At 66.7% G+C, this 57,671-nt stretch carries 49 protein-coding genes (2 of these 49 cut by a window edge); 13 read left to right on the top strand and 36 right to left on the bottom strand.

Going from position 1 to position 57,671, the window contains the following annotated elements; translation table 11 throughout:
- Positions 1-878, top strand: partial view of a gallate dioxygenase gene (locus QX048_RS11110; protein ID WP_316192161.1) — the 3' portion only. It extends 403 nt beyond the left edge of the window; 878 of the gene's 1,281 nt are visible here — the last part of the coding sequence; the start codon falls outside the window, past its left edge; the stop codon is at positions 876-878.
- A 42-nt stretch (positions 879-920) separates the two neighbouring features.
- Here QX048_RS11110 and QX048_RS11105 read toward each other — a convergent pair whose 3' ends face one another.
- The gene (locus QX048_RS11105) at positions 921-2,078 is read right to left on the bottom strand and encodes a PcfJ domain-containing protein (protein ID WP_316192163.1); all 1,158 of its coding nucleotides are present in this window, start codon (positions 2,076-2,078) and stop codon (positions 921-923) included.
- 582 nt (positions 2,079-2,660) lie between these two features.
- Here QX048_RS11105 and QX048_RS11100 point away from each other — a divergent pair.
- Entirely contained in the window at positions 2,661-4,403 is a 1,743-nt protein-coding gene (locus QX048_RS11100; protein WP_315827035.1) for a hypothetical protein, read from the top strand.
- Positions 4,404-4,626: 223 nt separating this feature from the next.
- Here QX048_RS11100 and QX048_RS11095 read toward each other — a convergent pair whose 3' ends face one another.
- Positions 4,627-6,243, bottom strand: a complete 1,617-nt coding sequence (locus QX048_RS11095) for a flavin monoamine oxidase family protein (protein WP_316171577.1) — start codon at positions 6,241-6,243, stop codon at positions 4,627-4,629.
- A 136-nt stretch (positions 6,244-6,379) separates the two neighbouring features.
- On the opposite strand from QX048_RS11095, the gene QX048_RS11090 reads away from it, so the two are divergent.
- The 4 genes from QX048_RS11090 (at position 6,380) to QX048_RS11075 (ending at position 9,647) form a co-directional block, all read left to right on the top strand.
- A complete protein-coding gene (locus tag QX048_RS11090) occupies positions 6,380-6,784 on the top strand; it encodes a nuclear transport factor 2 family protein (RefSeq protein ID WP_315718215.1) in 405 nt (134 codons plus the stop codon).
- Between the two features lie 276 nt (positions 6,785-7,060).
- Positions 7,061-7,579 carry a hypothetical protein gene (locus QX048_RS11085; RefSeq protein WP_315750449.1) on the top strand — a complete coding sequence of 173 codons (519 nt, stop codon included), beginning with the start codon at positions 7,061-7,063 and terminating at the stop codon, positions 7,577-7,579.
- Positions 7,580-7,671: 92 nt separating this feature from the next.
- Positions 7,672-7,836 carry a hypothetical protein gene (locus QX048_RS11080; RefSeq protein WP_315750340.1) on the top strand — a complete coding sequence of 55 codons (165 nt, stop codon included), beginning with the start codon at positions 7,672-7,674 and terminating at the stop codon, positions 7,834-7,836.
- Positions 7,837-8,027: 191 nt separating this feature from the next.
- Entirely contained in the window at positions 8,028-9,647 is a 1,620-nt protein-coding gene (locus QX048_RS11075; RefSeq protein ID WP_316192165.1) for a rhodanese-like domain-containing protein, read from the top strand.
- 180 nt (positions 9,648-9,827) lie between these two features.
- Here the strand turns inward: QX048_RS11075 and mmsB are convergent, their stop codons facing one another.
- From mmsB to QX048_RS10970, 21 genes are all read right to left on the bottom strand, one after another.
- Complete coding sequence (gene mmsB, locus QX048_RS11070; protein ID WP_315750338.1) at positions 9,828-11,018, bottom strand: multiple monosaccharide ABC transporter permease; 1,191 nt, start codon at positions 11,016-11,018, stop codon at positions 9,828-9,830.
- A 21-nt stretch (positions 11,019-11,039) separates the two neighbouring features.
- Complete coding sequence (gene mmsA / locus QX048_RS11065; RefSeq protein ID WP_315750337.1) at positions 11,040-12,590, bottom strand: multiple monosaccharide ABC transporter ATP-binding protein; 1,551 nt, start codon at positions 12,588-12,590, stop codon at positions 11,040-11,042.
- Between the two features lie 82 nt (positions 12,591-12,672).
- Complete coding sequence (gene chvE, locus QX048_RS11060) at positions 12,673-13,743, bottom strand: multiple monosaccharide ABC transporter substrate-binding protein (RefSeq protein WP_315750336.1); 1,071 nt, start codon at positions 13,741-13,743, stop codon at positions 12,673-12,675.
- A gap of 109 nt (positions 13,744-13,852) precedes the next feature.
- Positions 13,853-14,734, bottom strand: coding sequence for an SMP-30/gluconolactonase/LRE family protein (locus QX048_RS11055; RefSeq protein WP_316192185.1), 882 nt, complete (start codon positions 14,732-14,734; stop codon positions 13,853-13,855).
- Positions 14,734-15,813, bottom strand: a complete 1,080-nt coding sequence (locus tag QX048_RS11050; RefSeq protein WP_316167680.1) for an aldose epimerase family protein — start codon at positions 15,811-15,813, stop codon at positions 14,734-14,736. Before QX048_RS11050 ends, QX048_RS11055 begins: the two co-directional genes overlap by 1 nt.
- Positions 15,814-15,817: 4 nt before the next feature.
- Positions 15,818-16,744, bottom strand: coding sequence for a Gfo/Idh/MocA family oxidoreductase (locus tag QX048_RS11045; RefSeq protein WP_315718205.1), 927 nt, complete (start codon positions 16,742-16,744; stop codon positions 15,818-15,820).
- A 2-nt stretch (positions 16,745-16,746) separates the two neighbouring features.
- Complete coding sequence (locus QX048_RS11040) at positions 16,747-17,676, bottom strand: dihydrodipicolinate synthase family protein (RefSeq protein ID WP_316192167.1); 930 nt, start codon at positions 17,674-17,676, stop codon at positions 16,747-16,749.
- Positions 17,677-17,685: 9 nt separating this feature from the next.
- The gene (locus tag QX048_RS11035; RefSeq protein ID WP_315718202.1) at positions 17,686-19,422 is read right to left on the bottom strand and encodes an IlvD/Edd family dehydratase; all 1,737 of its coding nucleotides are present in this window, start codon (positions 19,420-19,422) and stop codon (positions 17,686-17,688) included.
- Positions 19,419-20,162 carry a FadR/GntR family transcriptional regulator gene (locus QX048_RS11030; protein ID WP_315827042.1) on the bottom strand — a complete coding sequence of 248 codons (744 nt, stop codon included), beginning with the start codon at positions 20,160-20,162 and terminating at the stop codon, positions 19,419-19,421. Before QX048_RS11030 ends, QX048_RS11035 begins: the two co-directional genes overlap by 4 nt.
- On the bottom strand, positions 20,159-21,154 hold the full coding sequence (yjfF, locus tag QX048_RS11025) for a galactofuranose ABC transporter, permease protein YjfF (RefSeq protein ID WP_315718200.1): 996 nt from the start codon (positions 21,152-21,154) through the stop codon (positions 20,159-20,161). Before yjfF ends, QX048_RS11030 begins: the two co-directional genes overlap by 4 nt.
- Complete coding sequence (locus tag QX048_RS11020; RefSeq protein ID WP_315718199.1) at positions 21,151-22,143, bottom strand: ABC transporter permease; 993 nt, start codon at positions 22,141-22,143, stop codon at positions 21,151-21,153. Before QX048_RS11020 ends, yjfF begins: the two co-directional genes overlap by 4 nt.
- Positions 22,140-23,690: a sugar ABC transporter ATP-binding protein gene (locus QX048_RS11015; RefSeq protein ID WP_315827043.1), complete on the bottom strand. Its 1,551-nt coding sequence runs from the start codon at positions 23,688-23,690 to the stop codon at positions 22,140-22,142. Before QX048_RS11015 ends, QX048_RS11020 begins: the two co-directional genes overlap by 4 nt.
- Before the next feature lie 109 nt (positions 23,691-23,799).
- Positions 23,800-24,765 carry a galactofuranose ABC transporter, galactofuranose-binding protein YtfQ gene (ytfQ, locus tag QX048_RS11010; RefSeq protein WP_315718196.1) on the bottom strand — a complete coding sequence of 322 codons (966 nt, stop codon included), beginning with the start codon at positions 24,763-24,765 and terminating at the stop codon, positions 23,800-23,802.
- A 240-nt stretch (positions 24,766-25,005) separates the two neighbouring features.
- A complete protein-coding gene (gene eda / locus QX048_RS11005; RefSeq protein ID WP_315827044.1) occupies positions 25,006-25,650 on the bottom strand; it encodes a bifunctional 4-hydroxy-2-oxoglutarate aldolase/2-dehydro-3-deoxy-phosphogluconate aldolase in 645 nt (214 codons plus the stop codon).
- On the bottom strand, positions 25,647-26,543 hold the full coding sequence (locus tag QX048_RS11000; RefSeq protein WP_409999250.1) for a sugar kinase: 897 nt from the start codon (positions 26,541-26,543) through the stop codon (positions 25,647-25,649). The genes eda and QX048_RS11000 overlap by 4 nt, the downstream gene beginning before the upstream one ends.
- Before the next feature lie 47 nt (positions 26,544-26,590).
- Positions 26,591-27,622 (bottom strand): L-idonate 5-dehydrogenase, encoded by a 1,032-nt coding sequence (locus QX048_RS10995; RefSeq protein ID WP_315827046.1) that lies wholly within the window; start codon positions 27,620-27,622, stop codon positions 26,591-26,593.
- 33 nt (positions 27,623-27,655) lie between these two features.
- Positions 27,656-28,423 (bottom strand): glucose 1-dehydrogenase, encoded by a 768-nt coding sequence (locus QX048_RS10990; RefSeq protein ID WP_315750327.1) that lies wholly within the window; start codon positions 28,421-28,423, stop codon positions 27,656-27,658.
- 83 nt (positions 28,424-28,506) lie between these two features.
- The gene (gene uxuA / locus QX048_RS10985; protein WP_315827047.1) at positions 28,507-29,703 is read right to left on the bottom strand and encodes a mannonate dehydratase; all 1,197 of its coding nucleotides are present in this window, start codon (positions 29,701-29,703) and stop codon (positions 28,507-28,509) included.
- Positions 29,704-29,736: 33 nt separating this feature from the next.
- Positions 29,737-30,462, bottom strand: a complete 726-nt coding sequence (locus tag QX048_RS10980) for a GntR family transcriptional regulator (protein WP_315827048.1) — start codon at positions 30,460-30,462, stop codon at positions 29,737-29,739.
- A gap of 18 nt (positions 30,463-30,480) precedes the next feature.
- A complete protein-coding gene (locus tag QX048_RS10975; RefSeq protein WP_316200706.1) occupies positions 30,481-32,343 on the bottom strand; it encodes a TRAP transporter large permease subunit in 1,863 nt (620 codons plus the stop codon).
- A 72-nt stretch (positions 32,344-32,415) separates the two neighbouring features.
- Positions 32,416-33,432 (bottom strand): TRAP transporter substrate-binding protein, encoded by a 1,017-nt coding sequence (locus QX048_RS10970; RefSeq protein WP_410052178.1) that lies wholly within the window; start codon positions 33,430-33,432, stop codon positions 32,416-32,418.
- Between the two features lie 170 nt (positions 33,433-33,602).
- On the opposite strand from QX048_RS10970, the gene QX048_RS10965 reads away from it, so the two are divergent.
- Entirely contained in the window at positions 33,603-34,613 is a 1,011-nt protein-coding gene (locus tag QX048_RS10965; RefSeq protein WP_316192169.1) for a Zn-dependent oxidoreductase, read from the top strand.
- Between the two features lie 9 nt (positions 34,614-34,622).
- Positions 34,623-36,104, top strand: a complete 1,482-nt coding sequence (locus tag QX048_RS10960; protein WP_316200707.1) for a mannitol dehydrogenase family protein — start codon at positions 34,623-34,625, stop codon at positions 36,102-36,104.
- A gap of 43 nt (positions 36,105-36,147) precedes the next feature.
- Here the strand turns inward: QX048_RS10960 and QX048_RS10955 are convergent, their stop codons facing one another.
- From QX048_RS10955 to QX048_RS10930, 6 genes are all read right to left on the bottom strand, one after another.
- Entirely contained in the window at positions 36,148-37,563 is a 1,416-nt protein-coding gene (locus QX048_RS10955; protein ID WP_316192172.1) for an FAD-binding oxidoreductase, read from the bottom strand.
- A 120-nt stretch (positions 37,564-37,683) separates the two neighbouring features.
- Positions 37,684-39,345: an ABC transporter ATP-binding protein gene (locus QX048_RS10950; protein ID WP_316200708.1), complete on the bottom strand. Its 1,662-nt coding sequence runs from the start codon at positions 39,343-39,345 to the stop codon at positions 37,684-37,686.
- 46 nt (positions 39,346-39,391) lie between these two features.
- Complete coding sequence (locus QX048_RS10945; RefSeq protein ID WP_315750319.1) at positions 39,392-40,252, bottom strand: ABC transporter permease; 861 nt, start codon at positions 40,250-40,252, stop codon at positions 39,392-39,394.
- Positions 40,253-40,254: 2 nt separating this feature from the next.
- On the bottom strand, positions 40,255-41,286 hold the full coding sequence (locus QX048_RS10940) for an ABC transporter permease (RefSeq protein ID WP_315718176.1): 1,032 nt from the start codon (positions 41,284-41,286) through the stop codon (positions 40,255-40,257).
- A gap of 18 nt (positions 41,287-41,304) precedes the next feature.
- Entirely contained in the window at positions 41,305-42,924 is a 1,620-nt protein-coding gene (locus QX048_RS10935) for an ABC transporter substrate-binding protein (RefSeq protein ID WP_316192174.1), read from the bottom strand.
- A 128-nt stretch (positions 42,925-43,052) separates the two neighbouring features.
- Positions 43,053-44,468: an NAD(P)/FAD-dependent oxidoreductase gene (locus tag QX048_RS10930; RefSeq protein WP_315827055.1), complete on the bottom strand. Its 1,416-nt coding sequence runs from the start codon at positions 44,466-44,468 to the stop codon at positions 43,053-43,055.
- A 210-nt stretch (positions 44,469-44,678) separates the two neighbouring features.
- Here QX048_RS10930 and QX048_RS10925 point away from each other — a divergent pair, with 210 nt between their 5' ends.
- Entirely contained in the window at positions 44,679-45,575 is an 897-nt protein-coding gene (locus QX048_RS10925; protein ID WP_316159417.1) for a LysR substrate-binding domain-containing protein, read from the top strand.
- 205 nt (positions 45,576-45,780) lie between these two features.
- Here the strand turns inward: QX048_RS10925 and QX048_RS10920 are convergent, their stop codons facing one another.
- The 3 genes from QX048_RS10920 to hydA form a co-directional block, all read right to left on the bottom strand.
- Positions 45,781-46,542: an SDR family oxidoreductase gene (locus QX048_RS10920; protein WP_315827057.1), complete on the bottom strand. Its 762-nt coding sequence runs from the start codon at positions 46,540-46,542 to the stop codon at positions 45,781-45,783.
- A 1-nt stretch (position 46,543) separates the two neighbouring features.
- Positions 46,544-47,515, bottom strand: a complete 972-nt coding sequence (locus tag QX048_RS10915) for an NAD(P)-dependent oxidoreductase (protein ID WP_315827058.1) — start codon at positions 47,513-47,515, stop codon at positions 46,544-46,546.
- A gap of 198 nt (positions 47,516-47,713) precedes the next feature.
- Entirely contained in the window at positions 47,714-49,183 is a 1,470-nt protein-coding gene (gene hydA, locus QX048_RS10910; RefSeq protein ID WP_315827059.1) for a dihydropyrimidinase, read from the bottom strand.
- Between the two features lie 128 nt (positions 49,184-49,311).
- On the opposite strand from hydA, the gene QX048_RS10905 reads away from it, so the two are divergent.
- Positions 49,312-49,971 carry an aspartate/glutamate racemase family protein gene (locus QX048_RS10905; RefSeq protein WP_315827060.1) on the top strand — a complete coding sequence of 220 codons (660 nt, stop codon included), beginning with the start codon at positions 49,312-49,314 and terminating at the stop codon, positions 49,969-49,971.
- A gap of 256 nt (positions 49,972-50,227) precedes the next feature.
- Here QX048_RS10905 and QX048_RS10900 read toward each other — a convergent pair whose 3' ends face one another.
- Complete coding sequence (locus QX048_RS10900) at positions 50,228-51,154, bottom strand: N-carbamoyl-D-amino-acid hydrolase (RefSeq protein WP_315827061.1); 927 nt, start codon at positions 51,152-51,154, stop codon at positions 50,228-50,230.
- Between the two features lie 143 nt (positions 51,155-51,297).
- Positions 51,298-52,527 carry an amidohydrolase family protein gene (locus tag QX048_RS10895; protein ID WP_315827062.1) on the bottom strand — a complete coding sequence of 410 codons (1,230 nt, stop codon included), beginning with the start codon at positions 52,525-52,527 and terminating at the stop codon, positions 51,298-51,300.
- A gap of 256 nt (positions 52,528-52,783) precedes the next feature.
- On the opposite strand from QX048_RS10895, the gene QX048_RS10890 reads away from it, so the two are divergent.
- The 3 genes from QX048_RS10890 (at position 52,784) to upp (ending at position 56,179) form a co-directional block, all read left to right on the top strand.
- On the top strand, positions 52,784-54,040 hold the full coding sequence (locus QX048_RS10890) for a GTP cyclohydrolase II (RefSeq protein ID WP_315827063.1): 1,257 nt from the start codon (positions 52,784-52,786) through the stop codon (positions 54,038-54,040).
- A 14-nt stretch (positions 54,041-54,054) separates the two neighbouring features.
- Entirely contained in the window at positions 54,055-55,278 is a 1,224-nt protein-coding gene (locus QX048_RS10885; RefSeq protein ID WP_315827064.1) for a URC4/urg3 family protein, read from the top strand.
- Positions 55,279-55,549: 271 nt separating this feature from the next.
- Complete coding sequence (gene upp, locus QX048_RS10880) at positions 55,550-56,179, top strand: uracil phosphoribosyltransferase (protein ID WP_315827065.1); 630 nt, start codon at positions 55,550-55,552, stop codon at positions 56,177-56,179.
- 6 nt (positions 56,180-56,185) lie between these two features.
- Here upp and QX048_RS10875 read toward each other — a convergent pair whose 3' ends face one another.
- Together QX048_RS10875 and QX048_RS10870 are read right to left on the bottom strand one after the other, a co-directional pair.
- Positions 56,186-57,559, bottom strand: a complete 1,374-nt coding sequence (locus QX048_RS10875) for an amidohydrolase family protein (protein WP_315827066.1) — start codon at positions 57,557-57,559, stop codon at positions 56,186-56,188.
- Positions 57,556-57,671, bottom strand: partial view of a polysaccharide deacetylase gene (locus QX048_RS10870; protein WP_315750305.1) — the final stretch only. 778 nt of this gene lie beyond the right edge of the window; 116 of the gene's 894 nt are visible here — the last part of the coding sequence; the start codon falls outside the window, past its right edge; the stop codon is at positions 57,556-57,558. The genes QX048_RS10875 and QX048_RS10870 overlap by 4 nt, the downstream gene beginning before the upstream one ends.

Below are 57,671 nucleotides of genomic sequence, written 5' to 3'. Positions count from 1 at the left end.
GCGATGCCAGCGGCGCGTGGCCGGGCATGGTGGTGCCGCTGCAGGTCGGCGTGCTGCAGCTGCCGATTCCCAATGCGAAGCGGATGTGGAAGCTCGGCAAGACCCTGCGCAAGGCGATCGAGAGCTATCCGGAAGACCTGAAAGTGGCGATCTTCGCCACCGGCGGGCTGTCGCACCAGGTTCACGGCGAGCGCGCCGGCTTTCTCAACGAGGACTGGGACAACGAATTCCTCGATCTGCTGGAAAAGGACCCGGAGCGGCTCACTACGATGCGGATCGCCGACTATGCGATCAAGGGCGGCATGGAGGGCGCCGAGGTGATCATGTGGCTGATCATGCGCGGCGCGCTGTCCGAGAACGTGAAGCTCGTGCACAGGCAGACCTACGCACCGTCGGTGACCAACATCGCTACCCTCGTGTTCGACGATCTCGGCGGCGCGCCCGACCCGCGGGAGGTCGCGGCCTATCGCGCGCATATCGGACATGAGCTCGCGGGCGCCGAGACGCTGGCTGGCACCTATCCCTTCACCCATGGCCGCAGCCAGGCCAATTTCCGCATCAACGACTTCCTGCACCGGCTCGTGATCCCCGCGCATCGCGCGAGATTCGTTGCGGAATTCGACGCGCTGGCGGACGAGCACGGTCTCACGGACGAGGAGCGCGACCTGATCCGCAACCGCCGCTGGATCGAGATGATCAGGCGGGGGGTCAGCTTCTTCGTGCTGGAGAAGATGGCGGCGGTGATCGGCGTCTCCAACCCGGAGGTCTACGCAGCCTTCCGCGGCGAGACGCTGGAAGCCTTTTTGAAGACCCGCAAGGTCCCGATGCGCTACTCCGTCGCCGGCGGCGCCAAGGCGGCCGCGATCGACGGACATTGATGGCGACGTACGAGCTGCGTCGCCCGGCAGGGGCGACGCAGCTCATGTCTGCGGCAGCTCGATCCCGCGCGCCTTGGCCCAGCGCTCCAGGACCTTGCGCTCGTCCGCGTTAGCGACGCGGTTGGCGAAGCCGCGGATCTGAACCGCGCGGTGCCGCGGGTTGAGCTCGATCGTCAGCAGCCGCTGCGTCTTGCCGGCGTGACGATAGCGCAGCGACCAGATCGAGGCGTGGCCGGCAATGCACTTGTCCGCGTAGCTCGCGACACAGTGATGCATCGCCCTGGACTCCGCGACGAGATCCTCGGCGGTCCGCAACTGCATGATGACATACGCGTCGCGCGTGGCCGAGCCCTTCGACGGGCTCCATGACCAGTCCGTCAGCGCGGCCCCCGGCCAATGCGCTGGCTCCGCGGTCCGTGCCGCCATGCGGCCACGGGCGATCTCGGCCCGCCGGCGCGCCGCCTCGATGCGCGCGATCACCGCGAGATCACGATGCCATGCGTTCATCAGCCGGCGCAGCGCGGCCAGCGAGCGGCCCTTGAGGCTGAACTGGCGCTGGCGCCGGCGACGATGCGCGATGTAGTCGCAGAGATCGTCGATCTCCTCGCCCGTCGTCGGATGTGCGCAGAAGAACTGCGCCGCCTCGCGCCAGAACGCGATCTCGCCGCGCGGCGTCCGCGCAATCCTGGACCGGGCGATCCGCAACACGATCGCCGGATCGCTCGTGTAGGACCGCGCGATCGCCTGCCATATCGCCTCGTCGAAGCCGACCTGCCCGAGCGGATGGAGAAAGGCGTGAACCTCCTTGCGCGACAGCCAAGCCGAGGCGCCTGCCTTGTACAGCGAGCCGCCGCCGGCGACCGCGATGTACCAGCGCTTGCGCAGGATCGTCTCGTCGCGGCCGAGCCCGCCGTCATCGATCCAGATCAGCTCCAGGTGCTGGGCCACCGAATAGCGGCCAAACAGATGACGCGCAGCCGCCAGCCGCAGCCGCGCGGCGTCGCGCGTCTTCAACTGGGGCTTCCAGCCGTCTGGATCGCGAATGATGTCAGCCTCGAAGCCGCGCCGCGCCTCGCGGATCGCATTGTGCAGATCCGGCGGCGAACGCGTCGGCCGCACCGCGCGGCGCAGCGTCAGCTGATAGGCTTCAACCCGCGCGCGCTCGGCCTCCCGCCGGCGCGCCATCAATGACTGTGCCATGGTCGTTCAACATGATGGAGTGACTGTCAGCCGAACGCACTGCGGGCGTCGGCACGGATCGTGTCGCGCACAGTGGACTTGACATGGCTGATGGCCTCTCGCGTTGAACGCTTTGGGTATTGAAACGGGCGACGCTCATACATCCGAACTGCAGATATTGCAAGCCGTCGCGCGCCACTCTTCAGCGCAGGCATGTCACGAGGCATCAGCGGCGGGGCACGCCAACGCTATATTCTTTCAGCCGCGCATCATCACGAAGCGCGGCGCTGTTAGTTGCAAATGATTCTATTCACCGACGAGCAGGATGCAGCGCCCAATCAGGCATGCGGCAGAACGTCGCACGCGCCCAACGAATATTTCTCCTCCGCCAGACAGAAACAAACAGACTGGAAAGCCGGCCCGCTGCCCGTTCGATGACGACTTTGCAGCGGCCGACGGCCCGATTGTGTAACTACAAAGCTCCTCACGTCACGACATGCACCATCCCGACGACCTGCATCGAAGCGATACAGGCGAACGCAGATGCATTGCCGACCAGGATTGTCATGCCGCGACAGCAGTAAAGTGTGAGGAGACGATCGAATGGCCACCAACTTCAATGCGACTGCGCTCGCCAACGGCACGTCCAACCTGCTCACGCGAGCGAGTGCGCTCAATCTGTCGACCGATCTGGTTCAAGCCGGCGTCGTCTTCGACGACGCCGTTCGCATCTCGCTCGGCCTCTATTCCGGCAGTCAAGGCAGCGGCAATTCGAACACCTTCCTGTCGAACTACACCACTGACATCCATGCGGTGCAGAACGATATCGCGGCCATCCTGGCCAACCCGAACGACGTGACGATCGGTGGCGAGACGTTTGCGCTGAACTCCACAGACATCGCCGCGCTGACCAACGTCCAGACCCAGCTCGGCACGCTGCTGACCGCGGCCGCGCAGACCACGAATGCGACGACATTGTCGGCGGCGTCGCAGACCATCCACGCGTTGCAGACCGAGATCCTGTCGGAGATCAACAACGACGCGCATCTGTCGGCGGCACTCAACAACGTCACCTTCACCGCCAATACCGGCGCGACCGACGTTGCGTTCCAGAACCTGCCGGCAGGCGCAGACGATCCGACCACGCTCGCGGCCGCGACGGCGGGCACCAGCCTGAAGGTGGTCGGCGAGGTCTTCAATGCCGCAGTGAGCGTCATCTCCGGCGGCATCAACGCGACCAATCTGACCCAAGTGACCAACGACCTGTCGGCGGTGCAATCGGGCCTCACGGCCATCCTCGCCAACGCGACCCTGCTCGCGCAGATCGAAGCCGGAGAAACCACCAACGCGGCAGCCGCCACGACGCTTCACCTCCAGACGGTGCTGAATCAGGTCACACTGCAGCTCGAGAAATACGATGCCGCCGCCGCGACCGGAAACACCACCGCGCTGCGAGGCACGGCGGACAATCTGCTCGACATCATCGACATCGTCCAGAACGACGCCGCTTTGAACGTCGCGGCCGGCGGTAACGGCAATCCGGGCCACACCGGCGGCTTCGCCGAGGATCCGGGCGGCCTCACCGGCACGGTCACGCGGTTCCAAGACAATCAGGCGCAAACCAATTTCTGGGCCACCTTCGTCGCCGAGGCGAACACGATCAACGCGCAACTGATGGCGATCGTGAACGGCAGCGGTACGGCCAGCCAGGCGCTGATCACGCAGATCGAGAACTACAACAATTTCGGCGCCAGCTTCGATGCCGCCCAGGGGGCCGTGTTCCAGGGCCGTTTCGACAACGAGCTCAACAATGGCACCCTGCAGGCGGACTCCGCCACCGCCATCAAAGGACTGCAGGGCATCCTGAACGGGGATACCGGCGCGGCGCTCACTTCGGACCTCGCGATGCTGACGGCTGCCGGCGAAGGCTTCGTCGCCGACGCGAACGACGTCAGCGGCAACAACATCGCGATCGGCGGCGCGACCTATGTCGGATCGGCAACGACGGTCTCCAAGGCGACATCGGTCGCCGGCCTCGCCCAGGGGACGACGAAGGTCACGGCCACGCCGAACATCGCAAACGGCACCGGCGGTACCAGCACGTCCACGGCCGCGACATCGAGCGGCGGAACCACGACCAAGACCGGGACGACGATCGCGACCAACGCCACCGGCAATACGACATCGACGACCACCAAGACGACCACTCAAGGCTCTTCGCACCATCACCACAACAACACGACGGCCGCCGCCCACAACTCGACCCCCGCCCACACCACGGCAGCGGCGCATTCTTCGACCGTCGTCGATCATCACCACCACGCATTGCACCACATCTGGGGCTGATATAGCCGACGGCGGGCGCCGGACATCGGTCACCGCTCCACGGTAGCTGTCGCGCAGGAAGTCGAGCTCGGCGCCCGCGAGCTGCGCGAGGTTGACCTCGACCTTGTCGCCGAAGCGCAACTGCTCCATGAGCGGAGCAAGGTGCGGAAAGGCCGCCGCCATCGTCTCGATGGTGGTGCGTTCGATCTGCAGCTTCATGGTTCGCACCTCGATGCCGTCCGACTCACGACGACACTCTCGTCGGCGGGCGCATCGCCGCTTCCGCCTTCGTCAGCAGCAGACGGTTCGCGGCGAGCGAGAACTCCTGCCAGGCGGCGGCGATGTCGCGCAGGATCGTCTGCAGATAATCCTTCGACGGCTTGTGCTCGAACGGAAAGTTCGACAGCGCGCAGGAGGTGCGGTTGAACGCGACGGCGTCGTCGAGCAGCGACTGCATGACATCGCGAAACGGCTTCTGGATCTCGGGCATCAGGGCGGAGCGACCGCGTTCGACGGCGACGTCGCGCATGTCGAAGGCAAGTGCGTCCAGCACCTGCAGCGCCGCAGCGAACACCTGCTCGGTGGCCCCGAGAAGAGCGAGCTGCGTCAGTTGTTCGCGCTGCTGCGTGGCGAGGCTGCGGTTGAGCCGCTGCCGATAATCGTCGAACGCGGCATCACGCTGCGCGGCGACCCAGGCGCCGAACCAGGCGAGGCTCGCAGCGTTGCCCGACAGCCCGTCGCCGATCGCCACGGCCGGCCGCCGCCCGGCGATCTCGCCCATGCTCCGGGCCATCGCACGCTCGATGCGCCTGGCGGCGTTCAGGGCACCTTCGAGATAGCCGGCCGCGTGGCTTGCGGTTTCGGCGCCACCGAGATGCAACCGCCCGTCCCATAGCGCCCGCCGCAGCATCGGATTGGCGATCTCGCTGTGCTCGCCGCGCGGCGTGGTGCGATCCAATGCGCTGCAGGTGAAGCGCTCGGCCGCCCAGTCCTGATAGTGCTGCTCACCGCCTTCCAGCGCGGAGCCGAACAGTTGCACCATCTGGCTGTCCATCAGCAACGGCAGCCCGACGCTGAAGGTCGCGCGCAGATCGGGCGGGAACGCAAGGAAGCCGCCGAGCGCTGCGCGGTCGCCGCCGGCATCGCAGGCATCGAAGGTCTCGCCGATCACGGCCTGCTCGTGGCTGACGAATGCATTGCCGGACCGGCCCTGGTCGCGCCAATGCGCCTGGTCGTAGGCGATCACGACCTTGGCCTGTGCCGCCATCCAGGTCTCGGCGCCACGCATCGCCTCGAAGGTCGCGTCGTCCAACGCGGGAAAGAAGCCGACGTGGTCGATCAGCAGCCGCGGCGGCAGCGCGAGCACGGCGCGCCTGGCCTCGATCGCGACCGATTCCGTTGCTGTGGCGAAGATCAGCCGCACATGCGTGCCGCAATCGACGATACGCATCAGCTCATGGCCGAGATGGATGAAGGGCTGCGGCAGATCGCGCGCCAGCGCCTCGATCAATTTCGTCATGCCGCCGGAGAGCCGACGCGCGCCCTGGTGGACCGGCGGCCCGCTGATCTGCTCGGCCGGCTTGTCCGCCTCTTCCAGATGGAGAACCGTGCCGTCATCGTGCTGGGCAAAGTCGGACAGGCCGAGCTCCGCGACCAGGCCGGCGAGCAGCGGCTGGGTGTCCGGCCAGAACCAGGTCGGGCCGAGGTCAAGCGCAAGCCCCGCCTTGCTCCTGGCCGACAGCACCCGTCCGCCCAGGCGATGTCGGGCTTCGAACAAAGCGAACGTGCTGCCGCGCTGCTGCAGGCTGCGCGCGAGTGCCATTCCGCACAATCCACCTCCGACAATGGCCGTTTCGAGCATGGCAGGACCTCGGCTGATGCGTTGCGATCGCGTCTCGACCGCGTCCTGCAAAAAGCTTGCAAGTTTTCGCAGGCGCGCGGATGTGCGTTTCCAAACATTGCTTGATTTTCGCACCGGCTTGGCTCACGCCATCACGATGAGCGATGACCGCGAGATCCTGGCCGCCAATGCGGCCTTCTATGCCGCCTTCACGGACGGTGATTTCGCGGCGCTCGTCGCCCTCTGGGCCGATCGCGACGGCATCTCCTGCATTCATCCCGGCTGGCCGGCGATCGTCGGCCGCGCCGCCGTGATCGGCAGCTGGCGCGACATCCTCGCCAACCCGGGTCGGCCGAACATCGTCTGCGCGGATCCGCACGCGATCGTCGACGGCGATCATGGTCACGTGCTCTGCATCGAGCTGGTGGACGGCGCGGCGCTCGCCGCGGCCAATCACTTCGCGCGCATCGACGGCGCCTGGCGGATGATCCACCACCAATCCAGCCCGATCGCGCAGCTCGCAACGCCGGAAGACGACGCCGACGGCCATCGCCTCCACTGACCGCCGCATCTGGCACGAAACTTGATGTGTCCTCCCTGACCGGCAGCAATGTCGGAGATTGTTGATTTTCGTCGCGTCGGATTCGGACCGGATGTCCGTCTCCACGCAAGGCGATCTGCGACGGCTGCGACCAGCAATGTGCAGATGCCGACGGGAGACAGGGATGGCACGCGTTCTGACCGCCTATCTAAAACGCAGCGATGTGCCGACGCGCACAGCGTTGCAGCACGCCATCGACCTCACGCTCGGCCAGGCGCGGGGAGCACGGGAATGAACATCACGGCTCCGCTACAGCCGACCGCGATTCATGCCGTTCCCGCCGAGCTCTGCGACTGCGGCTTCCGCTTGCTGATGATTCGGCAGTTCAACGTCGGTGCCGTGCCGCCGGCGTTCGCCATCATCGATCAGCGCGTCATGCGGATGCCGCAACGGCTCGGCCGCCACGGCGTGTCGTTTGCCGCGACGTTCCTGCCCGAGGTGATGGCGTGGCTGATCGATCACCTCGGCCGGCCGTCGCTACATGACGAGACCGGCCGCTCCTATCGCAATCCGCGCTGGCCGGTGGTGTGCTGGCACGACCAGGAACGCTATTGGCCGAGCGGCGCTGTCACGGTCGAGTGGTTCGCCGAGGTCGCCTTTCAGGATCACGCCTCTTGGATGGCGTTCCGTACCCATTGGCATGACGACCTGATGGGCCGGAATGGCGACGTTGACGCATCCGGTGGAGAAACCGATGCGTGCGAGCGGGACGCGGCGGGAAAGGAATTTGCCGACGACGCGTTGCAGCGAGCATGATTTGCCAAAGTCGCGCGACAGCATGACCGGACCTTGTCCGCGCAATTCTGCCGCGTGATAGTCGAGTGGCCACAGCAGCTGCGGAGGATCTCATGCGCTACGTCTCGTGGTTTGGAGGCTGGCTCGGCACCTTCCGTTCCGAGCGCATGGCGGAGCAGAGGACGACCGGACGAAACGCGGCCGTTCTTCCGCGGCGGTCCGCCGGGCTCTCGAGCGAGGATTTGTTCTACATCGCCATGCTTGGGCCGCACGTCTGACCGGCGCTGCCGCCGAGCGCAATCGGGGGCGGCGGGCTGGACAAACGGTCGTCCTGCCGCCACACAAGGGCGATTCCATGCGCCCCGGCCCCGGGCCGCGCACCGTGATTGTGGGTCCATGCCGCAGGTCTGCTCCACGGACGCATGAACGATGCCGGGGACCGCGGCGGACCTCACCTGCGGACTCCCGAATGACATCGCCGACGCCCTCTCACCTGCCCCGAAATGCATCCGATCAGCCGCGCCAGACGACCCCGACCGAGCTGCGGCGGCGCTGGCGTGCCGGCGAGGAGGTGGCGCTGCTCGACGTCCGCGAGGAAGGGCCCTACTCGCTGTCGCACCCGTTCTTCGCGGTGTCGCTGCCGCTGTCGCAGATCGAACTGCGCATCCTCGATCTCGTGCCGCGGCTGAATGTACCTGTCGTCGTCTATGACGATGGCGAAGGCTATGCCGCGCGCGCGGTGCCGCGCATCCGGGCGCTGGGCTACACCGACGTGTCGGTCCTCGCTGGCGGGCTGTCGGGCTATGCGCGGCATGGCGAGGTGTTCCGCGACGTCAATGTCCCGAGCAAGGCGTTCGGCGAACTGGTCGAGGCCATCCGGCACACGCCGTCGCTGTCGGCCGACGAAGCCAAGGCGCTGATCGAGCGCGAAGCGAATCTGGTCGTGCTCGATGCCCGCCGCTTCGAGGAATACCGCACCATGAGCATTCCGCGCGGGGTCAGCGTCCCCGGCGGCGAACTGGCGTTTCGGGCACGCGAGATCGCGCCGTCGCCCGACACCACGATCATCGTCAACTGCGCCGGACGCACGCGCTCGATCATCGGCACGCAGTCGTTGATCAATGCCGGGCTGCCGAACAAGATCTATGCGTTGCGCAACGGCACCATCGGCTGGACCCTTGCCGGCCATCAGGTCGAGCGCGGCAGGACCGCGCGCATGCTGGAGCGGCCAGAGGCGAGCTACGCGACCGCGCTGGCGGATGCCAAGGCCTGGGCCGAGCGCGTCGGCGTCGGCGTGCTCGATGCCGCGACCTTCGCGCGCTATCAGGCCGAGGCTGGGACGCGCACGCTGTATTGCCTCGACGTTCGCACGCCCGAGGACTACGCCGCCGGCCATCCGGCTGGCTTCGCGTCGGCGCCGGGCGGCCAGCTGGTGCAGGCGACCGACGAGTGGGTCGGCGTGCGCGGCGCCCGCCTGGTGCTGTTCGACGATGACGGCGTGCGCGCGCGCATGACGGCGTCATGGCTGAAGCAGATGGGCTGGGACGTGGCGGTCGTGGGACCGGATGTCGTTGGAACGACCGAAACCGAAATCCGCGCCGCACGCCGACCGCCGCTGCCGCAGCTTGGCGACGCGGCGATCAGCGCCGAGCAACTCGCGGCCGATGCGGCGGCGTGGACCATCGTCGATCTCACGCGCAGTCCGAGCTACAAGGCCGGACACATTCCGGGCGCACACTTCGTGCTGGCGTCGCGCTTTTCATCGGATCTCGTCAAGCTGCCAGGCGACGGTCCGATCGTGCTGACAAGTGACGACGGCGCCGAGGCGGCCTTTGCGCTTGCGGATGCACGTGCCGCAACGACGCGTGAGCTCCGCGCGCTCACCGGCGGTACGCGCGCCTGGACGGCTGCCGGCCATGTGCTGGAGAGCGATCGGTCCTCATGGATCTCGCATGCCGACGACGTCTACAAGCGTCCCTATGAGGGCACCGACAACGCCGCGGAAGCGATGCAGGCCTATATCGACTGGGAGCTGCAGCTCGTCGCCCAGCTCGCCAACGACAGCGTGTCGAATTTCCACGTGGTGTAGGTCGGCGACGGACTCGACCTCGTCATTCCGGGGCGCGCGCCGCGCGAGCCCGGAATCCACCGGGGGGCATGAGGACAGATGGATTCCGGGCTCGCGCGGCGCGCGCCCCGGAATGACGATGGTGGATGCCGAAGAGCCCCGGCTAAGACGCCCTGTCAGAGAATGTGCGGCGTATAGCGCTCAGCGGCGCTGGTTGTAGACGTCGATGCAGACGGCACCTAACAGCACAAGGCCCTTGATGACCTGCTGATAGTCGATGCCGATGCCGAGGATGGACATGCCGTTGTTCATCACGCCCATGATCATGGCGCCGATGACAGCGCCGCCGACCCGTCCGACGCCGCCATAGGCCGAGGCGCCGCCGATGAAGCACGCCGCGATGACGTCGAGCTCAAAGCCGAGCCCGGCCTTCGGCGTCGCGGTGTTGAGCCGGGCGGCGAAGATCAGGCCGGCCAGCGCGGCCAGCACGCCCATGTTGACGAAGGTCATGAACACCAGCCGCTCGGTCTTGATGCCCGACAGCTTGGCCGCCTTGGCGTTGCCGCCGACCGCATAGATCTGCCGGCCGATCACCGTGCGGCGCGTCATGAAGCCGTACAGCGCGATCAGCGCGGTCATGATGACCAGCACGTTGGGCAGGCCGCGATGCGAGGCGATCAGGTAGGTAAAATACATCAATGCGCCGGCCAGCACGACGTTCTTGGCGGCGAAGAAGCCGAACGGCTCGACCTCGATGCCGTGCTCCACTTCGCGCGCGCGGCCCTTGACGCTGGCATAGACCAGAATGAGCGTCAGCACCGCGCCGATCGCGAGCGACGTGGGATAAAGGTGCGCCGCGCTCGGCATGAACTCAGGGATGAAGCCGGACGACAGCTTCTGGAACGTGCCCGGGAACGGCCCGACCGACTGCCCCTGCAGCAGCGCCAGCGCCAGACCCTTGAACACGAGCATGCCGGCCAAGGTGACGATGAACGAGGGAATGCCGAAATAGGCCACCCAATAGCCCTGCGCGGCGCCGATCGCGGCGCCGACGATCAGGCAGGCGATGATCGCGAGCGGGAAGTCGACGTGATAGCGCACCATCAGCACGGCGGCGACCGCGCCGACGAAGCCCGCGACCGAGCCGACCGACAAATCGATGTGCCCGGTCACGATCACCAGCAGCATGCCCAGCGCCATGATGACGATATAGCTGTTCTGCAGCACCAGGTTGGTGAGGTTGAGCGGCTGCAGCAGGGTGCCGTCGGTCATGAACTGGAAGAACAGCATGATCACGAACAGCGACAGCAGCATGCCGTAGCTGCGCAGATTGTTCTTCAGGAAGCCGCTATGCGACTTCTCCTCCGGGAGCGAAACCGTCTTGTCGGTCATTGCTGGCGTCCTCCCGACCGCTTACGCGGCCGTCTCCTGGTTCTTGATGGTTTCGTTACGCATGATGGCGCGCATGATCTTTTCCTGCGTCGCCTCCGGCCCGGCGAACTCGCCGACGAAGGCGCCGTCATTCATCACGCAGATGCGGTCGCAGATTCCGAGCAGCTCCGGCATCTCCGACGAGATCACGACAACACCCCGGCCGGCATCCGCGAGCTCCTGGATGATACAGTAAATCTCATACTTTGCGCCAACGTCGATGCCCCGCGTCGGCTCGTCAAGGATCAAGACCTTGGGATCGGTCATCAGCCATTTCGACAGCACGACCTTCTGCTGGTTGCCGCCGGAGAGCTGGCCGGCCTCCTGATAGACGTCGGAGCAGCGGATGCGCATCCGGCCGCGGTAGCCGGACGCCGCCTTGAGCTCGGCGATGTCGTCGATCACGCCGTTCGGCGCGACCTGGGATAGGCTCGCCAGGGTGATGTTCTTGCGCACGTCGTCGGCCAGGATCAGGCCGAGCTGCTTGCGGTCCTCGGTGACATAGGCGAGGCCGGCATCGATGGCCGCCGGTACGCTGTTGAGATTGACGTCATGGCCTTCGAGGCGGGCGCGGCCCGTGATGTTGACGCCCCAGGAGCGGCCGAACAGGCTCATGGCGAATTCGGTGCGCCCCGCGCCCATCAGGCCGGCGATGCCGACGATCTCGCCGCGGCGCACCTGGAAGTTGACGTTCTTGATCACTTGGCGGTCGGAATGCTGCGGGTGGTAGACCGACCAGTTCTCGACCGTGAACACGGGCTCGCCGATCTTGGGCTGCCGCTCGGGGAAGCGGTGCGCCATGTCGCGATTGACCATGCTCTTGATGATGCGGTCCTCCAGGACCGGCTCGGCGCGACAGTCGATGCTGTCGACGCTGCGGCCGTCGCGCAGCACCGTGATGCGATCGGCGACGCGGGCGACCTCGTTCAGCTTGTGCGTGATCAGGATCGAGGAGATGCCCTGCTCGCGGAAGGTGACGAGGCGGTCGAGCAGCGCCTGGCTGTCGGCCTCGTTCAGGCTCGCGGTCGGCTCGTCGAGAATCAAGAGCTTGACGCGCTTGGACAGCGCCTTGGCGATCTCGACCAATTGCTGCTTGCCGACGCCGAGATCGGTGATCAGCGTATCCGGCGATTCCTTCAGGCCGACCTGGGCCAGCAGTTGCTGGGTGCGCCGGTAGACCTCGTCGCGATCGATGACGCCGAAGCGCTGCGGCGCATGCGACAGGAAGATGTTCTCGGCGATCGACATCAGCGGGATCAGCGCGAGCTCCTGGTGGATGATGATGATGCCGAGCGCCTCGGAATCGTTGATGTCGCGGAAGCGCCGCTCCTCGCCCTCGAAGATGATCTGGCCCTCATAGCGGCCATAGGGATAGACGCCGCTCAGCACCTTCATCAAGGTCGACTTGCCGGCGCCATTCTCGCCGACCAGGGCGTGGATCTCGCCCGCCTCGACCGTGAAGCTGACGTCGCGGAGCGCCTGCACGCCCACGAAGCTCTTGCTGACGCCGCGCATCTCGAGGATTGCCGTCATCGCCCTGTTTCCCGCAACACTTGAGCCGCCCTAAACGAGAGTAGCCGGCGAGCGCATGGCCGCGCTCGCCGGCCGGTTGAGATCACTCGACCTGCGACTTCTTGTAATAGCCGCTGCCGATCAGAACCTTCTCCCAGTTGCTCTTGTCGACGACGACCGGCTTGAGCAGATAGGCCGGGACGACCTTGACGCCGTTGTTGTAGGTCTTGGTGTCGTTGACCTGCACCTGCTTGCCGCTCAGCGCAGCATCGACCATGTCGGCGGTCACCTTGGCGAGGTCGCGGGTGTCCTTGAAGATGGTCGAGTACTGATCGCCGCGCAGGATCGCCTTGACGGACGGCACTTCGGCGTCCTGGCCGGAGATGACCGGCATCGGCTGGTTGCCGCTGCCATAGCCGACGCCCTTCAGGGAGGAGATGATGCCGATCGAGAGGCCGTCATAGGGCGACAGCACCGCGTCGACACGCTTGTTGCCGTAATAGGCGCTGAGCAGGTTGTCCATGCGGGCCTGGGCGGTGGCGCCGTCCCAGCGCAGGGTCGCGACCTTGTCCATGCCCTTCTGACCGGACGCCACCACGAGCTTGCCGGAGTCGAGATAGGGCTGCAGCACCGACATCGCGCCGTTGTAGAAGAAGTAGGCGTTGTTGTCGTCCGGAGAGCCGCCGAACAGCTCGATGTTGAACGGGCCCTTGCCGTCCTTCAGGCCGAGCTTGTCGACGATCGACTGCGCCTGCAGCACGCCGACCTGGAAATTGTCGAAGGTCGCGTAGTAGTCGACATTCGGCGTGTCGCGGATCAGGCGATCATAGGCGATCACGGTGACGCCCTTCTCCTTGGCCTGCTTCAGCGCGTCGGACAGCGTGGTGCCGTCGATCGCCGCGATGACCAGCACCTTGGCGCCCTTGGTGACCATGTTCTCGACCTGCGAGAGCTGGTTCGGGATGTCGTCCTCGGCATATTGCAGGTCGGTGTTGTAGCCGCGCTCCTTCAGCACCTTGACCATGTTGTTGCCGTCGTCGATCCAGCGCGCCGACGACTTGGTCGGCATCGCGATGCCGATCGTCGGCTTGCTCTGGGCCATTGCAGCGCCGGACAGCGCCACGGCGCCGAGGCCGGCCAGCGCGGCGGCCATGATGGTCTTGAAATTCAGCATGCTTCACTCCCTCTAAGATTTTCAGATTTGAACTAGGAATACGCGATTGCGTATCTTGATACCAGATGGCTGTTAGGCTGAACGACGCTCGACTCGATTGTTCCTCCTCTCAGATCGACAGCTTGACGTCAGGCTCGGCGCGACCGTGAGCGCCGACCTCGAGAAGGAAAGTCTGGCCATGGCCAGGGTCGGCCGCCTTGGCCGCCGCGTCCATGTCCTGCCAGGCCGACGTGACCAGCAGGCGCGACAGACCGGGACCGACGAAGGCCGGGCAGCTCGCCTGGCTGGCCGGAACCGCGATGCTGCGGAGATGCTCGCCCTGCGGGCTGTAGACATCGACGCAACCGCCGCCCCAGCGTGCGTTCCAGATGCGCCCCTCGGCATCGACGACCGCGCCATCCAGCCCACCGACGCCTGCATGGCGCAGCAGCACCTCCGGCTCACCGCGCGGCAGGCCCGTCTCCGGGTCGAGCGCGACACGATAGAGGACGTTCTCGTCGGTGTCGGCGAAATAGCCGATCGCGCCATCCGGCGAGAAGCAGATCGCGTTGGGAATGGTGACGTTGGGGAACAGGCGGATGATCTCGCCGCGATGCAGCGCGTAGATCGAGCCCAGCCCGCACTCGGCGTTGCGGCCCATGGTGCCGATCCAGAACGTCCCGGAGGGATGAACCCGGGAGTCGTTCGACCGCGTCGCCGGATTGTCGGCTTCGAGCGGCAGATACAGGGATAGCTCACCGTCGGCGATGCTGCGGATGTAGAGCCCGTCCTCGGCCACGATCAACTGCCTGTTGGCATCGATACGGCCGAGCGCGCTCGCCATCCTGCCGAGGCCATGGCGGCGGAGTTCGCCGCTGCCGATCTTGGCCTCGAACAGCAGGCCTTCACGAATGTCGAACCACCAGGCGGTGTCGGTGTGGGGATCGTAGGTCGGCCCCTCGCCGAGATGGCAGCGCTCGTCGCAAAGGATCGTGGTCGGCACCTGCTCCATCATGCGGACGCTCCCGCGGTCGAGAAGCGATACACCGTCTCGTGCTTGTAGACGTCGTCGGGCGCAAGACGCGCGCTGGGAAAATCCGGACGGTTCGGACTGTCCGGCCAGACCTGCGGCTCCAGGCAGAGCGCGTCGGATTGACGATAGACACGCCCCTTGCCGGTCACGGTCCCGTCAAGATAGTTGCCGGAATAGACCTGCAGGCCGGGCTGATCGGTCAGCAACTCCATGACGCGCCCCGAGCGCGGGGACGCCAGCCGGGCGGCCAAGCGCACCCCCGCCTGCTGTCGAAGGCAGAAATTATGATCGTAGCCGCGACCGCATTTGATCTGCGGGTCGTCAGCGCGGATGCGGGCACCGACCGCATGCGGCTCGCGGAAATCGAACGGCGTGCCGGCGACGGCGTGCGGCGGCCCTTCCAGCGGGATCGCGGTTTCGTCGATCGCGAGATAATGGTCGGCTTCGACGGTCAGACGATGATCAAGGATGTCGCTGCCGGCGGCCAGGCCATCGAGATTGAAGAAGCTGTGGTTGGTCAGGTTGACCACCGTCGTCCGGGTGGTCCGGGCGCTGAAGCTGACAGCCAACTCCATCGGCCCGGTCAACTGATAGGTGACACGAACGTCGAGCCGCCCCGGATAATTGGCCTCGCCATCGGGACTGACATAGAGCATCGTGACCGAGGGCTGGGCGCCGTCTTCGGTCGCGACGATCTGCCAGAGCTTGCGGTCGAAGCCGTCGGGACCGCCATGCAATGCATGTGCACCATTGTTGGCGTCGAGGCGCAGATCCTGACCGTCGAGCGAAAAGCGCGCCTTGGCGATGCGGTTGGCGTAGCGCCCGACCGTCGCACCGAAGAACTTTCGGAGCTTGACGTAGCTCAGCAAGTCGTCATGACCGAGCACCACGTCATCGACAAGCCCCTGCGCATCCGGCACCAGCAGCGTCTGCAGCGCCGCGCCGTAGGTGATGATCCGCGCCTCGAAACCGTGAGCGCCACGCAAGGTGACGCGCTCGACCTCGCGGCCGTCCGGCAGGCTGCCAAACACATCCCTGGTGATCCGCGCTTCTGCCATCGCTCTAGTCCTCGAACGGCTCGACGAATTGCCGGCGGCCGAGCAGGAACGCATCGGCCACCAGCCGCAGCGGCGCAAGATCGACGTCGCTCGCGCCGGTCTTCGTCAGTTCGACGAAGCGACGATAGAGGCCGGGATACTCGCGTTCCTTCTCGTCGACCATCGGCTGATCGTCCGCGGTCATCCGCGCGCCGCCGAGCGACAGCTTCAACTGCCCGGCGTCGGTCTCGATCCGGATGTCCCAGCTCTGCGGCCCGGTCTGGCGGAAGTCGAACTCGGCCGCGATCGGCAGGTCGCTGGCTGTCGACAGTGACAGGTTGGCCGCGATCGGCGCCTGGCGGTTGGACGGAAACGACAGTTCGGCCTCGGTCAGGAACACCGGCTCGGGCAGGATGCGGGTCAAGATCGACAGCGCGTTGATCCCCGGATCGAACACGCCGAGCCCGCCCGGCTCCCAGATCCAGGCCTGTCCGGGATGCCAGACGCGCACGTCCTCCTTCCAGTCGATCCGCACGCTGCGGATCTGACGCGACGACAGCCACGCGCGCGCCGGCTCGACGGCCGGCGCATAGCGCGAATGCCAGGTCGCGAACAGCGTGCGCTGCTTGGCAGCCGCGAGCGCGATCAATGGATCGAGCTCGCTGACCGCCGCACCCGGCGGCTTTTCCAGCATCACGTGCTTGCCGGCCTCGAGCGCGGCCTGCGCCTGCGCGCGGCGCACCTGCGGCGGCGTGCATAGCGAGACGGCGTCGATCTCCGGCCCGTCGCGCAGCAGCTCCTCGATGGTGCCGAAATGCGGCAGGCCTGGCAGAGAGGCGTTGCGGCTCGCCACCGCCGTCAGGGTCACGCCCTCGGTGGCGGCGATCGCCGGCACGTGCTGATCCCTGGCGATCTTACCGAAGCCGACGATGGCGACACGAAGCTCACTCATCTCTAGCGTCCCCAGCGCAGCACGACTGGGTCGAGCCGGCGCGCAATCTCGATCAGTCCCTTCTGGGTCGCCGGATGAATTGGCGGCTGCGGCGCTCGCAGCGTGTCGTGGCGGATCACGCCGCCCGCCTTCATCAGGATCTTGCAGGTGGCAAGCCCGCACTGCCGGTTCTCGTAGTTGATCAGCGGCAGCCAGCGCTCATAGGCCGCCGCCGCGGCCTCGCGGTCGCCCGCGAAATACGGATCGATGATCTTGCGAATGCCATCGGGATAGCCGCCGCCGGTCATCGCGCCGGTGGCGCCCGCGTCGAGATCGGCCATCAGGGTGATTGCCTCCTCGCCGTCCCACGGACCTTCGATCGCCGGGCCGCCTGCCTCGATCAGCGCGCGCAACTTGTCGGCCGCACGCGGCACTTCGATCTTGAAATAAGCGAGGTTCTCGATCTCCTTGGCCATGCGCGCCAAGAACGGCACCGATAGCGGCGTGCCGGCGACCGGCGCGTCCTGCACCATGATCGGGATCGAGATCGCGTCGGAGACGCCGCGATAGAATTCATAGATCGAGGTGTCCGGCACGCGGAAGGTCGCGCCGTGATAGGGCGGCATCACCATGACCATGGCAGCGCCCTTCTCCTGCGCCCGGCGCGAACGCTCGGCGCAGACAAAGGTCGAGAAATGCGTCGTGGTGACGATGATCGGCACGCGGCCGGCAACATGCTCCAGCACCGTGGTCATCACCAGATCGCGCTCGTCATCGGTCAGCACGAACTGCTCGGAGAAATTGGCGAGGATGCAGATGCCGTGCGAGCCGGCATCGATCATGAAGTCGATCGCTCGCTTCTGGCCTTCGAGGTCGAGACGGCCGTCGGCGTCGAACACGGTCGGCGCCACCGGGAAGACTCCCTTGTAGAGCTTTCTGGCGGAAGCGGTCATGGGTACCTCTCAGTGATTGTCGCGCGGCACGGGCGAGCCGGTGCGGCCGACGAGGAAATCGAAATCGACGCCGCGATCGGCCTGCAGCACGTGATCGATGTAGAGCTTCTGATAGCCGCGGGCCGCATGCGGCTTCGGCGGCGTCCAGGCGGCGCGGCGTGCGGCCAGTTCCTCGTCGCTGACATGCAGATGCAGCCGGCGCGCGGCGACGTCGAGCGTGATCATGTCGCCGTTCTTCACCAGCGCCAGCGGTCCGCCGACGGTAGCCTCCGGCGCGACATGCAGCACCACCGTACCGTAGGCCGTGCCGGACATGCGCGCATCGGAGATCCGGATCATGTCGCGCACGCCTTGACGCAGCACTTTCGCAGGCAGCGGCATGTTGCCGACCTCGGCCATGCCCGGATAGCCCTTCGGCCCGCAGTTCTTCAGCACCATGATGCAGGACGCATCGATGTCGAGATTGTCGTCGTCGACCGCGTCATGCATCTCCTCGACGCTCTCGAACACGACCGCGCGTCCCGTATGGTTCATCAGTTCCGGCGAGGCCGCCGACGGCTTGATGACCGCGCCGTTGGGCGCGAGATTGCCGGTGAGAATGGCAATGCCGGCTTCCGTCTTGAACGGCGTCTCGAACGGTGTGATGACCTCGGCGTTCCAGTTCGGAGCCTCGGCGACATTGTCCCACAACGTCTTGCCGTTGACGGTGCGCGCGTCCTTGTGCAGCAGGCCGCGCTCGCCGAGCGCGCGCAACACGGCCGGCAGGCCGCCGGCGTAGTAGAAGTCCTCCATCAGGAAGCGGCCCGACGGCATCAGGTCGACCAGGCAATGCACGTCGCGGCAGAGCCGATCGAAATCATCGAGCGTCAGCTCGACGCCGACACGGCCGGCGATCGCGAGCAGATGCACGACGGCATTGGTCGAGCCGCCGATCGCGGCCAGCGTGCGGATCGCGTTCTCGAACGCCTGGCGCGTCAGGATATCCGACGGCTTGAGATCCTCGCCGACCATCTGGACGATGCGCCGTCCGGCCATACGGGCCAGCAGGTTGCGCCGCGCATCCGCAGCCGGAATCGCCGCATTTTCCGGCAAGCCGATGCCGAGCGCCTCGACCATCGAGGCCATCGTCGAGGCCGTGCCCATGGTCATACAGCTCCCGGCGGAGCGGTTCATGCCGGCCTCGGCCTCGTGGAATTCCTTCAGCGTGATCTCGCCGGCACGCAGCTGCTCGCTCATCGAGATGATGTTGGTACCGGAGCCGATGATCTGGCCACGATAGACGCCGCGCAGTTGTGGGCCGCCTGAAACACCGATCGCAGGCAGGTTGGCCGAGGCGGCGCCCATCAAGAGCGCCGGCGTGGTCTTGTCACAGCCCATCAGCAGCACGACGCCGTCGAGCGGGTGGGCGCGGATCGCCTCCTCGACATCCATCGAAGCGAGGTTACGGAACAGCATCGCGGTGGGGCGCATCGTCACCTCGCCGAGCGAGGAGACCGGAAACTCCAGCGGATAGCCGCCGGCATCGAGCACGCCCTGGCGAACATGCTCGGCGATGACGCGGAAATGCGCGTTGCAGGGTGTCAGCTCCGACCAGGTGTTGCAGATGCCGATGACCGGACGGCCCTCGAAGCGATCCTGCGGCGTGCCGCTGTTCTTCAGGAACGAGCGATAATAGAAGCCCATCTTGTCCTGGCGGCCGAACCACGCCTGGCTCCGCAGCGTCTTCTTCTCGTTGTCGTTGCTCATTCCCGGTCCGTTCGTGCAGCCGACTGGGCATGGCGCCGCCGGCCGTTGTAGATGACTTCGATCATGGCCTCGGAGGCGCCCTCGGCGTCTCCATCGGCGATCGCGTCGATGATGCGCTGGTGCCAGACCAGCACGGTGTCGCGATCGGCGGTCTCGATCGGGGCGCTCAGGACGAACGAGGCGCGCAACGCGGCCTCGATGACAGCGCCGATCGAGCGCATGAAGGGATTGCCCGAGGCGTTGGCGACCGCGATGTGCAGCGCAAGGTCAGCCTCGGCGAAAGCGACCGATGTCGATGGCTCGCGCTCCATCTGCGCCATCGCCTTGCGCATCGCCGCGACGTCGTCATCCGTACGGCGTTCCGCCGCGAGCGCCGCGGCGCGCGGCTCGATCGCCAACCGGATCTCGGCGAGGTCGGCGAGGAAGCGCTTGTCGATGCCCGCGTCGAGGTGCCAGGCGAGCACGTCGGGATCGAACATGTTCCAGTCCGAGCGTCCGCGCACCACGGTGCCGACGCGGGCCTTGGTCGACAGCAGACCTTTTGCAACGAGGGTCTTCACGCTCTCGCGCAGCACCGGCCGTGAGACGCCGAAGGTCGCGGTCAGCTCGGCGTCACCCGGCAGCCGCGCCCCCTCGGCCAATCGGCCGGAGATGATGTCGATGCCGATGCTGCGGGCGACCTCGGCGTGGTTGGAATGCGCGCGCCGGGTCGGAATCGAGACGATGTGCGACGTCGTCATGTCGGCGCCCCCATCGGCTTGGCCCCTGCGGGCTTGACGGATGAGCGGCGCGCGAGCGCCATCAGACCTTGTTGCAACGCAATGAAGACGAACAACAGAACCCCCGTGGCGATCTTGGTCCACCAGCTCGACAGCGTGCCGTCGAAGTTGATGTAGGTCTGGATCATGCCCTGGATCAGGACGCCAAGGAAGGTGCCGATGACCGAGCCTTGTCCGCCCGTCAACAAGGTTCCGCCGATCACCACGGCCGCGATTGTATCGAGCTCGACGCCGACGGCCGAGAGCGAGTAGCCGGCGGCGGTGTAGAACGAGAAGACGATGCCGGCGAGGCCCGCAAGCACGCTCGACAGCATATAGATGCGGATCGTCATCGGCCCGACCGGAATGCCCATCAGGGCTGTCGCCACACGGCTGCCGCCGAGCGCGTAGACGTTGGCGCCGAACCGGGTCAAATGCAGCAGCAACGCGCAGAGCACCAGGATCACGAGCATCGCCATCGCGATCGCGGTGAGCCGTCCGCCGCCTGGCAGCCGGATCGCAAAGTCGGAGACGGCACTGTAGATCGGAGCGGTGATCGGAATCGACTCGGTCGACAGCAGGAAGCTGACGCCGCGCGCCAGGAACATGCCCGCGAGCGTCACGATGAAGGGCGGCAGCTCAAATACGTGAATGACCGCCCCCATCGCGGCGCCGAACAGCGCGCACAGCACGAGCACCATTGCGAACGCGGCAAACGGCGGAATGCCCCAGCGCTCGACCGCCAGCGCCACGAACACCGTCGTGAAGCCGATCACCGAGCCGACCGACAGATCGATGCCGCCGGAGATGATGACGAAGGTCATGCCGGCCGCGACGATGCCGAGGAAGGCGTTGTCGGTGAGCAGGTTGGCGACGACGCGGGTCGAGGCGATGTTCGGGAACTGCAGCGCGCACAACGCGAAGCCGGCGACCAGCACGAACGCCGTGATCGCAACCGAGGTCGAGGCCTTCATGGCTTGGTCCTCCGCCAGCGCGCGGTGAAGCGCGAGAGATCGCCGAGCCGCGGCGATTGCGCCAGCAGCACGGCAAGCACGACGACGGCCTTGACCAGCAGATTGAGCTCCGGCGGATACCCCGACAGCAAAATGCCGGTGTTCATGGCCTGGATGATCAGCGCGCCGGCCACCGCCAGCACCAGGCTGAAGCGGCCGCCAAACAGCGAGGTGCCGCCGATCACGACGGCGAGGATCGCATCGAGCTCGAGCCACAGCCCGGCATTGTTGGCATCCGCCCCCATGATGTCGGCTGCGGCGATGACGCCGGCGAGCGCCGCGCAGAGGCCGCACCAGACATAGACCGACAGGATCATGGCGCGGGTGCCGACGCCCGACAGCTCGCTGGCGCGCGCGTTGCCGCCGGTCGCCTCGATCAAGAGCCCGAGCGCGGTGCCGCGCACGACCGCCCCCGTCACCAGCAGCATGCCGATCGCGATCACGACCGGCGTCGGCAGGCCGAGCACGGCGCCGTTGCCCATCCAGACCAGATCGGGCGAGGTGAAGGTGACGATCCGACCTTCCGTGATGAGCTGCGCGATGCCGCGTCCTGCGACCATCAGAATGAGCGTGGCGACGATCGGCTGGATACGCAAGAAGGCAACGAGAATGCCGTTCCAGAGCCCGCAAACCAGACCGACAGCGAGCGCGGAGCCGATGACCACCGGCAGCGAATGCGTATCGGCGAGGCTCGCCGCAGTAGCGCCCGCGATCGCCATCACGGCACCGACCGAAAGGTCGATGCCTCCGGTCGCGATGACGAGCACCATGCCCAGCGACAGCAGCGCCACCGGCGTGCCGCGGTTCAGGACGTCGATGACGCTGCCGAACAGCCGGCCGTCCTGCAGATGGAGATTGAAGAACTGCGGCGACACCGCGCGATCGATGATCAGGATCAAGATCAGTGCGAGCGCTTGTGCCAGGCCACGGCGGGGAATGCGAAGCGTCATGATGCGGCCTCGCGCACGGACTCGGTATCCGCAGCGATCGCCGCAAGAATGCTGGAGACCTCGACGGCGTCGCCCTTCAGCTCCTCGACATGGGCGCGGTCGCGCAGCACGATGACGCGGTTCGAATAGGTCACGATCTCGTCGAGCTCGGAGGAGATCACAAGCAGCGCCAGCCCCTGCTCGCACAGCTCGCGCACCAGCCGGATGATCTCGGCATGGGCCCCGACGTCGATGCCGCGCGTCGGCTCGTCCAGAACGAGGAGCTTCGGCGACGTGGCGAGCCAGCGCGCCAGCAGCGCCTTCTGCTGGTTGCCGCCCGACAGCAGCCCGATCGGACGTTCCGGATCCGGCGGCCGGATGTCGAGCATGCGGATGTAACGCATCGCGATCTCGTCCTGCTCGCGCCGCGACAGTGGCCGGTGCAGGCCGCGCCGCGCCTGTAGCGCCAGCACGATGTTCTCGCGCACGGTGAGGTCGGCAACGATGCCCTCCGTCTTGCGCTCTTCCGGACAATAGCCGAAGCCGAGCCCGGCGGCATCGCGCGGCGAATTCAGCCGGACGGTCTCACCGTTGACGGTGGCCGCGCCGCTGTCGGCGCGCTCGGCGCCGAACACGAGCCGTGCCGTCTCGGTGCGTCCGGAGCCGAGCAGGCCGGCGAGCCCGACCACCTCGCCGCGGCGCAGCTCGAGATCGAACGGCGCAAGGTAGCCCTGCTTGCCATAGTCCTTGAAACTGATGCAGACCTCGCGCGCCTTGTCCGGCTGGCTCGCTGCGCGTTCGTGGGTGGTCTCGGCCAGCTCCCGCCCGAGCATCATGCGGATCAGGTCGAGCCGCGGCAGATCGGCAATCTCGCGCGTGCCGATCAGCCGGCCGTTGCGCAGCACCGTGACGCGGTCGCAGATCTCATAGACCTGATCGAGGAAGTGGCTGACGAAGATGATGCCGATGCCATCAGCCGCGAGCTTTCGCATCACCTTGAACAGGATCTCGACCTCGTGGCGGTCGAGGCTCGCCGTGGGCTCGTCGAGAATGAGGACGCGCGCCGACAGATCGACGGCGCGCGCGATCGCCGTGATATGCTGGACCGCGACCGAGTAGCTCGAAAGCGGTGCGCCGACGTCGATGTCCAGCCCATAATCCAGCAGCAGCGCATGCGCGCGCCGCCGCATCTCGGCCTCGCGCACGACGCCGAACCGCGTCGGCTGCCGGCCGAGATACAGATTTTGCGCCACCGAGAGGTTCGGCAGCAGATTGACTTCCTGATAGACGGTGGCGATGCCGGCATCGACCGCGTCCTTGGCCGAGCGCGGCGCGATCTCCCGATCGGCCAGCCGCACGGTGCCGGCGTCCCGCGCGAAAACGCCGGTGACGACCTTGATCAGCGTCGACTTGCCGGCGCCATTCTCGCCGAGCAGCGCGTGGATCTCGCCCTCACCCAGCATGAAGTCGACATCCTGCAGCGCCTTGAGCGCACCGAAGCTCTTGGTGAGGCCGCGGATCTCCAGAAGAGACGGACGCATCGCCGGCGGAGCTGAAGGATCAGACATGACGAACTACTTGGGCAAGACCGGAAAGTCGACGCCCGCACGCGATGCGGGCGCCACGATTGATTTCCGTCGTCCCGGCAACAGCCAGGACGACGGCGAGATCTTCGGCTCAGTAGCCGAGCCCCTTCTTGCTGTCGTAGACCTTCTGCGGATCGTCAGTCGCGGTGTAGAGCTTCGATTCCGTCTGGATCCACTTCGGCGGAACGGTGCCCTTCTCCTTGAAGGCCACGATTGCGTCGAACGCCGGGCCCGCCATGTTCGGCGTCAGCTCGACGGTGGCGTTGGCTTCGCCGGCGGCGATCGCCTTGAAGATGTCCGGCACGGCGTCGATCGAGACGGTCAGGATGTCCTTGCCCGGCTTGAGCCCGGCTTCCTTCATCGCCTGGATGGCGCCGACCATCATGTCGTCGTTGTGGGCATAGACCGCGCAAATCGACTTGCCGCCGTTCTCGGCCTTGATGAAGCTTTCCATCACCTCCTTGCCCTTGGCACGGGTGAAGTCGCCGGTCTGGCTGCGAACGACCTTCAGGTTGGCGTTCTTGGCGACGACGGCGTCAAAGCCCTTCTTGCGGTTGGTGGCGACGCTGGCGCCGACCGTGCCCTGCAGCTCGACGACGTTGCAGGCCTTGCCGCCGACCGTCTTGGCGAGCCACTCGCCTGCCACCTCGCCCTCGTGCACGCTGTCGGAGGTGACGGCGGTCAGATAGAGGTCCTTGCCGGAGGGATCGATGTCGCGGTCGAGCAGCACGACCGGGATCTTGGCTTCCTTGGCTTCCTTCAGCACCGCGTCCCAGCCGGAGGCCACGACCGGCGCGAGGAAGATCGCGTCCACGCCCTGGGCGATGAAGGAGCGGATCGCCTTGATCTGGTTCTCCTGCTTCTGCTGGGCGTCGGCGATCTTCAGATTGATCTTGCGCTTGGCGGCTTCAGATTTCGAGACCGAGGTCTCGGCGGCGCGCCAACCGGACTCCGATCCGATCTGCGAGAAGCCGACGGTCAGCTCAGCCGCGCCAGCAGACGTGGCAAGCAACAAGGCGGCCGTTGCCGAGGCCGCAAAGAGGGCTTTCAGGGTCATCAGACGTTCTCTCCCAAAAAGGTACTGTTTTTTGATGCGCCGCCGCAAACAGCGGTGCCGACGCACCTATTCACCCGCCTCGACGGCCGGTGACGTCCGTTATTCCACGGAACACTTGGGATGACTAGTCATATTATTTGACTGTAATACTTTTTGAGAAGGACAGGCGCCGACGGAGGCCCACGCTGCCGAAGATGAGCGTCGGACACAAACAAAATTTTAAGTTGTGGATAGGCCAGATCAGCGCAGCTTCGTCGCGTCGCGGGCGCGCTGCTCGATCGCAGCCCAGGCCCCGGCCCTGATGTCGGCCGCGGGGGCGACCCAGGAGCCGCCGATCGCAACGACCTTCTTATGCGCCAGCCATTGCGCAGCGTTGCCGGCATTGATGCCGCCCGTCGGGCAGAACCGTACGTTGGGGAACGGCCCGGCCAGCGCATCCAGCGCGGCGAGCCCACCGGCCGGCACCGCAGGAAAGAACTTCACCAGCTCATAGCCGCGCGTCACGCAGGCGATGAGATCAGAGGCGGTCTGAATGCCCGGCGCGAACGGCATTTCGCCCGCATTCGCGGCATCGAGCAGGCCGATCGACAGGCCCGGGCTGATCGCGAAGGCTGCACCGAGCCCGGCGGCGCGCTCGTAGTCCGCCGGCGTCAGCACCGTGCCGATGCCGACAACGGCGTCCGGCACCTCATCGATGATCGCGCGTGCGGCATCGAGCCCCGCCTGCGTCCGCAAGGTGATCTCGATGACGCGGAGACCGCCGCTAACGAGCGCGCGCGCAAGCGGCACGGCATGCGCGGCGTCCTCGATCGTGATCACCGGAATCACCGGCGCCAGAGCGAACACCGCATCGAGCTTCGTGCGCTTGTCCAAATTGTTCATCATGCCTCGCTCATCGTCAGAATGTCCCGCGGCATCGCGGTGGCCGGGATCACGGCTCCCGGCGCCATGATCACGGCGCCGGCAAGCCGGTGGCCGGCCAACGCCGCCTTGCGGGGCGGCGCGCCCTTGATGCGCGCGGCGAGATAACCCGCATTGAAGGAATCGCCGGCCGCCGTGGTGTCGATCGGCTTGAGCACCGCAGGCGGCGCGATGTCGACCAGCACACCATCGGCATGGATCAGGCAGCCGCGTGCGCCTCGCTTGACGACGACCTCGCCGACCCCGGCTTCCTTGAAGCGGCGCAGGCTGACGGAGGCGTCGGCATCGCCGAACAGCATCTGCTCATCCTCGAGCGTCGGCAGCGCAACGTCGACCAGCGGCAGGATCGCGCGGAACGCGCGCTGCGCCACCTCGCGGCTGGCCCAGCCGCGCGGTCGGTAGTTGCCGTCGAAGACCACACGCGCGCCGCGCTTGCGCGCCACCGTCAACAGCTCACGCAGCTTGGCCTTGCCGGTCTCGCCATAGAGCGAGAGGCTGATGCCGGAGAGATAGATCCAGTCGAAGCGGGAGAGCCTATCGAGCATGTCGCGGTCGGCGCGATCGAACAGCTCGCGCGCCGGCGCGCGGTCGCGCCAATAGAGGAAGCTGCGCTCGCCCCGGGCATCGCGCTCGATCATGTACAGGCCGGGCACGCGGCCCTCGACCTGCAGCACCTCCGAGGTGTCGATGCCCTCGGCCTGCCAGGCCGCCAGCATCTTGGCGCTCAAGGGATCATCGCCGAGCGCCGTGACGTAGGAGGTGGGCACGCCGAGCCGGGCCAGATAGAGCGCCGTGTTGAGCGTGTCGCCGCCGAAGCCGCGCCGGAACAGCGAGCCGTCCTCCTGCGCAAACTCCACCATGCACTCTCCGATGCAGGCGACTTTCATCGGCGTCAATCCATCCATCAAAACGTCAAATGAACCTTCATCGACCGGCTTCGATCGCTGGCGAGCTCGAAGGCGGCGACCGCCTGCTCGAATGGCAGCGCAGCCGAGATCAGCGGCTTGACGTCCAGCAGCCCCTCGCCCATCAGCCGCAGCGCCAGCTCGAATTCGCGGTCGAACCGGAACGTGCCGCGCAATTGCAGCTCCTTCGTGACCAGCGTGTTGACCGGCAAGGTCATCTCGCCGCCGAGCCCAAGCTGGACGATGACGCCGCCGGGCCTCATGACGTCGAGCGCCGCCCGCAGGGCGGCCTGGTTGCCGGAGGCCTCGAACAGCACGTCGAACGTGCCCTTCCCGCTCCGCCACGGATCGAGCGCCGACGGCTCCGCCCCGAGATTGAACGCATGGCTGGCGCCGAGCGTGCGCGCCATCGCAAGCGGCGCGTCGGCGACGTCGGTCGCCACGATCTCGGCTGCGCCGCCGTAACGCGCGACCAGGATCGACAGCGCTCCGATCGGGCCGCAGCCGGTCACCAGCACGCGCTTGCCGAGCAGCGAACCGGCCTGGTGCGCGGCATGCAGGCAGACCGACAGCGGCTCGGCCATCGCGGCCTCTCCCAGCGACAACGACGGCGCGATCGGCACCGCCTGCGAGGCATCCACGGTGACGAACTCGCGGAAGCCGCCCTGCACGTGGGGATCGCGCATCGCGCTGCCCATGAAGCGCATGTCCAGGCACTGGTTGCGCCGCCCCTCGCGGCAATAGGCGCATTTGCCGCACGGCAGGCTCGGATTGACGGCGACGCGCGTGCCCTCGGCGAGGCCGGTCACGCCGGCACCGACCGCGGCGACGTGGCCTGCGATCTCATGACCCAGCGCCATCGGCTGCTTGATGCGGACCGTGCCGAAGCCGCCGTGATGGTAGTAATGCAGATCCGAGCCGCAGATGCCGCCGGCCTCGATCTTGACCCGGACCTCGCCGGGTCCCGGCGCCGGATCGGGAAAGCTGTCGATGCGCAGATCTTTCGGCGCGTGAATGACGACCGCACGCATGGCCGGCCTCCCTGTCTCGTGTCTTCCGCGATCCTACATCGCCGCCAGCATGCCGCCATCGACATAGATGGTCTGGCCGTTGACATAGGTCGACGCGTCGGAGGCCAGGAAGATCGCGGTGCCGACCAGTTCGTCGGGACGACCCCAGCGCTTCGCCGGGACGCGCGACATCAGCCAGTTGTTGAAGTCGGGGTTGCTCATCAGCGCCTGGTTCATGTCGGTCAGCATGTAGCCGGGACCGATCGCATTGGCCTGGATGCCGTGCGCGGCCCATTCGACGGCCATCGCGCGGGTCAGGTTGCGGATTCCGCCCTTGGCCGTGGTGTAGGGCCCGATCGTCGGCCTTGCCAGCTCGCTGCCGAGCGAGCCGATGTTGATGATCTTGCCGCTGTTGCGCGGAATCATCCGCTTGGCGGCCTCGCGCCCGATCACGAACGCGCTGGTGAGGTTGGTCTCGATGACGCGGCGCCACTCGTCGGTGGTGAACTCGACCAGCGGCTTGCGGTGCTGGATGCCGGCATTGTTGACGAGGATGTCGATCGCGATCCCCTGGTCATCGAAACGCGCGAAGGCGCTGACCACGGCCTGCTCATCGGTCACGTCGAACGGGCAGGCCTCGGCCTGATGGCCCGCGGCGCGGAATTCTTCCGCCGCCGCCAGCGTGCGTGCCGGGTCGGTGCCGTTGATGACGAGCCGCGCCCCGGCCTTGGCAAAGCCTTCGGCAATAGCGCGGCCGAGGCCGCGGGAGGAGCCGGTCACCAGCGCGGTCTTGCCGGAGAGATCGAAGAGCGAGGTCGACATCTGTTCAACTCGTGGACGACGTTCCGGCTGGCATCCTCGTTGACGGACAGCGCGCTGACAAGCGCGTTATCCGGCCCTGACGATCAAACCGGCAGACGGTTAATGGCCGCGACGGCGGTCATCACCCCGCGGATCTCGGCGAGGCCCTTGAGCCGGCCGACCAGCGGATAGCCGGGATGCGTGCCGCGGCCGATGTCGTCGACCAGCTCATGACCGTGATCGGGGCGGAATGGGATCCGCCAGTCCGGATCGCCCTCGGCCTTGCGGCGCGCCTGCTCCTTGAGCAGCGTCGTCACGATCGCAACCATGTCGACATCGCCGCGCAGATGCTCGGCCTCCATGAACGAGCCGTCGAGCATCTTGGTGACGTTGCGCAGATGGACGAAGCGGATGTGCGGGGCGAACCGCTCGGCAAGCCGCGGCACGTTGTTGTGGCCGCCGGCGCCGAGCGCGCCGGTGCAGAACGTGATGCCATTGGCCTTCGACGGGACGGCCTCGACGATGAACTGCAGATCCTCGGCTGACGACACCACGCGCGGCAGGCCGAACAGGTCGCGCGGCGGATCGTCGGGATGGACGCACAGGCTGACACCGCACTCCTCCGCCGTCGGCACCACCTCGCGCAGGAAGCGCGCGTAGTTGGCGCGCAGCTCGGCGTGGCCGACGCCGCGATATTTCTCCAGCATACGGCGCAGCCCGGGCACGTCATAGCGGTCATAGGCGCCGGGCAACCCGGCCATGATGGTCGCGAGCAGCCGGTCCTTGTCGGCTTCGGAGGCCTGCGCCACCCACGCCTTGGCGCGGTCGAGCACGTCGGAGGAGAACTCCGCCTCGGCGCCGGGCCGCTGCAGGATGTAGCAGTCGAACGCCGCCAGGCGGTCCATGTCGAAGCGGAGCGCGGTGGCGCCGCCCGGCAGGCGGAAGGCGAGCTCGGTGCGGGTCCAGTCCAGCACCGCCATGAAATTGTAGCAGACGGTGGTGACGCCGCAGGCGGCGAGGTTGCGCAGCGACTGGCGGTAGTTGTCGAACAAGGACGTCAGATCGCCCTCGCCCAGCTTGATGGCCTCGGAGACCGGCAGGCTCTCGACCACGCTCCAGCGCAGCCGCAGCGATGAATCGCCTTCGATCAAGCCGATGCGCCTGATGATCTCATCGGTGCTCCACACCACGCCGTAGGGAATGTGATGCAGCGCCGTCACGATGCCGGTCGCGCCGGTCTGGCGAACCTGCGGCAAGGTGATGGGATCATCGGGTCCGAACCAGCGCCACGTCTGTTCCATGTCGTCACCTTCCAGAATGAATCAAGCGCGCGATCAGCGCCGCCGCCGTGCCCGCGTGCGCGGTTCGGCCTGCGACGTCTCCTCCTGCCGGGCAAAAATGCCGTCAGCGCGGCGAAACACCTCGCGCAGATGCCGGCGCATCGCCGCGACCGCCTGGGCCTCGTTGCAGGCGGCCAGCCCGTCCAGGATCTCCTGATGCTGCGCGATCAGGAGCGGAATATGGCCGGCATCCTCGATCAAGGTCAGATGGCGGACGCGGTCGAAATGGATCTTGGTCTGACGGATCACCTGCCAGACATGGGGATGCCGGCTGGTGCGGGCAATCGTCTGATGGAACGCCTCGTCATGGACGTAGAACTCCGCCGGCGTCGCCGCCGCCTTCTGCTTGTCGATCAGCTCGGTCAGCTCGCGCAGCGCCGTCGCATCGATGTAGCGGACGGCCTCGGCAACCAGCGCACATTCGAGATGCTCGCGGATGAACTGCGCCTCGCCGAACGCCTCGCGCGACACCGGCGCCACCACGCTGCCGCTTTGCGGATAGATGCGCACGAGGTCGACATCGGCGAGCTTGATCAGCGCCTCGCGCACCGGCGTGCGGCTGACGCCGAGCCGCTCGCACAGGTCGAGTTCGGCCATCGGCGTGCCCGGCGGCAGCGCGCCGGAGACGATGTCCTCGAGCAGCCGCTCGTAGACCTGGTCGGCGAGCCGCCGGCCGGCCTTGCCGTCCAGTCGTGTCAGCGGTGTCAGATCGTCATCCATGGCGGCAGTCTACCCGATTCACAGGAAGCCGATCGAGATCCATGGCAGGAACACGATCAAGAGCAGCGCAACGACGAGTGCAGCGAGATGCGGCCAGACGTGGCGGATGACCTCGTCCGGCGAGGCGCGGCCGATGGCGCAGGCGAGATAGAAGCCGACGCCGAAAGGCGGCGTGAACAGGCCGAGACCCATCGCGAACACCGCGATGATGGCGTAGTGCACCTCGTGCACGCCCATCATGCGCGCGATCGGGAACAGCAGCGGCCCGAACAGCACCACCGCCGGCACGCCCTCGAGCACGCTGCCGAGCACGACGAAGGCGAGCGCCGAAATCAGCAGGAAGCCCCAGCGGCCGCCGGGCGCGGCGACCATGAGGTCGACGAGCTGCTGCGAGAAGCCGGACTGGGTCAGCGCCCAGGCCATGCCGGTCGCAGCCCCCACCACCAGCAGGATCGCGCCGGACAGCGAGGCCGTATCGACCAGGATGGGATACACCCGCTTCCAGTCGAACTGGCGATAGACGAAGATGCCGACCAGCACGGTGTAGATGACGCCGATCGTCGCGACCTCGGTCGCGGTGGCGACGCCCTCGACCACAGCCGAGCGGATCACGATCGGCAGACCGAGACCGGGAATAGAGATCGCAAACAGCCGCAGCCGCGTCTTGGCATCGAAACGCTGCGCGCCGCTCATGTCCTCCTTGCGCGTCTGCAGGAAGACGACGACGGAGAGTGCGATCAGGCCGACCACCGCCGGCAGCAGCCCGCCGGTGAACAGCGCCGCGATCGACACGCCCGTCACCGATCCGACCGTGATCAGCACGATCGAGGGCGGGATCGTTTCCGACATAACGGCCGAGGCCGACAGTAGCGACACCAGGTCACCTTCCGAGCTGCCGCGCTGCTTCATCTCGGGAAACAGCGCCGGCGCAACCGCTGCCATGTCGGCCGCCTTGGCGCCGGAGATGCCGGAGACCAGGTACATCGCGCCGAGCAGCACATATTGCAGGCCGCCGCGGAGGTGGCCGATCAGCGACACGAGAAAAAGGATCATCGCCCGCGCCAGCCCGGCGATCTCGATCAGCGCACCCAGCAGCACGAACATCGGCACCGCCAGCAGCACCATGTGCGACATGCCCTCGCTGACCCGGCCGGGAACGATCAGGACCGGCACGGTGGTGCTGAAATGTAGATAGGCCACGGTGGCGAGCAGGAAGGTGAAGGCGATCGGCGTGCCGATCACCATGGCGCTGGCGACGAGCACAAAGAAGAAGATGAACAGATTGTAGTTGCCGAGATCCTCCAGCACAGGTGCGGCCGCATAGAGCGCCCCCGCACCGGCGAGCACCAGGGCCAGAGCGCCGACGACCTGCATGAGGCTCGCCTGCTGGATCAGCCGGTCGACCGCGGTGAGCAGCATCAGCAGCACGCCGACGAGCATCGCGGCCTCGCGATAGCCTTCGCTGATCTCGAGCACGGGCATCTGGCTGATCAGGTGGCTTTCGAGGTGGTGCCAGGACGGCATCACCAGCGCGACCAGCACGGTGCAGACCAGCATCAGGCCGAGCGCGTCGGTGCGCGCCCGCCACGCCGGCGACAGATTGCGGACGAAGGCGGTGAGCCGCATGTGCTCGGCGCGTCGCAATGCGACGACGGCGCCGAGCATCGCCAGCCACACGAACAGCACGGTGGCGAGTTCGTCGGACCAGATCAGCGGAGCATTGAACACGTAGCGCGCGGCCGTGGCCGCACCGAGCAGGACCAATTCGGCGACCACGATCGCGGCGGCCAGCGCCTCGACGGCGCGGCCTAGCAGATGATCGAAACGCGCAAAGGCGCCATGCGACGGCACCGAGGTCGTCGCGGTCATGTCAACGGCCATTCCACCCTCCCCGCAAGATCCTGCTGATGTCCGCGCATGCGGACATGCATCAGGGATGCAACGGCAGCTCGCTCAGAGCTGGCCGACCGATTTCTCCAGCAGGCCCCACGCCTCGGCGCCGAACTTGGTCTTCCACTCGGTGTAGAAGCCGGCGGTGCGCAGCGCGTCGCGGAACGGCTTGGTGTCGACCTTGTTGAAGGTCACGCCGGCCGCCTGCATGTCCGCCTGCGCCTTCTCGTTGAAGCTCTGGATGTCCTGGCGCTCCTTGACGGCGGCCTCCGACAGCGCCGCGGTGATGGCGTCGCGGACGTCGGCAGGCATGACATTCCAGCGCGCTGCATTGGCGAAGATGTAGTGGCCGTCCCAGATATGGCCTGATAGCGCGATGTACTTCTGCACCTCGTAGAGCTTGGCGCTCTGGATCAGCGCCAGCGGATTCTCCTGGCCGTCGACGATGCGGGTCTGCAGGGCCGCATAGAGCTCGCCGAAATTGATCGGCGTCGGCGCCGCGCCGAGCGTCTTGAACAGCGTCACCCACAACGGATTGCCGGGCACGCGGATCTTGAAGCCCTTGAGATCGTCGGGCGAGGCGATCGGCTTGGCGCCGGAGGTGATGTTGCGATAGCCATTGTCGAGGCATTTCGGGAGCACGTGCAGGCCGACCTTGGCGAACTCGCCGCGCACATGGTTGCCGAGATCGCCGTCCATCGCCGACCACACCTGGTCGTAACTCTCGAACGCGAACGCCACCGCATTGATCCCGCCGATCGGCACCACCGTCTGGTTCACACCTGACGTCGACATGAAGTCGAGCGCGCCGCTGCGCACCTGCGAGAACATGTCGGGCTCGCTGCCGAGCTGGCTGTTCGGATAGACCTGCAGGTCGACCAGACCATTGGTCTGCTTCTTGATGACCTCCGACGCCTCGATGATCCGGACGACGCCGGGATGGGTGGCGGGAAACGCCGTGCCGTAGCGCAGGCGATACTTCGCCGACTGCGCCCGGGCGGGCGTGAACGCCAAGGCCGAGGCTCCCGCGAGCGCGGTGCCGACGAAACTGCGACGAGACATGGATGTGGGCAAAGACACTGGCAAACCTCCCCTGCCGGCCCGCTGTGGGGCCTTTGTATGTCATTCCTGTATGCTAAGCCTATAAGGGATACCAAATATGCTTTCAATCAAAAACTTGTATCCAAGATTTGGGATTGCTATACGACGGCAGCTCGCGGTCGAAATGGGCGAGAAGGATGGAGGAGCGCGTGAAGAGCCTTGTGGTGGAGCGGCCCGGCCGCCTGTCGATCGAAACGCGCCCGGTTCCCGAGCCTTCGGCAGGCGAGGTCCGCATCAAGGTCGAGCGCGCCGGGATCTGCGGCTCCGACATCCACATCCTCCACGGCAGCAACCCGTTCGCGCGCTATCCGCGCGTGATCGGCCATGAATTCTTCGGCCGCATCGACAAGCTCGGCGACGGTGTCAGCGCACGGCTCGGCGCCCGCGTGGTGGTCGATCCCGTGGTGGCCTGCGGCCATTGCTATCCCTGCTCGGTCGGCCGCCCCAATGTCTGCGCTGAACTCGCCGTGCTCGGCGTCCACCGCGACGGCGGCTTTTCGGAATATGCCTGCGTACCGGACGCAAACGCGCATCTGCTGCCGGACAGCGTCGACGACGACAAGGCGCCGCTGGTCGAGCCGTTCTCGATCGCCGCCAACATCACCGATCATACGCGCGTGTTCGCTTCCGACGTCGCGCTGGTCTATGGCGCCGGGCCGATCGGGCTGACCGTGATCCAGGTGCTCAAGCACGTCTACGGCGTGAAGCAGCTGATCGTCACCGACCGCATCGATTCGCGGCTCGAAGCGGCCCAGCGCAACGGCGCCGACCGCGTCATCAACACGGCAAACACCGCCCTGCCCGCAGCGCTCGCGGATGCCGGCGTGAGGCCAACACTGATCATCGATGCCGCGTGCCATCCCGCCATTCTCGCCGAAGCGATCGAGATCGCCTCGCCCGCCGCACGCATCGGCCTGCTCGGCTTTTCGGCGGAGCCCTCGACCATCGTGCAGCAGAAGGTCACGGCCAAGGAGCTCGCCATCCACGCTAGCAGGCTCAACAGCGGCAAGTTCGCCAAGGTGATCGACTGGTTCGCGCGCGGCATCTTGCAGCCGGAGCGCCTGATCACCCATCGCTACGGGCTCGACGCCTACGCCACTGCGTTCGACACATTCGAGCATAACCAGACCGAATGCTGCAAAGTGCAGCTGATCTTTTAAGGTCCCGATATGGACCGCCTCAGCCCCGCCACGCTCCACCGCCTGCCTGCCGGCATCCTCAAGCCGGACTACGATCGCACGGCGGTCGCGACCGGCATCGTCCATCTCGGCCTCGGCGCCTTCCATCGCGGCCACCAGGCGGTCTACACGGATGCGCTGCTCAAGGACGATCCGCGCTGGGGCATCCTCGGCGTCTCCCTGCGCTCGCCCGACACGCGCGACGCGCTCGCACCGCAAGGCGGGCTCTACAGCGTGACCGCGAGCGACGGCGCCGGCCAGCAGCGGCGCGTCATCGGCGCGCTCACCGGCCTTGCGGTCGCGCCGGAGGATCCGGCCGGCCTGCTCGCACGCCTCGCCGATCCCACCGTGCGCATCGTTTCCACCACGGTGACTGAGAAGGGCTACAACCACGATCCGGCGACCGGTACGCTGCGCGCCGATGATCCCGACATCCGTCACGACAGCGGTCACCTGACGCATCCTCGCAGCACGCTCGGATTCATCGTGGGCGGCCTGCGGCTGCGGCGGCAGCAGGGCCTGCCGCCCTACACGGTGCTGGCCTGCGACAATCTTCCGGCCAATGGCCATACCCTGCGCGGCCTCGTCATCGCCTTCGCCGAGCTGGTTGACCGCGACCTCGCCCGCTGGATCGCCGACGAGGTCCGCTTCCCCTCGACCATGGTCGATCGCATCGTGCCGGCCACCACCGACGCCGACCGCGCTGATGTCAGCACCGCGCTCGGCCTCGACGATGCATGGCCCGTCGTCACCGAGCCGTTCAGCCAATGGGTCATCGAGGATGATTTCGGCGGCGATCGCCCGGCGTGGGACATCAGCGGCGCGCAGTTCGTCCGCGACGTCGCGCCGTTCGAGCTGATGAAGCTGCGGCTGCTCAACGGCGCGCACTCGACGATCGCCTATCTCGGCTATCTCATGGGCTGCGAGACGGTGGCCGCGGCCATGGCCGAGCCCGACCTCGCCGGCCTCGTCGAGGACATGATGTGCGACGAGGTCACGCCGACTCTGCCCGCGCTCGGCGGCTTCGACGTGACAGCCTATCGCGCCGCGCTGCTGCAACGCTTCCGCAATCCGGCGCTGAAGCATCTGACAGCGCAGATCGCGATGGACGGCTCGCAGAAGCTGCCGCAGCGCCTGCTCGGCACCATCAGCGACCGGCTCGCCCGCGGCCAGCCGATCACCCGCCTCGCGCTCGCCGTCGCCGGGTGGATGCGCTACGTCAGCGGCACCGACGAACACCGCCAGCCGATCGCGCTGCGCGACCCGCTGGCGGCCAGACTGCGGGCCCTGGCGGATGACGCCGGCCCGGTTGCGGGCCGGCTTGCGCCCGCATTGTTGTCGGTCACATCGGTGTTCGGCACCGAGCTGCCGAACGATCCTCGCTTCACGGGCGCCGTTGAGGCAGCACTCGACAGCCTCTTCCTGAACGGAACCCGTGCGACTGTCGCGCAGACCCTGCAGAACCCAGGCTGACGTCACACCGGTCCTGATTGGGCGAACGCGACGTCAGCACCGACTACACATTCGGCAGCAGCTTGCCCGGGTTCATCAGACCATGCGGATCGAGCGCGCGCTTGAGCTGACGCATCAGCTCGAGCTCGAGCGCTGGCTTGCACAGCGGCATCTCCGCGGTGCGGAGCTGGCCGATGCCATGCTCGGCGCTGATCGAGCCGCGGCGACGGGTGATCTCGTCATGGACGAGGCGAGTGATCCGCGGACCGTGCCCGTCAAACTCGTCCTCGCTGATGTCGAGCGGCCGCATCAGATTGTAGTGCAGATTGCCGTCGCCGAGATGGCCGAACACCATGGGACGGATGCCGGGCAGCGCGGCGTCGACCGCCGCATCCATGACACCGACGAAATCGGCGATCTCGGCCACGGGCACCGCGACGTCGTGCTTCAGCGCCTTGCCTTCCCGCACCAGCGCCTCGGACACGCTCTCGCGTACGCGCCAGAACGCCTTGGCCTGGATGCCGTCCTGGGCCACGACGGCGTCGGAGGCAAGTCCTTCCGCCATCGCCTGAGCCAGCGCGGTTTCGAGACGCGCCGTCAGCGCAGGCTCGTCGCTGATGTCGCTGAGCTCGATCAGCACCGCTGCGTCGGGCAGCGCCGTGAACGGCAGCCGCGCATCCGGGATCTGGCGCAGGATCATGTCGAGCGTCGCCGAGGTCAGGAATTCGAATGCAGTGAGACGATCGCCGCAATGAGCGCGCGACAACTGAAGAAGCTTCAGCGCGGCAGCCGCATCGGGGACTGCGACGAACGCCGTCGCGCGCGCCGTCGGCTGCGGGAACAGCTTGAGCACGGCACCGGTGATGATGCCGATCGTGCCTTCCGAGCCGATGAAGAGATCGCGCAGCGCATAGCCGGTGTTGTCCTTGCGCAAGGCGCGCAGGCCGTCCCAGATGCGGCCATCCGGCAGCACCACTTCGAGCCCGAGAGTCAGCTCGCGCATCACGCCATACCTTAACACGGCGACGCCGCCGGCGTTGGCCGCGAGATTGCCGCCGACGGTGCAGCTCCCCTCGGACCCGAGGCTGAGTGGAAACAGCAGGCCGGCCGCGCCGGCGGCCTCCTGCACCTTCGCCAGCACGACGCCGGCATCGACCACCATGGTCTGGCCGATGGGATCGAGCGCGCGGACGCGGTTCATCCGCGCCAGCGACAGCACGATCGCTCCGCCGCTCGCATCGGGTGTCGCGCCGCCGGACAGGCTCGTGTGGCCGCCCTGCGGCACCACGGCGACGCGGGCCTCGGCGCAGGCCGCCATGACCGCGGCGACCTCTGCCGTCGACGCAGGACGCACGACGGCGATGGCAGCGCCACGATACTTGCCCAGCCAGTCGCGCAGATACGGCGCCTGATCTTCGGCTGCGACGAGAACATGCGCTGCGCCGACGGCGCTCTGCAGCCTTTCGATCAGCACCGTCATGACGCGCGATCCAACCCTTTGATGACCTGAGATGGCGATGCGCACAAACTAACAGCTCCGCCGATCGCGGCCCCAATACCAAGTTGTCCGCCATCCATAATCGATTGTTATGGGTGAGGATCAGGCCGGTGCCAGCGCCATCGGCGGGTCGATATGCGGAACGGCATCGACCAGCTCGCGCGTGTAGTCGGTCTGCGGATTGGCGAACAGCGCCCGGCTCTCGCCCTGCTCGATGATGAGGCCTGTGCGCAGCACGATGGTGCGGTCGCACATCATGCGCACGACATTGAGATCGTGGCTGACGAACAGAAAGGCGAGGTTATCCTCGCGCCGAAGCCTGTTCAGGAGCTGCAGCACCACGGCCTGCACGGAGACGTCGAGCGCCGCGGTCGGCTCGTCCAGCACCAGCAGACGCGGCCGGCAGGCGATGGCGCGGGCGATTCCGACGCGCGCCTTCTGCCCGCCAGAGAGCTGATGCGGAAAGCGCGACAGCAGCTCGCGCGGCAGGCCGACACGCTCGGCGCATTCCTCGACCCGCCGGCGCAGTCTGTCGCCTGAGCGCATGTTCATCAGTCGCAGCAGCGGATGGGCGATGCAGTCGAATGCCGTGTAGCGCGGATTGAGGCTGTCGTTCGGATCCTGGAAGACGATCTGGATGTCCTTGCGCAGCTCGGAACGGTGGAAGTCGCGCGCCGGGATCTGGCCGATCGACTGGCCGTCGAACAGGATCTCGCCGGCGCTGGCATCGATCAGCCGGCAGATCATGCGCGACGTCGTGCTCTTGCCGGAACCACTCTCGCCGACCAGGCCGACGCTCTCGCCGCCGCGCATGGTCATCGAGAAGTCCGCGACGCCCACGGTGCCGTCGTCGAAACGCTTGCTGACAGTCCTGACGTCGAGCAGCAGCGGCGTGCCGTGCGGCGGAGGCGGCAGCTCCGTCACCGCGACCAACGGAATGCGCTCGCCGTCCGGCACCAGATCCTCAATGCGCGAGGTCGCCGTCGGCGACGCCGCGACCAGCCGTTTGGTGTAGGGGTGCTGCGGCCGATGGAACAGCGTGAGCGGCTCGGCCTCCTCGACCAGCCTGCCCTGCTCCATCACCACGACGCGCGCGCAGTAGCGCGCGGCCAGCCCGAGATCATGCGTGATCAGGATCGTCGCCATGCCGCGGTCGGCGGCGATATGAGCGAGCAGGTCCATCACCACCTTCTGCGTGGTGACGTCGAGGCCGGTGGTCGGCTCGTCCGCGATCAGCAGCTGCGGGCTGCAGGAGATCGCGATCGCGATCATCACCCGCTGGCACATGCCGCCGGAGAGCTCATGCGGATAGGCGCTCATGCGCCGCTCGGGATCGCGGATCTGCACGGCCTTCAAGAGTTGCAGCGCCTCGGCCTGCGCCTCCTGCCGCGACAGCCGTCTATGCGCGAGGATCGCATCCGCAATCTGCTGGCCGACGGTACGGATAGGATTGAGGGCCGCGCGCGGGTTCTGGAAGATCATCGCCATCGCAGCACCATGCAGGCTGCGCAGATCGGCGCCGCCGGCGCGGGTGATGTCCTGGCCCTTGAAGCGGATCCGGCCGCCGGTGATGCGGCCGGCCTTGTCGAGCAGATGGGTGATGGCAAAGCCGGTCACCGACTTGCCGGAGCCGCTCTCGCCGACGAGGCCAAGCATCTCACCCGGTGCCAGCAACAGAGACACGCCGCGCACGGCCTCGACGATACCACGACGGGTGGAGAAGGAGACCTTGAGGTTCTCGACCTCGAGCAGCGGTGCGCTCACGTTCTCATCCTCGGATGCGCCACGCTGATCATCTTCAATTCGCCCGTCATGTGCGCATCCGGGGATCGAGGATATCGCGCAGGCCGTCGCCGAGCAGATTGAAGCACAGCACCGCGCTCATCAGCGCAAGTCCGGGAAACGCCACCAGCCACCAGCGCCCCGTGGAGATGAAGCGGGCGCCCTCGGCGACCATGATGCCCCATTCCGGCGTCGGCGGCTTGACGCCGAGGCCGATGAAGGAGAGGCCCGCGGCATTGAGGATCGCCCAGCCGAGATTGAGCGACATCTGCACCGCCATCGCCGGCAGCACGTTCGGCAACAGGAAGCGCAGCACGACCGCGACATGGCTCTCGCCGCAGGCCCGCGCGGCCTCGACCCAGCCGAGATTGCGGCGGATGTTCACTTCGGCGCGGGCGAAGCGGATGTAGAACGGCAGATTGATGATCGCGGTCGCGATCACGATGTTCTCGACGCGGTTGCCGAGCGCGGCGACCATCGCCATCGCCAGCACGAACAGCGGGAACGCCATCAGGACGTCGATGAAGCGGCCGACCGCCTTGTCGAGCCGGCCGCCGGCATAGCCGCAGAGTGCACCGATCACCGAGCCGAGCGCGAAGGACACAGCAACCGCCGTCACCGCGATCGTGAGGTCGAGCCGGCTCGCGACGATCAGGCGGCTGAGCACATCGCGACCGAGCTGGTCGGTGCCGAACCAGTGCGCCGCGCTCGGCGGCTGCAGCGCCTGCGGTACGTCGGAGACGACCGGATCATAGGGCGCGAGCCACGGCGCAAAGATCGCGATCAGCGCCAGCAGCAGCGCACCGCCAGCCGCGACAGCGGTGACCGGATTGCCGCGCAGCACGAAGGCAGTGTGGCGCAGGGTCGACGAGGCCTCGATCGTGCTCATGCTCACGCCACCGTCGCCCTGGGATCGGCGATGCCATAGAGTACATCGACCAGCAGATTGACGATCACGAAGATCGTCGCCATCAGCAGCACGAAGCCCTGCACCGGCGCGTAGTCGGAGACCAGCAGCGCATCGAGCGCGTAGGAGGCGACGCCGGGCCAGGAGAACACCTTCTCCACCAGCACATTGGCGCCGAGCATGGTCGAGAACACGATCCCGGCGATGGTGATGACCGGCAGGATCGCGTTCCTCAGCGCATAGGTCACGACGATGCGCCACCACGACAGCCCGACCGAGCGCGCCGTGCGCACGAAGTCGCTGCCGAGCGACACCAGCATCGAGGCGCGGGTGATGCGCGCCAGCGGCGCGATCACGAACAGCGCCATGGTCAGTGCCGGCAGCATCAGCTGCCGGGCCGCCGCCCACCAGCCCTCGACATCGCCGGCGAGCAGGAAGTCGATGATCAGGAAGCCGGTCCGCGACGGCGGCAGTGTGGCGAAGATATCGATGCGGCCCGTGGGGTCCGGCGCCAGGCCGAGCAGATAATAGAACACGTAGATCAGCAGCAGACCGGAGACGAAGGTCGGAACGCAGACGCCGAGCGAGCAGAACAGCCGCACGCCGTGATCGACCAGCGAGCCCGGCCGCAGCGCAGCCAGCACGCCGAGCGGCACCGCCGACACCAGCGCGATCAGCAGCGCCGTCAGGGTCAATTCGAGCGAGGCCGGCAGCCGCTCCTTGAGATCCTTGGCGACCGCCTGCCCGGTCATCATCGAGCGGCCGAGATTGCCGCGGCCGACGTCGTAGAGATAGATCGCGAGCTGGTTCGGCAGCGGCTTGTCGAGCCCGAGCTGCCGGCGGATGACCTCGATCTCCTCCTGGCCGGCATTGGGGCCGGAGGCAAAGAACACGGCCGGATCCCCCGGCAGCACGCGCATCAGCAGGAAGGTGAAGACCAGGACCCCGAACAGCGCCGGCAGCGACGAGACGAAGCGTCGTCCCGCCCGAGCCAAGGTTGCGCCGATCGTGCCCATGGTTATCAGCCGTCCCCGTTACTTGCGACTCAGGTTACGATAATCGACCTGCCGCGTGAACTGGTAGACGTAGCCGTCCACCGTCGGCTGCATCACCGCGTCCTGCGCCGCCTGCCAGATCGGGATCTGGAACATCTGGTCGAAATGGATGGCGTTGAGCGCCTTGCCCTGCTCTTCATATTTCGCCTTGTCGGCCTCGAAGCGCGCCTCCTGCGCGATCTTCTCCAGCTCGGCATTGTCAGTCGAGGAATAGTTCCAGCGCTGCTTGCCCGTGTAGAAGTTGCGATAGAAGTAGTCGGTCGAGGGCAGCCAGGCGACGATGCCTTCGGTGAAGAACGGCAGCTTCTTCTCGTTGATCGCGGTCGACATCTGCGCATCCGGCAGCTTCTGGATGTCCACCTTGATGCCGATCTTGGCGAGCGATTCCTTGACCAGCGCGGCCATCGGCTCGGCGGTCGCCGCCTGGCCGACATTGAAGCTGAAGGTGGTGGAGAAGCCGTCCGCCATGCCGGCGTCCTTCAGATAGGCCTTGGCCTTCTCCAGATCGAGCTTGATCGGCTGCGGGATCGGATAGCCGCCGCTCGGCGGCTTGCCGTCGGCCCACGTCGCGCCGTAGAGCGGCGCGCCGCGGCCGAACAAGGCCGCCTTGAACATGTCGTCATAGGGCAGCGCGTAGGCTATGGCGCGACGCACATTGACGTTGTCGAACGGCGGGATGGTGTTGTTCATCGAGATGAAGGTCACCGCGTTGTATTGCGGCGTCGAGATCACCTTCAGCTTGCCCTTGCCTTCGAGCGACTGCACGTCGCTCGCCTGCAGGTCGATGACGAGGTCGGCGTCGCCGCGCTCCACGAGGTTGGCGCGCGTCGCCGGTTCAGGCACCGACTGGATGATCAGGCGCTTGAACGCCGCCGGCTTGTCCGGCGCGCCGCGATTCCAGGCCTCGCTGCGCTTGGCGATCACCTGCTCGCCGGGCTTGAAGGTCTCGACGATGTAGGCACCGCTGCCGGCCGCGTTCTCCTTGGTCCAGTTCAGCGCCCATGGGTCTTCGGCCGTCGCATGCGCCTTGGCGAGCTTGGAGTTGATGATGATCGGATAGACGGTCGCGAGATTCGGCAGCGCCAGCTTGTCCGGCTTCGGCAAGGTCACTTCGAACGTCAGGGGATCAATGACCTTGAACTGATCGGCCGACGTCAGCGAGCCCGTCAGCAGTTGCGCCTTGCCGAGGATTGGCGCGGTGACGCAGCGGTCGAGCGACCATTTGACGTCCTCGGCCGTCACCGGCGAGCCGTCCTGGAACTTGGCGTCGGGGCGCAGCTTGAAGGTGATCTTCAAACCGTCAGAGCTGACCTGATAGGATTCAGCGAGCTCGCCGGTGATCGTGTCGAGATCGAACACCCACTTACCATTGAGCTGCTTGCGACCGAACGACACCAGCCGGTCGTAGCTCGACATCGACAGCGCGAAGGCCTCGCGCGTCGAGCCCGGAATGTTCGGATCGAGCGTGTTGACGGTGGCACCGGTGACATAGCGCAGAGTCTCGGCGCGGCTCTGCGCATGCGCCGATGGCGCAGCCAGCATCACCGCGAGCAAGGCGGGCGCAGCGAACAACGAACGTTTGGACATCTCGAAACTCATCGCCCTTGTTCCCTCATTGGTCTCAAAATCCGGGACTGAAATACCCTGCCAGCGGTCACCGGCGACGCAAGCACATCAGATGGAAGCGCATCAGATGGGAGCGCATCAGATGGGAGTTCAGCAGCAAATCACGTGCCACGGCGCACCTCGGCCTGCTTCACATCGTAGGCCTGGAAGTTGGCCCAATGCTTGTCGATGTCGGCCTTGAACAGCCCGCGCGTCAGCCCATGCACGAGCTTCGGCACCGCGGTGGTCATTGCATTGATGGAAGATCCCGACGCGCCGAAGCTCATCGTCGAGGCAATGGCAAACACATGGACGTCGCGGATCCACGGCGTCCGGCCAGCCACACGCTCGCACAGCGCATAGTCGTCGGCGAGATAGGGAAAGGCGCCGAGCCGGTCGTTGCGCTCGCTGGCATCAGGCGTGTAGCGATCGCACCAGCGTGCGATATTGGCGGCAAAGCGCTGCAGCTCCGGACGCTTTGCGAAGTCCATCGAGATGCCCGTCGCGCTGACCACGAAATCGACTGTGACTTCGCCTTGCGGTGTCCGCAGCACGACTCCCTCTGACGTTTCGCACGCGATCAGCACAGGCGCGCCCTCATGCAGGTGGAACGCAGCATGACGGGCGCAGCGATCATAGGTGTGCTGCGGAAAGCCCTCGCGCAACTCGAGGACCGCGCGCATGAAACGCCAGCGCCAGACGTCGTCGAGTTCGGAGAAATGCCGCAGGAAACCACGGAACGTCAGCCAGCGATAGGGTTGGATCAGTTGGATTTCCGTGCGGCGGCATAGCAGATCGACGCTGTTCGCACCGGCTTCGAGCGCAGCCGCCGCATTGTCGAACGCCGAGGCACCGGCCCCGATCACGGCGACGCGGCGGCCGCGCAAGCTGTCGAAATCGATCTCGGCGCCGGAATGGGCGCAGCGCGTTGCGGGCAAATGGCGCAGCGGCTCCGGAATGCTCCAATCGCCCATCCCTTCCTGCCCGGTCGCCAGCACGATCTTGCGGGCATAGATCGTCGTCTCACCATCCTTGCTGCGCACTGTCGCCTGCAGCAGTCCGTCAGCGGCCGGTGCGATATCGACGACTTCGCAGCCGTTGCGCACGGGAAGGTCGAGCACCTCGCGATACCAGGCGAGATAATCTGCCCAATATTCGCGCGGAATCAGATCAAGATTGCGCCAGCTCTCGCCGCCAAACTTCGCCTCGTGCCACGCCTGATAGGTCAGACAGGGGATGTCGAGATCGGGTCCGGTGAAGTCCTTCGGGCTGCGCAGGGTCGGCATGCGCGCATAGCTGAGCCACGGTCCTTCGCGGCCTGCCTCGGCTTTGTCGAGCACGAGAATGTTGCTGACGCGCGAGCGCAGCAGCGCGAAGGCGGTGGCAAGACCCGATTGGCCGCCGCCGACGATCAGCACATCGCGCGCAGGCCGGCCATCGGGACCGACGACGGGCGTCAGCCATGGCATGCTGGGATGGGCGATCCTGGCAAGATCGCCACGGACCTGGGCCGTCAGCGCGGCGAGGCCATCGCTCATGCCGGGCACCGGAATTGACACGCGCAATCGCGATCGAAACGCTCGCTGTCGCTCACGCTCTCTCCATCAGTCATGTCACCCGGCACGCGAAGCTTAGCAAAGCAGGTCCGGCACCGACCATACCGATTTGTCCGCCGCCCATAACAGCTTGTTATGGGGCGGCAGCGGCGGCTAGAGTCGACAGCCATCCACAGCGAGACAAGAGGTCGCATGCCGCTCAATCTGCGCCAGATCGAGGTGTTCCGCGCGATTATGATGACGGGCTCGATCAGCGGCGCTGCGCGGCTGCTCTCGGTGTCGCAGCCCGCGATCAGCCGGCTGCTGGCCTATACCGAGGATGGCCTCAAGCTCAAGCTGTTCGAGCGCATCAGCGGCCGGGTGCAGCCGACGCCGGAGGCCAAGCGGTTGTTCGCCGAGGTCGAGCACGTCCATCGCGGCGTCGCGCGCATCAACGACCTCGCCGACGAACTGCGCGCCGGCGGCACGGGCACCATCCGCGTGGTGGCGAGCCCGAGCGCGGCCCACAGCATGGTGCCGGAGGCGCTGGCGCGGCTGCGCGGCCGCTTTCCAGATCTGCGCGTCGAGTTCGAATCGTTGACCCTGCTGGAGATCGTCAGCCGCGTCGGCACAGCCCGCGCCGATCTCGGCATCACTGTGCTGCCGGTCGACGAGCCGACAGTCGCGGTCGAGACGATCGCGGAGGGCGCGCTGCACGTGATCATGCCGGCCGATCATGCCCTGACGAGGCTGCGCAGCATCAGGCCGAAGGACATGCTGCCCTATCCGCTGGTCGGCTTCGGCCCGCAAACGCCTTATGGTCACATCGTCACGTCGGCCCTGGCCGGCGGCCCGGAGCCGACCACGATCGTGCGCTACACGCCCGACGCCTGCGCCATGGCCCGCGCCGGCGCGGGCCTTGCCGTGGTCGACCAATTCGTGCTGCGCGGCCGCGCCTGGCCCGACCTCGCGGCACGGCCACTCGCACCGAAGATTCCGATGCGCGCGTATCTCCTGACGCCTCGCTTCGAGCCGCTGTCGCGCAACGCCGCCGCGCTCGCGGATATACTGCGCGGACGCGATCGAAAGGGAACGGCGACGAAGCGATGAGTTGCCGAGCCATCGCCGCGGCGACGGTGCGCTCCCTCTCCCCGTTCTTACGGGGAGAGGGTTGGGTGAGGGGGGCAGCCACGCGCACCGGCCGTGCGGAGAGTTCCCCTCACCCCGCCCCTCTCCCCGCAAGCGGGGCGAGGGAGCACACTGCGATCGAGGCGCGAACCCGGCTCAAACGATCAGAGCGGAATTCACCCAATCTCTACGCCGCCAGCCACCCGCCATCCACCGGCAGCACAACTCCCGTCGTGAACGACGCCTCGTCGCTGGCAAGAAACAGCGCCGCAGCGGCAACCTCGTCCGCCTCACCGAACCGCTTCATCGCGTGGCGCTGGCGCGAGGCCTCGCGCACCGGCTCCGGATCGACGTGGCGCGCAAAGCTCCGGCGCAGCAGCGGCGTGTCGATCGCACCCGGCGCCAGCGCATTGACGCGGATGCCGTCGGTAGCGAAGTCGACCGCCATGGTGCGGGTCAGGCTGATGATCGCGCCCTTGGCGGCGATATAGGCGCTATTGCCTTTGCCGCCGGCGACCGCAAGCTGCGATGCCACGGTGATGATCGACCCGGCCTTCTGCTTCTGCATGATCGGCACCGCGACCTTCGCCCACAGCCAGGTGCCGCCGACATTGGCGCGGAACACCGCGTCCCAATCCATGGGATCGGTCGTGACCACGGTGCCGCCGCAGGAGAAGCCGGCAGCGGTCATCAGCACATCCAGCCGGCCGCGCGCGGCTGCCACGCTCTCGACCGTCGCCTTTGCAAAATCCGCATCACCGACATCGCCGACATACACGCGGCCCTGGCCGCCGGCCTTGGCCAGGAGCAACAGGGTTTCCTCCGCGCCTGCCGCGTCGCGGTCGACGAGCGCAACATAAGCGCCCTCGCGCGCGAACATGACGGCGCTGGCGCGGCCGATGCCGGAGCCGCCGCCGGTGATGACCGCGACCTTCGCGTTGAGCCTCATCTCAGTCTCTCCCGTACTGATCGAACCAGCGGCCGAAATGCTCGGCCGATGCCGCGCAGTCGAAGCGCGCGCGCCAGCCGAACTCCTCGGCCAGTCGCGTCGTCGACAGCCGGCCGCGGCTCGGCGCGAACACCGGCACCGTCGGCGTCTCGCCCTGCTCCGCAAGCCGGCAGACGAAGCCGGGGCGGCCTTGCGCGAAGGCGCGGCCCCAGGCCTCGGCTGTAAACGTGGCTACGCTGGAGATGTTGTAGAGCGTGTGCTGCGGCCTCTCGGCTTCCAGCAACCGGCAGACCGCGTCGGCGACGTCGACCGCATAGACCCAGTCTTTGTCGCCCGGCTCGTTCAGCAGCGCCGGCGCATTGCGCGCGCAACAGGCCGCGATCAGCGCCTGCGGCGATGGCGTGTCGCGCACGCCGCCGCCGCGCTCGAACGGGCCGAACACCGCCGACAGGCGCACGCTGATCACGTCGGTTTGCCACAGGTCCGACAGCCGCGACGCGACGCGCTCAGAGGCGAACTTGCTGATCGCATAGAGCGACACCGGCTCGCACGGCGTGCTCTCCTCCAGCACGGCAAAGCGCTGACCGCTGGCGCCGTAGGACGCCGCCGAGGAGAGATTGATGACGCGGCGGATGCCGCTGCGCCGCGCCGCCTGCAGGATCGGCACCTGCGCCAGCAGATTGACCGCGAGGATGCGCTCGGGGTCGGATGCGTCACGCTCCGGACCGGCGGTAATCGCGGCGCCCATGACAACGGCATCGCAGCCGCCGGCGATCGCGGCCGCAACAGCGCTCGCATCGGTGACGTCGCCCTGCACGAGGTGCAGACGCTCGCGATACGGCGCAAAGGCGCGCTCCGCCGCGTTCGGCAGAGCCGCTGCGTCGAAGATCGTCGCGGCATGGCCGCGCTCGAGCAGCCCTTGCGCGATGTTGAGCCCGACGAAGCCGGCGCCGCCGAAGATCAGGACATGCATCAAGGAGGTCCTCGCCTGGACAGCGATCGACGAAGGGCATTCAGCTCTCGCCCCACGTCATGGCCTGGCGCCGTCCCGGCCATCCACGTCCGGCGGCATCCCGGGAAGCACGTGGACGCCCGGGTCGAGCCCGGGCATGACGGCGGAGAGCGGAGCGACCGCGTCAACATGATCAGCTACTCCAACAGCTCTTCGCGTCTAGAGCAGCTTCGCCCCAAAATTCTGCTCCGGGTCCATATCCGCGACCAGGCGCCCCGTCGGCTTCGCAGCCTCGCCGCCGCTGCGGGCGAGGAACTGGCCGGAGCCGGGCGCGGCCGACAGTCTGCCGTTGTCAATGATGACGCGGCCGCGCGACAGAACGGTCACCGGCCAGCCCTGCACGCTGCGCCCCGCAAACGGCGTGTAGCCGGCGAGGTCGTGCATGGCGGCATCGCTGATCGTGACGTGCTTGTCCGGATCCCACAGCGCGATGTCGGCATCGGCGCCGATCGCGATCGCGCCCTTCCTCGGATGCAGATTGTAGATCTTGGCCGGCGCCGTCGCCGTGAGCTCGACGAATTTGTTGAGGCCGAGCCGGCCCTTCGACACCATCGCATCGAACAGCAGCGGCAGCCGCAACTCCAGGCCCGGCAGGCCGTTGGCGATCTGCTTGAAGTTGGGGGTGGGGCCGGCGCGCAGCTTGCCGGTCTCGTCGAAGCGATACGGCGCGTGATCGGAGGAGATCGTCTGCAAATCGCCGAGCGACAGCGCCTGCCACAGCGCCTCCTGGTCGGGCGCGCGGCGCGGCGGCGGGCTGCACATCCACTTCGCGCCCTCGATGCCGGGCTTGTCGAGATCCTCGGCCGTCATGAACAGGTATTGCGGACAGGTCTCCGCGAACACCTTCAGCCCCTGCCCGCGCGCATCCCGGATCACTTTCGCACCTTCCGCGGTCGAGACGTGGAAGATCATGATCGGCTGATCGACGAGGGCGGCCATGCCGATCAGGCGGTTGAACGCCTCGGCCTCGGAGAAGCGCGCGTGGCTGATGGCGTGGTATTTCGGCGCGGTGTAGCCGCGCGACAGCAGCCGCTTCACCATCCAGGAGATGATGCCATGGTTCTCGGCGTGCGCGCACAGCATGGCGCCGCCCTCGCGCGCGGCGACGAGAATGTCGAGCAGCGGCTCGTCGTCGATCTTGAGCCGGTCGTAGGTCATGAAGATCTTGATCGAGCCGTGGCCCTGGCGGATCAGCGCCGGCAGGTCGCGCTCCAGCGTCTCCCTGGTCGGATCGGCGACGATCATGTGGAACGCGTAGTCGATCACGGCACCCTTGCGCGCCAGCGCGTGATAGTCCTCGACCACCTGCGGCAACTGCATGCCGACATGCTGGGCCGCGAAGGAGATCACGGACGTGGTGCCACCGAACGCGGCCGACGTGGTGGCGCTCTCGAACGTGTCGGCGTTGACGATCCCTGCCGCCGAGAGCTGCTCGATATGGCAGTGGCTGTCGACGCCGCCGGGCAGCACATATTTGCCGCGCGCGTCGATCTCGCGCTTCGCCGGGCCGAGCCCGCGGCCGATCGCCGCGATGGTCTCGCCTGTGATGGCGACATCGGCCTCGAACGTATCGGTGGTGGTGGCGACGCGCCCGCCTCGGATGATCAGGTCATAGGCCGGCTCGGTCATCGCGATCTCCTAGTTCTGCCAGATGGAACGCCGTGGACGCGAGGTGACCGCATCGGCCCCATTGCGTCAGCCGTGGCATAGTGGTTGCCTGTCACGCGCCGTCAACACTGAAGAAGCAGGTAGCTCCCATGTCCCGCCCGCGCATCACCGTGATCAATCCGAACTCCAACCAGGTGGTCACCGACGGCTTGGCGGCGGCGCTCAAGCCGCTGATGTTCGCCAATGGGCCGGAGATCGTCTGCGAGACCTTGAAGGAAGGTCCCTACGGCATCGAGAGCCAGAAGGATGCCGACAGCGTCACCCTGCCGCTGCGGCGTTTCGTCGAGGGCGACAACGCATCCAGCGCGTTCGTGATCGCCTGCTACAGCGACCCTGGCCTGCATGTCTGCCGCGAGGCCACGGCACGGCCGGTGCTCGGCATCGCCGAATGCGGCGTGCTCACCGCGCTGACCCGCGCCGATACGTTCGGCGTGCTCGCCATCGCGCAGCGCTCGATCCGCCGCCACATCCGCTATCTCCGCCAGATGGGCTTGATGGATCGGTTGGCCGCGGAACGCCCGCTGGACATGACCGTGGCGGAAACGGCGTCAGGTGAAGGCACCTTGGCGAAGATGATCGCGGTCGGCCGCGCGCTGAAGGAGGAGGACGGCGCCGGTGCCATCGTCATGGGCTGCGCCGGCATGGCACGGCATCGCAAGAACCTGGAGGACGCGCTGGGAATTCCGGTGATCGATCCGACCCAGGCCGCAGTGACCATGGCGCTCGGCGCGGTGGCGTTTGCGGGGTGAGTGGTTCGCACATCCGTCGTTTGCCCCTGCACGGACCTGCCCGGCCGGCCATCTCACACTCCGCTGTCGTCCCGGCCTTGAGCCGGGACCCATAGCCGCCGGCCGACGTGAGGCAGGCAACTGTCAGCTCCGTTCCTCGATAGCTTCCGCGGTATGGGTCCCGGCGTTCGCCGGGACGACACTGTTTGTGTAGCGGCGCTCGTGCCTGACAATGCAACTGCTGATCAGCGTGGTCAGGCCCACTCTCTCTCCTGCCTCACTCCGGCGGCACCGCGCCGGTGCGGCTGGTGATCAGCCCGTAATGCTCCACGCGGCGATGCCTGGCGAAATCGAAGATCGTCTGCTTGCCGAAGCGCGTCGCATCCATGTCGCACGGCACCACGAGCACCTCGTCGCCTTCGGTCACCGCTTCGGCGACGATCTCGCCGTCGGGATTGACGATCAGGCTGCCACCGATCAGGTGATGACCGTCCTCGACGCCGGCCTTCGCGACCGCGACGACCCAACACGAGTTGTGATAGGCGCCGGCCTGCGCGGAGAGCCGGTTGTGGAACAGGCGCTGCTGCAGTCCCTCGGCCGATTTCAATGAGTTCACCGACGGCGTGTTATAGCCGATCAGCACCAGCTCGACGTCCTGCAGCCCCATGACGCGATAGGTCTCCGGCCAACGGCGATCGTTGCAGATCGCCATGCCGATAATGCCATCGAGACTGCGCCAGACGGGAAAGCCGAGATCGCCCGGCTCAAAATAGCGCTTCTCCAGATGCTGGTGGCTGCGCTCCGGCTCGAACTCCTCGTGGCCGGGCAGATGCACCTTGCGATACTTGCCGACGACGTTGCCGGCGCGGTCGGTGAGAACTGCCGTGTTGTAGTGGTGCCCGTCCGGTGTCAGCTCGGCATAGCCGAGATACATGGCCATCTGATGCTGCGCGGCGCGATCGAACAGCGGCTGCACGGCCGCATTGGGCATCTCGCGCTCGAACCAGCTGTCGACTTCGGCCTGATCCTCCATGTACCAGCGTGGAAAAAACGTGGTCAGCGCCAGCTCCGGGTAGACGATCAGGTCGGCGTCCTTGCGCTTGGCCTCGTCCATCAGTGCGATCATGCGCGCGACGACCGCCTCGTGGCTGTCAGCGCGCTGAATCGGTCCCATCTGGGCGGCGGCGACGTTGATCACGCGCATTGCAGAACTCCTATCCGGACTCCGACGTCATTGCGAGCGAAGCGAAGCAATCCAGGGCTACACGAGGACTCTGGATTGCTTCGTCGCTTCGCTCCTCGCAATGACGAATGTGGCGACAGCGTCATGCACCACCCCTCATCGTTTCACCCCGGCCGGTACAGCACCGGCCGCGTCCGCGAGAACGACGGCCGGCCGCGCTTGAGGCCCCAGAGCGGCTGCGCCAGGGTCGCCACGGCCTCGGTCGGCGTCGCCGCATCGATGCAGACGAGATCGGCCGGCGCGCCGACCTCGATGCCGTAGTCATCGAGCCGCATCAGCCGCGCCGCGTCGTGCGTGACCATGTCGAGACACCCCGCAAGATGATCCGGCCGCGAGACGTGGCAGACGTTGGCGTAGAGGTTCGCCATCCGGATCAGCGAGCCGTCGCCATACGGCGTGAACGGGTTCAGCACGTTGTTGGTCGAGAGCGAGCAGGTCACCCCTTGCGCGCGCAGCGGCTCCAGCGGGACCACGCCGCGCGGGATCGCATGATCGTGCCGGCGCCCCATCAGATGCAGGTCGGTCGAGGGCAGCACGGTGACTGCGACGCCGGCATTGGCGAGCTGCGTTGCGATCGCGTCGAAACGCTCCGGCGGCAGCAGCGACAGCTGCGTGACGTGGCCGACCGCGACGCGTCCGCCCCAGCTGTATTCCTCCGTCTTGCGGCAGACATATTCGATCTGCATGTGATCGAGCGTCTCGGCAAGATCGAGATGCATGTCGATGTCGACGTCGTGCTCGCGCGCGATCGCGAAGATGCGGTCGATCTGGGCCGGCGGGTCGGTGTCGAAATACGGGGCGGCGCCGATGGTGCGTGCGCCGCGGCGCAGGCCCTCGATCAAGAGCTCCTCGGTGCCCGGATAATTGGTGAGCCCTTCCTGCGGAAACACGCAGATCTCGAGGTCGAGCGCCCAGGCATAGTCGCGCGCGAGCTGCTGGATCGCCTCGAAGCCGATGAAACCGATGCCGGGATCGAGCTCGACATGGGTGCGCATCCGCATCGTGCCGTGGCTGACGCAGCGCTCCACGGTCTGCTTCGCCCTGTCATAGACATCGTCGGCCGTGAAGTTGCGCTTGGCGGCCGCAGTCTCGCGCACCGCCTCTGCCACGGTCCCTTCCCTGATCGTGCAGCGGTCGAGGATGCAGGTCTTGTCGAGATGGATGTGCGTCTCGATGAAGCCGGGCACGACGAGGCAGTTCTCGGCATCGCGCTGTTCGCCGTCGGCCTGCAATGACGGCGCGATCGCCACGATGGTGCCGTCGGAAATTCCGATATCGGCCCGGCGCAGCTCACTGTGCTGCGCCAGCACCGCATTGCGAATGATCAGGTCCATGCCGCCGTTGCCGTCGAGAATTCCAGATGCGCGCCAAGCTGGCGGCGTCGCCTGCAAAAGGCAAGCGCCATGCCAGGGCCTGACGCCGCGGGACCGCCGACCGGGATCCGAAACCATTCGTTTACAAATAACCGGCCACCCGGGACCACTTGTTTGGCGGGGAAAAACTGCTATATTGGTGCATGGAAAACGTGAACGCGTTCTGCTCAGGCCCGTCGTCAAGGCGGGCCGTTGCCGTTTTGGGGGTGGCTGTCCGATGACTCGCTCCAACCGTACGGATCACATCCGCCTGACCTCGCACCCGGTGCCAGGCGCCAAGCATAATTTCCCGCTCCACTGGGGCGCCGAAAGCGCACGCGAGCGCGGACCCGTGATCGGCACGGTATCACGTCCGCAGGACCGCAACGTGATCGGCAGCCATGGCGGTTCCTACACGGTCTACCGCGCGCTCGCGGTATCATCCGGTGCGCTCGATCCGATCCGCCGCCCCGATCTCACCAACACCCATCCCGCCGCCACGATCGGCCCGTTCGCGCAGTGGCGAGATCCGGCGAAGATCGTCGCGCTCGATCCCTGGGGTCATCTGGTGGCCGAGAATTTCGGCGGCGAGATCGCGGAAGGAATCGATATCCGGCCGACGATCGCCGTGACCAAGGCGCGGATCGAGCTTCCTGAGTTGCATGCGGCGCTCGCGGCCAAGCGCCTCGTTCATGACGGCGACGTCGTGCATGCCAATGGCAGCGTCTCCGTGGTGAAGATCGCGATCGACCCGGTGTGGTACCTGCCCGGCGTGGCCGCGCGCTTCGGCACCAGCGAGACCAGTCTACGCCGCGGCCTGTTCGAGCAGACCGGCGGCATGTATCCGGAGCTGGTGACCCGGCCCGACCTGCAGGTATTCCTGCCGCCGATCGGCGGCACCACGGTCTATCTGTTCGGCGACGTCGACAAGCTCAATGACAGCCGGACGAAGATCACATGTCGCGTGCATGACGAGTGCAACGGCTCCGACGTGTTCGGCTCCGACATCTGCACCTGTCGCCCGTATCTGATCCACGGTATCGAAGAATGCGTTGCGGCCGGGCAGAACGGCGGCCTCGGCATCATCGTCTACAACCGCAAGGAAGGCCGCGCGCTCGGCGAGGTGACGAAGTTCCTGGTCTACAATGCGCGCAAGCGCCAGGAGGACGGCGACGCCGCGGCGGCCTATTTCGAGCGCACCGAATGCGTCGCCGGCGTGCAGGATGCGCGCTTCCAGCAGTTGATGCCCGACGTCATCCACTGGCTCGGCGTCAAACGCATCGACCGCTTCATCTCGATGAGCGACATGAAGCATGACGCGCTGGTGGGCCAGGGTGTCGACATCGTCGAGCGCGTGCCGATCCCCGACGAGCTGATCCCGGCGGATGCCCATGTCGAGATCGCGGCCAAGAAGGCCGCCGGCTATTTCTCGCTGGAGCCGCAGAAGCCCGAGGCGCTCGGCGACACCGTCGGCCGACCGCTCGAAAAGTACTAGCGCAGCGGCTGATCATGACCGACGTTTCATATCTCCTGTCCGCCCGCGCAGTGCGCGAGCGGGCGCATCAGCTGCTTGCGCTCGGTCTCGCCGACAAGCTGCCGCACTTCCGCATCGACCTCGCAAAGCTCGATGCGATTGCCGACCTCGTGCTCGACGTGACCCGCAGGGCCTATCCAGGTGGCGAGGTGCCGTTCCACTCGCGCTGGCGGCATTTCGTGGTCGGCGGTGTCGATCGCTGGGCCGCGATCGCCGACAATGTGAATTGGCCGGATGCGGCTTCACGGGCGCGCGCCGAGTTCGATCTCGCCATCACCAGCGTGCTGCTCGACGCCGGCGCCGGCGCGGCGTGGCGCTATCGGGATGCCGTGACCGGCGCGCGCATCGGCCGCTCCGAAGGGTTGGCACTGGCGAGCCTCGACATGTTCGCACGCGGTGCGTTTTCGGCCGATGCAAGCCATCCGCTGCGGGCCGACGCCGCGAAGCTGCAGCACATCATCGTCGCCGATCTCGAACGCGGCTTCCAGGTGAGCGCCGACAATCCGCTGGTCGGACTCGAAGGCCGCGTTGCGCTGCTGCGCCGGCTAGGCGAGGTCACGGCTGCAAAGCCGGATATCTTCGGTCGGAAAGATACCCCACGTCCCGGCGGTCTGTTCGATCAGCTCGCCGCCGGGGCGACCGGCGGCCACCTCCAGGCCGCTGACATTCTGCAGCAGGTGCTGCTGCAGCTCGGCCCGATCTGGCCGTCGCGGCTGACGCTGCAAGGCATCGCGCTCGGCGACTGCTGGCGCCATGCTTCCCTGGTCACCGATGACGCGACCAGCGGTCTCGTCCCATTGCACAAGCTGTCGCAATGGCTGAGCTATTCGCTGATCGAACCGCTGCAGCGCGCCGGCCTCGTGGTCGAGAACATCGACGGCCTTACGGGACTCGCCGAATACCGCAATGGCGGCCTGTTCGTCGACGGCGGCGTGCTGGTGCTGCGCGATCTCGCCGATGCCGCGCGGGCGCATGCCGTTGATTCCCCGCTGGTGGTGGAATGGCGCGCGCTGACCGTCGCCCTGCTCGATCGCCTGGCGGCGCTGATCCGCCAGCGCACCGGCCAGACGGCGGAACAGCTGCCCTTGGCGCGCATCCTCGAAGGCGGCAGCTGGGCCGCCGGCCGCAAGCTCGCCTTCGAACGCCGTCCCGACGGCTCGCCGCCGCTGACCATCCTCAGCGACGGCACGGTGTTTTAAGAGGTGTTTGGTAGCCTTGCTTCATAACAGCCGACGTCATTGCGAGCGAAGCGACTTGTCCGCCATAGGCCGAAGGGCGACGGCGGAAGCAATCCAGAGCCCGGAAGAAAGTCTGGATTGCTTCGTCGCTTCGCTCCTCGCAATGACGCAATTCATAAGTTGCGCGTAGGGTGGGCAAAGCGCAGCGTGCCCACCATTCCAAGCTGAGCTAGTATCAGGTGGGCACGGCGCTTCGCGCCTTTGCCCACCCTACGCTTTGGAGATGAAAGCCATGGAAGGCGTCACGGTCGTCGATCATCCGCTGGTGCAGCACAAGCTGACCTTGATCCGCGACAAGTCGATCTCGACCAAGTCGTTCCGCGAGCTCCTCAAGGAGATCGGCATGCTCCTGTGCTACGAGGTCACGCGCGACCTGCCGCTCACGGAGGTCGAGATCGAGACGCCGCTGGCGCGAATGCAGTCGGCCAAGATCGCCGGCAAGAAGCTGGTGTTCGTGCCGGTGCTACGCGCCGGCGTCACCTTCGTCGACGGCATGCTCGATCTGGTGCCGACCGCGCGCGTCGCCCATATCGGCCTGTACCGCGAGCCGCAGACCTTCACCGCGGTCGAGTACTTCTTCAAGGCGCCGTCCGACCTGCAGGAGCGCCTGGCCGTCGTCGTCACGCCGGTGCTCGCGACCGGCAACAGCGCAGTCGCCGCGGTCGACCGGCTCAAGGAGCGCGGCGCCAAGGATATCCGCATGGTCTGCATGATCGCGGCGCCCGAGGGCGTCGAGCGCGTCCGCGGCCTGCATCCCGATGTCGCACTGTGGACCGCCGCGATCGACGACGGCCTCGACGACGACGCCTTCATCGTTCCCGGCCTCGGCGACGCCGGCGACCGCGCCTACGGCACGCGGTAGCAGCATTCAGCCGGCGAATGCGGCCTCTGCCTCCGGCAACGCCCGGATCTTTTCGATCGCTGCAGCGCCTGCCGCCGTGATCGCCGCCTCGTCACCGTGGAGATAGCGGCCGTCGTGGATCAGCAGCCGGCCGTCGATCATCACCTGGTCGATGTTGGCGCGGTTCGCGAGCGCGATCAGGCCGCGACGCGGGTCGTGTAGCGGCTGAAGATGTGGATGCATCATGTCGACGACGGTGAGGTCGGCGGTCGCGCCGGGCGCGATGACGCCGAGATCGTCGCGCTTGATCATGGCGGCGGCCGTCGTGGTGACGGCGTCGATCAGTTCCGGCGCGCTCGCCGTCTCGGCGCTTCCCAGCGCGATCTTCGAGATCATCGACGCCGCGTTGAGCTCGCCGAGCAGATCCATGTTGTAGCCGTCGGTGCCGACCGCGGTGCGGACGCCATGCGCGGCGAAGCGGCCGAAGGCGGCGGTGACTCCGGCGCGCGCGAACACGCGCGGGCAGTTCAGCACGCCGGCACCACGCGCCGCCATCAGCGCAAGGTCCGCATCGGTCGACGCGTGGCAATGCGCCGCCAGCAGATCGGGACCAAGCAGGCCGAGCCAGTCGAGATATTCGGCCGGGGTGCGGCCGCCATGGCGCTGCGCGATCGTCGCGACCTCGCCCGCGCTCTGCGCCATGTGCGTGGTGATGGGAACGCCGAGCTCGCGCGCCCGGCTGGCAGCCGCGCGCAACAGATCCGGTCCGCAGGTATCGGTCGCGTGCGGGCTCATCGCAAGCCGGATGCGCCCGTCGCCCTGGCCGTGCCAGCGCTGATGGAGCGCATTCCAGACCGCCATGTCGGCCTCGCCGTCATCGCCGGCGTAAGTCACGACGCCGGAGGCATCCGCCTTGGCATCTGATGTCGAGAACAGATAGGGCGCGCCATAGAAGCGCAGGCCCATCTCGAGAGCCGCATCGAACAGCTCCGGGATCGTGTTGCGGAACGGCTCCATCACCGTGGTGGCGCCGCCCTTCAGGAGCTGCAGCACCCCCATGCGGCCGATCGCCAGCCGCTCCTCCACCGAAAGGATTTCGGCCCCGCGCTTGGACAGCGGCAGCAGCACGGTGTAGACGATGCTCTTGTTGTTGCGCCGGCCGTTGCCGTCCTCGGTGAGCGTGCGTGCGATCGCCTCGCTGAAGATGTGGTTGTGCAGGTTCAACAGGCCTGGCAGCACGAAGCGACCCGGACGATCGAACACCTCGTCCGCCGCCGGCCGATCACGCGTCACGGCCGCGATGCGCCTGCCCTCGACCAGCACCCAGTGATCGCGCAGGACGTCCTGCGCGCCGTCCTTGCGCGTCAGCACGTAGCTGCCGAAGATCGCCGTCGTACTCATGCGTCCTTCGCTTCCGCCGCCTCATGGCGCTGGTAGTTCGCCGCGATCTCGGCTCCGGTCGTGATCCACACGTCCCGGCACGATTTGGCGTAGGTCAGGAACTCGCGCAGCA

Origin of the sequence: Bradyrhizobium sp. SZCCHNS30572 (genome assembly GCF_032484415.1) — a bacterium.
In the GTDB taxonomy this organism is placed as follows: domain Bacteria; phylum Pseudomonadota; class Alphaproteobacteria; order Rhizobiales; family Xanthobacteraceae; genus Bradyrhizobium.
The sequence above is the reverse complement of the archived record's forward strand: the minus strand, read 5'-3'. Positions and strand labels throughout refer to the sequence as shown.

Bases quoted from the DNA above. Each gene is read 5' to 3' on its own strand.
- QX048_RS11105 (WP_316192163.1), bottom strand. From the start codon at position 2,078: ATGGCACAGTCATTGATGGCGCGCCGGCGGGAGGCCGAGCGCGCGCGG.
- QX048_RS11100 (WP_315827035.1), top strand. From the start codon at position 2,661: ATGGCCACCAACTTCAATGCGACTGCGCTCGCCAACGGCACGTCCAAC.
- QX048_RS11095 (WP_316171577.1), bottom strand. From the start codon at position 6,243: ATGCTCGAAACGGCCATTGTCGGAGGTGGATTGTGCGGAATGGCACTC.
- QX048_RS11090 (WP_315718215.1), top strand. From the start codon at position 6,380: ATGAGCGATGACCGCGAGATCCTGGCCGCCAATGCGGCCTTCTATGCC.
- QX048_RS11080 (WP_315750340.1), top strand. From the start codon at position 7,672: ATGCGCTACGTCTCGTGGTTTGGAGGCTGGCTCGGCACCTTCCGTTCC.
- QX048_RS11075 (WP_316192165.1), top strand. From the start codon at position 8,028: ATGACATCGCCGACGCCCTCTCACCTGCCCCGAAATGCATCCGATCAG.
- mmsB (WP_315750338.1), bottom strand. From the start codon at position 11,018: ATGACCGACAAGACGGTTTCGCTCCCGGAGGAGAAGTCGCATAGCGGC.
- mmsA (WP_315750337.1), bottom strand. From the start codon at position 12,590: ATGACGGCAATCCTCGAGATGCGCGGCGTCAGCAAGAGCTTCGTGGGC.
- chvE (WP_315750336.1), bottom strand. From the start codon at position 13,743: ATGCTGAATTTCAAGACCATCATGGCCGCCGCGCTGGCCGGCCTCGGC.
- QX048_RS11055 (WP_316192185.1), bottom strand. From the start codon at position 14,734: ATGGAGCAGGTGCCGACCACGATCCTTTGCGACGAGCGCTGCCATCTC.
- QX048_RS11050 (WP_316167680.1), bottom strand. From the start codon at position 15,813: ATGGCAGAAGCGCGGATCACCAGGGATGTGTTTGGCAGCCTGCCGGAC.
- QX048_RS11045 (WP_315718205.1), bottom strand. From the start codon at position 16,744: ATGAGTGAGCTTCGTGTCGCCATCGTCGGCTTCGGTAAGATCGCCAGG.
- QX048_RS11040 (WP_316192167.1), bottom strand. From the start codon at position 17,676: ATGACCGCTTCCGCCAGAAAGCTCTACAAGGGAGTCTTCCCGGTGGCG.
- QX048_RS11035 (WP_315718202.1), bottom strand. From the start codon at position 19,422: ATGAGCAACGACAACGAGAAGAAGACGCTGCGGAGCCAGGCGTGGTTC.
- QX048_RS11030 (WP_315827042.1), bottom strand. From the start codon at position 20,162: ATGACGACGTCGCACATCGTCTCGATTCCGACCCGGCGCGCGCATTCC.
- yjfF (WP_315718200.1), bottom strand. From the start codon at position 21,154: ATGAAGGCCTCGACCTCGGTTGCGATCACGGCGTTCGTGCTGGTCGCC.
- QX048_RS11020 (WP_315718199.1), bottom strand. From the start codon at position 22,143: ATGACGCTTCGCATTCCCCGCCGTGGCCTGGCACAAGCGCTCGCACTG.
- QX048_RS11015 (WP_315827043.1), bottom strand. From the start codon at position 23,690: ATGTCTGATCCTTCAGCTCCGCCGGCGATGCGTCCGTCTCTTCTGGAG.
- ytfQ (WP_315718196.1), bottom strand. From the start codon at position 24,765: ATGACCCTGAAAGCCCTCTTTGCGGCCTCGGCAACGGCCGCCTTGTTG.
- eda (WP_315827044.1), bottom strand. From the start codon at position 25,650: ATGATGAACAATTTGGACAAGCGCACGAAGCTCGATGCGGTGTTCGCT.
- QX048_RS10995 (WP_315827046.1), bottom strand. From the start codon at position 27,622: ATGCGTGCGGTCGTCATTCACGCGCCGAAAGATCTGCGCATCGACAGC.
- QX048_RS10990 (WP_315750327.1), bottom strand. From the start codon at position 28,423: ATGTCGACCTCGCTCTTCGATCTCTCCGGCAAGACCGCGCTGGTGACC.
- uxuA (WP_315827047.1), bottom strand. From the start codon at position 29,703: ATGGAACAGACGTGGCGCTGGTTCGGACCCGATGATCCCATCACCTTG.
- QX048_RS10980 (WP_315827048.1), bottom strand. From the start codon at position 30,462: ATGGATGACGATCTGACACCGCTGACACGACTGGACGGCAAGGCCGGC.
- QX048_RS10975 (WP_316200706.1), bottom strand. From the start codon at position 32,343: ATGGCCGTTGACATGACCGCGACGACCTCGGTGCCGTCGCATGGCGCC.
- QX048_RS10960 (WP_316200707.1), top strand. From the start codon at position 34,623: ATGGACCGCCTCAGCCCCGCCACGCTCCACCGCCTGCCTGCCGGCATC.
- QX048_RS10955 (WP_316192172.1), bottom strand. From the start codon at position 37,563: ATGACGGTGCTGATCGAAAGGCTGCAGAGCGCCGTCGGCGCAGCGCAT.
- QX048_RS10945 (WP_315750319.1), bottom strand. From the start codon at position 40,252: ATGAGCACGATCGAGGCCTCGTCGACCCTGCGCCACACTGCCTTCGTG.
- QX048_RS10940 (WP_315718176.1), bottom strand. From the start codon at position 41,286: ATGGGCACGATCGGCGCAACCTTGGCTCGGGCGGGACGACGCTTCGTC.
- QX048_RS10935 (WP_316192174.1), bottom strand. From the start codon at position 42,924: ATGAGTTTCGAGATGTCCAAACGTTCGTTGTTCGCTGCGCCCGCCTTG.
- QX048_RS10930 (WP_315827055.1), bottom strand. From the start codon at position 44,468: ATGAGCGATGGCCTCGCCGCGCTGACGGCCCAGGTCCGTGGCGATCTT.
- QX048_RS10925 (WP_316159417.1), top strand. From the start codon at position 44,679: ATGCCGCTCAATCTGCGCCAGATCGAGGTGTTCCGCGCGATTATGATG.
- QX048_RS10920 (WP_315827057.1), bottom strand. From the start codon at position 46,542: ATGAGGCTCAACGCGAAGGTCGCGGTCATCACCGGCGGCGGCTCCGGC.
- QX048_RS10915 (WP_315827058.1), bottom strand. From the start codon at position 47,515: ATGCATGTCCTGATCTTCGGCGGCGCCGGCTTCGTCGGGCTCAACATC.
- hydA (WP_315827059.1), bottom strand. From the start codon at position 49,183: ATGACCGAGCCGGCCTATGACCTGATCATCCGAGGCGGGCGCGTCGCC.
- QX048_RS10905 (WP_315827060.1), top strand. From the start codon at position 49,312: ATGTCCCGCCCGCGCATCACCGTGATCAATCCGAACTCCAACCAGGTG.
- QX048_RS10900 (WP_315827061.1), bottom strand. From the start codon at position 51,154: ATGCGCGTGATCAACGTCGCCGCCGCCCAGATGGGACCGATTCAGCGC.
- QX048_RS10895 (WP_315827062.1), bottom strand. From the start codon at position 52,527: ATGGACCTGATCATTCGCAATGCGGTGCTGGCGCAGCACAGTGAGCTG.
- QX048_RS10890 (WP_315827063.1), top strand. From the start codon at position 52,784: ATGACTCGCTCCAACCGTACGGATCACATCCGCCTGACCTCGCACCCG.
- QX048_RS10885 (WP_315827064.1), top strand. From the start codon at position 54,055: ATGACCGACGTTTCATATCTCCTGTCCGCCCGCGCAGTGCGCGAGCGG.
- upp (WP_315827065.1), top strand. From the start codon at position 55,550: ATGGAAGGCGTCACGGTCGTCGATCATCCGCTGGTGCAGCACAAGCTG.
- QX048_RS10875 (WP_315827066.1), bottom strand. From the start codon at position 57,559: ATGAGTACGACGGCGATCTTCGGCAGCTACGTGCTGACGCGCAAGGAC.